At 68.3% G+C, this 53784-nt stretch carries 59 protein-coding genes and 1 riboswitch (2 of these 60 running past the window's edge); of the genes, 28 read left to right on the top strand and 31 right to left on the bottom strand.

The features are described from left to right. Positions 1-381, bottom strand: partial view of an ABC transporter ATP-binding protein gene (locus ABD260_RS24340; RefSeq protein ID WP_344236678.1) — the 5' portion only. It extends 348 nt beyond the left edge of the window; the window shows 381 of its 729 coding nt (coding positions 1-381); its start codon is at positions 379-381; its stop codon lies beyond the left edge, outside the window. Between the two features lie 100 nt (positions 382-481). Between ABD260_RS24340 and ABD260_RS24335 the strand changes: the two genes are divergently transcribed. Together ABD260_RS24335 and ABD260_RS24330 are read left to right on the top strand one after the other, a co-directional pair. Further along, positions 482-1387 carry a phosphotransferase family protein gene (locus tag ABD260_RS24335; protein WP_344236676.1) on the top strand — a complete coding sequence of 302 codons (906 nt, stop codon included), beginning with the start codon at positions 482-484 and terminating at the stop codon, positions 1385-1387. Between the two features lie 126 nt (positions 1388-1513). Further along, complete coding sequence (locus ABD260_RS24330; RefSeq protein WP_344236674.1) at positions 1514-1876, top strand: hypothetical protein; 363 nt, start codon at positions 1514-1516, stop codon at positions 1874-1876. A 41-nt stretch (positions 1877-1917) separates the two neighbouring features. On the opposite strand, the gene ABD260_RS24325 is transcribed toward ABD260_RS24330, so the two are convergent. From ABD260_RS24325 to ABD260_RS24315, 3 genes are read right to left on the bottom strand one after another with little or no spacing between them, the layout of a single operon-like run. Then, positions 1918-2832, bottom strand: a complete 915-nt coding sequence (locus ABD260_RS24325) for a carbohydrate ABC transporter permease (protein WP_344236671.1) — start codon at positions 2830-2832, stop codon at positions 1918-1920. After that, entirely contained in the window at positions 2829-3707 is an 879-nt protein-coding gene (locus ABD260_RS24320) for a carbohydrate ABC transporter permease (protein WP_344236669.1), read from the bottom strand. Before ABD260_RS24320 ends, ABD260_RS24325 begins: the two co-directional genes overlap by 4 nt. Positions 3708-3719: 12 nt before the next feature. Next, positions 3720-5018: an ABC transporter substrate-binding protein gene (locus ABD260_RS24315; protein ID WP_344236667.1), complete on the bottom strand. Its 1299-nt coding sequence runs from the start codon at positions 5016-5018 to the stop codon at positions 3720-3722. A 126-nt stretch (positions 5019-5144) separates the two neighbouring features. Between ABD260_RS24315 and ABD260_RS24310 the strand changes: the two genes are divergently transcribed. After that, positions 5145-6161 carry a LacI family DNA-binding transcriptional regulator gene (locus tag ABD260_RS24310; protein ID WP_344236665.1) on the top strand — a complete coding sequence of 339 codons (1017 nt, stop codon included), beginning with the start codon at positions 5145-5147 and terminating at the stop codon, positions 6159-6161. Between the two features lie 63 nt (positions 6162-6224). Continuing rightward, on the top strand, positions 6225-7394 hold the full coding sequence (locus ABD260_RS24305; protein WP_344236663.1) for a glycoside hydrolase 5 family protein: 1170 nt from the start codon (positions 6225-6227) through the stop codon (positions 7392-7394). Here the strand turns inward: ABD260_RS24305 and ABD260_RS24300 are convergent, their stop codons facing one another. Both ABD260_RS24300 and ABD260_RS24295 read right to left on the bottom strand, forming a co-directional pair. Continuing rightward, positions 7395-8483, bottom strand: coding sequence for a serine hydrolase domain-containing protein (locus tag ABD260_RS24300; protein ID WP_344236661.1), 1089 nt, complete (start codon positions 8481-8483; stop codon positions 7395-7397). 175 nt (positions 8484-8658) lie between these two features. Then, positions 8659-9375 carry a TetR/AcrR family transcriptional regulator gene (locus ABD260_RS24295; RefSeq protein ID WP_344236659.1) on the bottom strand — a complete coding sequence of 239 codons (717 nt, stop codon included), beginning with the start codon at positions 9373-9375 and terminating at the stop codon, positions 8659-8661. Between the two features lie 175 nt (positions 9376-9550). Here ABD260_RS24295 and ABD260_RS24290 point away from each other — a divergent pair, with 175 nt between their 5' ends. From ABD260_RS24290 to ABD260_RS24280, 3 genes are all read left to right on the top strand, one after another. Continuing rightward, the gene (locus ABD260_RS24290) at positions 9551-9976 is read left to right on the top strand and encodes a DUF1707 SHOCT-like domain-containing protein (RefSeq protein ID WP_344236657.1); all 426 of its coding nucleotides are present in this window, start codon (positions 9551-9553) and stop codon (positions 9974-9976) included. 20 nt (positions 9977-9996) lie between these two features. Then, positions 9997-10758 (top strand): ABC transporter ATP-binding protein, encoded by a 762-nt coding sequence (locus tag ABD260_RS24285; protein WP_425553378.1) that lies wholly within the window; start codon positions 9997-9999, stop codon positions 10756-10758. 70 nt (positions 10759-10828) lie between these two features. Next, positions 10829-13375 carry an ABC transporter permease gene (locus tag ABD260_RS24280; RefSeq protein WP_344236655.1) on the top strand — a complete coding sequence of 849 codons (2547 nt, stop codon included), beginning with the start codon at positions 10829-10831 and terminating at the stop codon, positions 13373-13375. A gap of 3 nt (positions 13376-13378) precedes the next feature. On the opposite strand, the gene ABD260_RS24275 is transcribed toward ABD260_RS24280, so the two are convergent. Next, positions 13379-13879, bottom strand: a complete 501-nt coding sequence (locus ABD260_RS24275) for an SseB family protein (protein WP_425553377.1) — start codon at positions 13877-13879, stop codon at positions 13379-13381. Between the two features lie 81 nt (positions 13880-13960). Here ABD260_RS24275 and ABD260_RS24270 point away from each other — a divergent pair, with 81 nt between their 5' ends. Together ABD260_RS24270 and ABD260_RS24265 are read left to right on the top strand one after the other, a co-directional pair. After that, a complete protein-coding gene (locus ABD260_RS24270; protein ID WP_344236651.1) occupies positions 13961-14476 on the top strand; it encodes a hypothetical protein in 516 nt (171 codons plus the stop codon). Next, the gene (locus ABD260_RS24265) at positions 14463-15134 is read left to right on the top strand and encodes a uridine kinase family protein (RefSeq protein WP_344236649.1); all 672 of its coding nucleotides are present in this window, start codon (positions 14463-14465) and stop codon (positions 15132-15134) included. Before ABD260_RS24270 ends, ABD260_RS24265 begins: the two co-directional genes overlap by 14 nt. Before the next feature lie 5 nt (positions 15135-15139). Here the strand turns inward: ABD260_RS24265 and ABD260_RS24260 are convergent, their stop codons facing one another. The 3 genes from ABD260_RS24260 to ABD260_RS24250 form a co-directional block, all read right to left on the bottom strand. Continuing rightward, positions 15140-15580 carry a globin domain-containing protein gene (locus ABD260_RS24260; protein WP_344236647.1) on the bottom strand — a complete coding sequence of 147 codons (441 nt, stop codon included), beginning with the start codon at positions 15578-15580 and terminating at the stop codon, positions 15140-15142. 5 nt (positions 15581-15585) lie between these two features. Continuing rightward, complete coding sequence (locus tag ABD260_RS24255; RefSeq protein WP_344236645.1) at positions 15586-16809, bottom strand: RNA polymerase sigma factor; 1224 nt, start codon at positions 16807-16809, stop codon at positions 15586-15588. Positions 16810-16876: 67 nt separating this feature from the next. Beyond that, on the bottom strand, positions 16877-17221 hold the full coding sequence (locus ABD260_RS24250) for a YciI family protein (protein WP_344236643.1): 345 nt from the start codon (positions 17219-17221) through the stop codon (positions 16877-16879). Positions 17222-17353: 132 nt separating this feature from the next. Here ABD260_RS24250 and ABD260_RS24245 point away from each other — a divergent pair, with 132 nt between their 5' ends. Then, on the top strand, positions 17354-18244 hold the full coding sequence (locus ABD260_RS24245) for an aldose 1-epimerase family protein (protein WP_344236641.1): 891 nt from the start codon (positions 17354-17356) through the stop codon (positions 18242-18244). On the opposite strand, the gene ABD260_RS24240 is transcribed toward ABD260_RS24245, so the two are convergent. From ABD260_RS24240 to ABD260_RS24230, 3 genes are all read right to left on the bottom strand, one after another. Then, the gene (locus ABD260_RS24240; protein WP_344236639.1) at positions 18222-18689 is read right to left on the bottom strand and encodes a PH domain-containing protein; all 468 of its coding nucleotides are present in this window, start codon (positions 18687-18689) and stop codon (positions 18222-18224) included. The genes ABD260_RS24245 and ABD260_RS24240 overlap by 23 nt on opposite strands. An 82-nt stretch (positions 18690-18771) precedes the next feature. Further along, the gene (gene hisG / locus ABD260_RS24235; protein ID WP_344236637.1) at positions 18772-19620 is read right to left on the bottom strand and encodes an ATP phosphoribosyltransferase; all 849 of its coding nucleotides are present in this window, start codon (positions 19618-19620) and stop codon (positions 18772-18774) included. Between the two features lie 51 nt (positions 19621-19671). Then, positions 19672-19935, bottom strand: a complete 264-nt coding sequence (locus ABD260_RS24230) for a phosphoribosyl-ATP diphosphatase (RefSeq protein ID WP_344236635.1) — start codon at positions 19933-19935, stop codon at positions 19672-19674. Positions 19936-20016: 81 nt separating this feature from the next. Between ABD260_RS24230 and ABD260_RS24225 the strand changes: the two genes are divergently transcribed. Together ABD260_RS24225 and ABD260_RS24220 are read left to right on the top strand one after the other, a co-directional pair. Next, complete coding sequence (locus tag ABD260_RS24225; protein WP_344236633.1) at positions 20017-20976, top strand: P1 family peptidase; 960 nt, start codon at positions 20017-20019, stop codon at positions 20974-20976. A gap of 8 nt (positions 20977-20984) precedes the next feature. After that, on the top strand, positions 20985-21530 hold the full coding sequence (locus ABD260_RS24220) for a hypothetical protein (protein WP_344236631.1): 546 nt from the start codon (positions 20985-20987) through the stop codon (positions 21528-21530). Here the strand turns inward: ABD260_RS24220 and ABD260_RS24215 are convergent. Continuing rightward, positions 21433-22398: a helix-turn-helix transcriptional regulator gene (locus ABD260_RS24215; protein WP_344236629.1), complete on the bottom strand. Its 966-nt coding sequence runs from the start codon at positions 22396-22398 to the stop codon at positions 21433-21435. The two genes, ABD260_RS24220 and ABD260_RS24215, sit on opposite strands and share 98 nt — an antisense overlap. A gap of 61 nt (positions 22399-22459) precedes the next feature. On the opposite strand from ABD260_RS24215, the gene ABD260_RS24210 reads away from it, so the two are divergent. Next, a complete protein-coding gene (locus ABD260_RS24210) occupies positions 22460-23419 on the top strand; it encodes a hypothetical protein (protein ID WP_344236627.1) in 960 nt (319 codons plus the stop codon). A gap of 14 nt (positions 23420-23433) precedes the next feature. On the opposite strand, the gene ribH is transcribed toward ABD260_RS24210, so the two are convergent. From ribH to ribD, 5 genes are read right to left on the bottom strand one after another with little or no spacing between them, the layout of a single operon-like run. Beyond that, positions 23434-23904, bottom strand: a complete 471-nt coding sequence (gene ribH, locus ABD260_RS24205; protein WP_184842435.1) for a 6,7-dimethyl-8-ribityllumazine synthase — start codon at positions 23902-23904, stop codon at positions 23434-23436. Then, positions 23904-25142, bottom strand: a complete 1239-nt coding sequence (locus ABD260_RS24200) for a bifunctional 3,4-dihydroxy-2-butanone-4-phosphate synthase/GTP cyclohydrolase II (protein WP_344236625.1) — start codon at positions 25140-25142, stop codon at positions 23904-23906. Before ABD260_RS24200 ends, ribH begins: the two co-directional genes overlap by 1 nt. A 1-nt stretch (position 25143) precedes the next feature. Then, a complete protein-coding gene (pnuC, locus tag ABD260_RS24195; protein WP_344236623.1) occupies positions 25144-25818 on the bottom strand; it encodes a nicotinamide riboside transporter PnuC in 675 nt (224 codons plus the stop codon). Next, the gene (locus tag ABD260_RS24190; RefSeq protein ID WP_344236621.1) at positions 25815-26420 is read right to left on the bottom strand and encodes a riboflavin synthase; all 606 of its coding nucleotides are present in this window, start codon (positions 26418-26420) and stop codon (positions 25815-25817) included. The genes pnuC and ABD260_RS24190 overlap by 4 nt, the downstream gene beginning before the upstream one ends. Next, on the bottom strand, positions 26421-27416 hold the full coding sequence (ribD, locus tag ABD260_RS24185; RefSeq protein WP_425553382.1) for a bifunctional diaminohydroxyphosphoribosylaminopyrimidine deaminase/5-amino-6-(5-phosphoribosylamino)uracil reductase RibD: 996 nt from the start codon (positions 27414-27416) through the stop codon (positions 26421-26423). A gap of 216 nt (positions 27417-27632) precedes the next feature. Further along, a riboswitch (FMN riboswitch) is annotated at positions 27633-27764 on the bottom strand. A gap of 153 nt (positions 27765-27917) precedes the next feature. Here ribD and ABD260_RS24180 point away from each other — a divergent pair. Beyond that, complete coding sequence (locus tag ABD260_RS24180) at positions 27918-29180, top strand: serine/threonine-protein kinase (protein WP_344236617.1); 1263 nt, start codon at positions 27918-27920, stop codon at positions 29178-29180. 252 nt (positions 29181-29432) lie between these two features. On the opposite strand, the gene ABD260_RS24175 is transcribed toward ABD260_RS24180, so the two are convergent. Further along, positions 29433-31526 (bottom strand): vWA domain-containing protein, encoded by a 2094-nt coding sequence (locus ABD260_RS24175; RefSeq protein WP_344236615.1) that lies wholly within the window; start codon positions 31524-31526, stop codon positions 29433-29435. 206 nt (positions 31527-31732) lie between these two features. Here ABD260_RS24175 and ABD260_RS24170 point away from each other — a divergent pair, with 206 nt between their 5' ends. From ABD260_RS24170 to ABD260_RS24140, 7 genes are all read left to right on the top strand, one after another. After that, on the top strand, positions 31733-32518 hold the full coding sequence (locus ABD260_RS24170) for a DNA-binding protein (RefSeq protein WP_344236613.1): 786 nt from the start codon (positions 31733-31735) through the stop codon (positions 32516-32518). Between the two features lie 205 nt (positions 32519-32723). After that, entirely contained in the window at positions 32724-33575 is an 852-nt protein-coding gene (locus tag ABD260_RS24165) for a substrate-binding periplasmic protein (RefSeq protein ID WP_344236611.1), read from the top strand. Further along, positions 33575-34339, top strand: a complete 765-nt coding sequence (locus ABD260_RS24160; protein WP_344236609.1) for an amino acid ABC transporter permease — start codon at positions 33575-33577, stop codon at positions 34337-34339. Before ABD260_RS24165 ends, ABD260_RS24160 begins: the two co-directional genes overlap by 1 nt. Further along, positions 34326-35063: an amino acid ABC transporter ATP-binding protein gene (locus ABD260_RS24155; RefSeq protein ID WP_344236607.1), complete on the top strand. Its 738-nt coding sequence runs from the start codon at positions 34326-34328 to the stop codon at positions 35061-35063. The genes ABD260_RS24160 and ABD260_RS24155 overlap by 14 nt, the downstream gene beginning before the upstream one ends. A 78-nt stretch (positions 35064-35141) precedes the next feature. Beyond that, positions 35142-35555, top strand: a complete 414-nt coding sequence (locus ABD260_RS24150; protein ID WP_344236605.1) for a polysaccharide deacetylase family protein — start codon at positions 35142-35144, stop codon at positions 35553-35555. A 39-nt stretch (positions 35556-35594) separates the two neighbouring features. Further along, entirely contained in the window at positions 35595-35876 is a 282-nt protein-coding gene (locus tag ABD260_RS24145; RefSeq protein ID WP_344236603.1) for a hypothetical protein, read from the top strand. A gap of 116 nt (positions 35877-35992) precedes the next feature. Then, positions 35993-36739, top strand: coding sequence for a polysaccharide deacetylase family protein (locus ABD260_RS24140; protein ID WP_344236601.1), 747 nt, complete (start codon positions 35993-35995; stop codon positions 36737-36739). 13 nt (positions 36740-36752) lie between these two features. Here the strand turns inward: ABD260_RS24140 and ABD260_RS24135 are convergent, their stop codons facing one another. Further along, the gene (locus ABD260_RS24135) at positions 36753-37553 is read right to left on the bottom strand and encodes an HAD-IIA family hydrolase (protein WP_344236599.1); all 801 of its coding nucleotides are present in this window, start codon (positions 37551-37553) and stop codon (positions 36753-36755) included. Positions 37554-37588: 35 nt separating this feature from the next. Here ABD260_RS24135 and ABD260_RS24130 point away from each other — a divergent pair, with 35 nt between their 5' ends. Then, positions 37589-38806, top strand: a complete 1218-nt coding sequence (locus tag ABD260_RS24130; protein ID WP_344236597.1) for an MFS transporter — start codon at positions 37589-37591, stop codon at positions 38804-38806. On the opposite strand, the gene rpe is transcribed toward ABD260_RS24130, so the two are convergent. The 7 genes from rpe to ABD260_RS24095 form a co-directional block, all read right to left on the bottom strand. After that, complete coding sequence (rpe, locus tag ABD260_RS24125; protein WP_344236596.1) at positions 38771-39436, bottom strand: ribulose-phosphate 3-epimerase; 666 nt, start codon at positions 39434-39436, stop codon at positions 38771-38773. The genes ABD260_RS24130 and rpe overlap by 36 nt on opposite strands. A gap of 634 nt (positions 39437-40070) precedes the next feature. Continuing rightward, a complete protein-coding gene (locus tag ABD260_RS24120; protein WP_344236595.1) occupies positions 40071-40910 on the bottom strand; it encodes a precorrin-6A/cobalt-precorrin-6A reductase in 840 nt (279 codons plus the stop codon). Positions 40911-41048: 138 nt separating this feature from the next. Next, positions 41049-41789, bottom strand: a complete 741-nt coding sequence (gene cobM, locus ABD260_RS24115; RefSeq protein ID WP_344236593.1) for a precorrin-4 C(11)-methyltransferase — start codon at positions 41787-41789, stop codon at positions 41049-41051. 106 nt (positions 41790-41895) lie between these two features. Beyond that, positions 41896-43242, bottom strand: coding sequence for a precorrin-6y C5,15-methyltransferase (decarboxylating) subunit CbiE (gene cbiE, locus ABD260_RS24110; protein WP_344236591.1), 1347 nt, complete (start codon positions 43240-43242; stop codon positions 41896-41898). A 19-nt stretch (positions 43243-43261) separates the two neighbouring features. After that, complete coding sequence (locus tag ABD260_RS24105; RefSeq protein ID WP_344236589.1) at positions 43262-43636, bottom strand: TIGR03618 family F420-dependent PPOX class oxidoreductase; 375 nt, start codon at positions 43634-43636, stop codon at positions 43262-43264. A 108-nt stretch (positions 43637-43744) separates the two neighbouring features. After that, a complete protein-coding gene (locus ABD260_RS24100; protein WP_344236587.1) occupies positions 43745-45343 on the bottom strand; it encodes an ABC transporter permease in 1599 nt (532 codons plus the stop codon). Then, positions 45340-46254: an ABC transporter ATP-binding protein gene (locus ABD260_RS24095; RefSeq protein WP_344236585.1), complete on the bottom strand. Its 915-nt coding sequence runs from the start codon at positions 46252-46254 to the stop codon at positions 45340-45342. The genes ABD260_RS24100 and ABD260_RS24095 overlap by 4 nt, the downstream gene beginning before the upstream one ends. A gap of 97 nt (positions 46255-46351) precedes the next feature. Here ABD260_RS24095 and ABD260_RS24090 point away from each other — a divergent pair, with 97 nt between their 5' ends. Then, positions 46352-46858 carry a GbsR/MarR family transcriptional regulator gene (locus tag ABD260_RS24090; protein ID WP_344236583.1) on the top strand — a complete coding sequence of 169 codons (507 nt, stop codon included), beginning with the start codon at positions 46352-46354 and terminating at the stop codon, positions 46856-46858. Position 46859: 1 nt separating this feature from the next. On the opposite strand, the gene ABD260_RS24085 is transcribed toward ABD260_RS24090, so the two are convergent. Further along, positions 46860-47504 carry an NBR1-Ig-like domain-containing protein gene (locus tag ABD260_RS24085; RefSeq protein ID WP_344236581.1) on the bottom strand — a complete coding sequence of 215 codons (645 nt, stop codon included), beginning with the start codon at positions 47502-47504 and terminating at the stop codon, positions 46860-46862. Positions 47505-47711: 207 nt separating this feature from the next. On the opposite strand from ABD260_RS24085, the gene ABD260_RS24080 reads away from it, so the two are divergent. Next, a complete protein-coding gene (locus tag ABD260_RS24080; protein WP_344236579.1) occupies positions 47712-48209 on the top strand; it encodes an NlpC/P60 family protein in 498 nt (165 codons plus the stop codon). Positions 48210-48317: 108 nt separating this feature from the next. Further along, the gene (locus tag ABD260_RS24075) at positions 48318-49013 is read left to right on the top strand and encodes an SH3 domain-containing protein (RefSeq protein ID WP_344236577.1); all 696 of its coding nucleotides are present in this window, start codon (positions 48318-48320) and stop codon (positions 49011-49013) included. A 39-nt stretch (positions 49014-49052) separates the two neighbouring features. Here the strand turns inward: ABD260_RS24075 and ABD260_RS24070 are convergent, their stop codons facing one another. Both ABD260_RS24070 and ABD260_RS24065 read right to left on the bottom strand, forming a co-directional pair. Then, a complete protein-coding gene (locus ABD260_RS24070; protein ID WP_344236575.1) occupies positions 49053-49775 on the bottom strand; it encodes an alpha/beta fold hydrolase in 723 nt (240 codons plus the stop codon). 29 nt (positions 49776-49804) lie between these two features. Beyond that, positions 49805-50875: a LacI family DNA-binding transcriptional regulator gene (locus ABD260_RS24065; RefSeq protein ID WP_344236573.1), complete on the bottom strand. Its 1071-nt coding sequence runs from the start codon at positions 50873-50875 to the stop codon at positions 49805-49807. 50 nt (positions 50876-50925) lie between these two features. On the opposite strand from ABD260_RS24065, the gene ABD260_RS24060 reads away from it, so the two are divergent. The 3 genes in view from ABD260_RS24060 to ABD260_RS24050 are tightly spaced (at most 12 nt apart) and all read left to right on the top strand, a layout consistent with a single transcriptional unit that may run on beyond the window. Continuing rightward, entirely contained in the window at positions 50926-51924 is a 999-nt protein-coding gene (locus ABD260_RS24060) for a carbohydrate ABC transporter permease (protein ID WP_344236571.1), read from the top strand. A 10-nt stretch (positions 51925-51934) separates the two neighbouring features. Beyond that, the gene (locus tag ABD260_RS24055; protein WP_344236569.1) at positions 51935-52816 is read left to right on the top strand and encodes a carbohydrate ABC transporter permease; all 882 of its coding nucleotides are present in this window, start codon (positions 51935-51937) and stop codon (positions 52814-52816) included. Between the two features lie 12 nt (positions 52817-52828). Next, positions 52829-53784, top strand: the 5' portion of a protein-coding gene (locus ABD260_RS24050; RefSeq protein WP_344236567.1) for an ABC transporter substrate-binding protein. The gene runs 352 nt beyond the window's last position; only the first 956 of its 1308 coding nucleotides appear in the window; its start codon is at positions 52829-52831; the stop codon falls past the right edge of the window.

The following is a 53784-nucleotide window of genomic DNA, read 5'->3' as shown; positions in this document are numbered from 1 at the left end:
CGCCTGCTTGCGCGCCGTACGCGCCCGGACGCCATCGAGCTCCAGCGGGAGCGCGACGTTCTCGGCCGCGGTCAGCGCCCGGATCAGGTTGAAGTCCTGGAACACGTACCCGATCCGCCGCCGCCGGAGCGCGGCGACCTCGTTCTTGCCGAGCGAGGCCAGGTCATTGCCGTCCACAAGCACCTGGCCGCTGGTCGGTCGGTCCAGGCCACCCGCGCAGGTCAGCAGGGTCGACTTCCCGGACCCCGACGGGCCCATCACCGCGACCAGCTCACCCTCCTGGACCACGAGATCGATGCCGCGCAACGCGTGCACCGCCTGCTCGCCGTCCCCGTGCGTCCGCGTCAGGCCCCGCAGCACCAGCCCCTGTTTGATCGCCATGGATACCGAGTATGCATACCCAGTATCCATCGCGCAAACCCGGCTTCCCCGTCAAGCTCTCGCCGGACGCGCCTGCAGTGGTGACGATACGGTCGGGGACGTGGGTGGCGATGGGGTTCCGGCTGGTGTCGTGAAAGTTGATGGGCGGCGATTGGTCGAGGAGGTGAATCGGACCAGTGGTGCGGGGCTGACGTTCACCGGGTCGGCCGGCAACGGGGAGGTCGGGGCGGCGTACGTGCGCTGGCCGGACGGGCGCGGCGGCGTACTGACCCGCGGCGCTGGTTCATTGGACGAGCTTCGGCGTACGGCGGAAGTACTCCAGGTGGTACGCCAGAGCGGCCTGCCAGTCCCCCGGTACGAACTGCTGGCCGAGCTACCGGACGGCATCGGGGTCGTCCAGGAGCGGCTGCCCGGTCAACCACCGGCGCGGGTCGACCGGGCGTTGCTGGAGTCGATGATCGCGCTCACCGACCGTTTCGCCGGCCTCGCCGCGAAGCTTCCCGAGCTGCCGGTGCCGGACCTGCATCTGCTGCAGAGTGGACCCGGCTTCTGCCTCCACGAGTCACTTCAGGTGTACGGCGACCGCACCCGCCGCGTACTGGACTGGGTGCACGAAGTCGGCCGGGACGAACCGGGCGCGATGACCGGGGACGATCTCGTCCACCTGGACTTCCACACCGGCAATGTCCTGGTGGACGACGCCGGGCAGCTCACCGGGATCGTCGACTGGGACGGGATCGGCCGGGGCGATCGCCGGTTCGGTCTCGTCACGCTGAGATTCGATGCCCACGTGACCGGGGCGGTGGGGCGGGGAAGGTATTCAGCACAGCTTCCTGACGTACGCCTGGACTGGTTCGACGAGTTGCTCGACAGCACGCTCTCCCCCGGCGTACTCAGGCTGTACTGGGCGCACATGACGCTCCGAATGGTCGACTGGTCGATCCGCCACCACACCCCCGCCGACACCACCCACTGGCTCGACTTCGCCGAATCCCGGATGCGCTGACCACCCCGGGCAACTCTTTTCGGCCCAGACCGAAATGACAGCGGACCGGATCCGCCAGGCCAGGTCCGCGCCTACTTTCGAGGTGGGCCTTCGATCGGAGGCCATCACTCGAGAGGGGACGAGAAGATGCGTAGGATCGCGATGACCGCCGCTGGAATCGCTGCCGCCGTGATCGGTACCGGGATGGCGCTGGCACCGAGTGCGAACGCGGCGACGAACGGGACGGCGGCGTCCTGTCCTTCGGGGGCAGTCTGTCTGCAGGAGCCGAACGGCAGCATCCTGAGCAAGAACATCTGGTACAGCTACGGCGCGCACAACCTCCAGAACGTCACCGGCTACAAGGTGCTGATCAACAGCCAGACCGGCGGCGCGGGCTTCGCCATCTGCAAGGGCTACAACGGAACGAACTGCTACCCCGTCCAGCGCTACACCGGCGCCTACGCGTCGTACGACTTCACCCCGATCAACTCGATCGTGCTGGTGAAGTAGTCCAGTGACCGGCTCCGGCCACCCGCCGGAGCCGGTCCGGCTCATCCCTTGACGGCGCCTTCCTCGACGCCCTTGAAGAAGAAGCGTTGCAGGGTGGCGAAGACGATCACGATCGGTACGAAGGCGATCATCGTGCCGGCCGCGATCAGTCGCGGGTTGTTGGCGAAGGTGCCGGACAGGTACTGCAGCCCGACCGTGAGCGTGTACTTGTCCGGGTCGGTCAGCACGATCAACGGCCAGAGGAAGTCGTCCCACGCGCCGATGAACGCGAAGATCGCCACCACGCTGATCGTTCCACGCACGGACGGCAGCCCGATGTACAAGAACCGCTGCCACGCGTTCGCGCCGTCCACGATCGCCGCGTGATCCACTTCCAGCGGCAAGGCCCGGAACGCGTTGAACATCAGCAGTACGTTGAGCGCACCGATCATTCCGGGCAGCGCGACACCGAACAACGTGTTCGCCAGCCCGAACTCCCGGACCGTCACGTACTGCGAAATGATCGTCACCTCACCCGGCAGCACGAGCGTCGCCAGGAACAGCCCGAGGACGATCCGCCGGCCCCGGAACTGCAACCGCGACAACGCGAACCCGGCCAGCGACGCGCCGATCACGTTGCCGCCGACAACCAGTACGGCGACGACCAGCGAGTTCCGGGCGTAGTCCCAGACCGGGATCGTGTCCGTGACCGCCTTGTAGTGATCGAACGTCGGCTGGGCCGGCAGCAGCCGCGGGATCCGGGTGTAGATGTCCTCCCCGGAACCCTTCAGCGACGTCGACAGCTGCCAGAGGAACGGGCCGATCGTGATCAGCAGCACGAACACCAGCAACGCGTACCGCGCGACCTTCTCCCGCGGAGAGATCGTGTTGAACCCGAAAGAACCCTTCCGGCCCTGCTGAGGACGCTTCGGCTCGGCCGCGACGGCCGGCCGGGCCGGATCGGTCACCACACTCATGCTTCGGCCCCCTTCCGGTTGAGGCGGGCCAGGATCAGCATCGGGACGACGGTGACGAAGAACAGCACGATCGACAGCGCCGACGCGTACCCGAGGTTGCCCTCGAAACCCTGGCTGTACTGCTGGATCAGCATCACCACAGAGTTGTCCCGCCCACCCGGACCGCCCTTGCCGCCACTGAGGATGAACAGCTCGGAGAACACCCGCAGCGCCGACACCGAGATCAGGATCGAGATCAGGATCATCGTGCCGCGGACCCCCGGGATGGTGATGTGTACGAACCGCCGCAGCGGACCTGCCCCGTCGACGGCGGCCGCTTCGTGCAGCTCACGCCCGACGTTCCCGAGAGCGGCCAGGTAGATGATCATGTAGTACCCGAGCCCCTTCCAGATCGTCAGACTGATTGCGCTGAGCAACAACAGCCACTGGTCGGACAGGAACGGCAGCGGCCCGGAGATCACGCCGAGCTTCTCGGCCAGCCCGTTGACCAGACCGCGATCGTCCAGAATCCACTGCCAGATCAGCGCCACCACGACCGCGGACGCCACCACCGGGGTGTAGAACGCGGTCCGGAAAAAGGTGATGCCCGGCAACTTCTTCTCGACCAGTACGGCCAGCAGCAGCGGCAGTACCGTCAGGAACGGCAGGCAGACCACCATGTAGATGACGCTGTTCAGCAACGCCCAGCGCAACTGCTCGTCGTGCAGCAGGGTCTCGAAGTTCTTCAGCCCGACGAAGGTGCCGCCGCCGATCGGCCTGGCGTTGGTGAACGACAGGATGACGGTGTTGATCGACGGCCACAGGTTGAACACCAGCAACCAGGTGAGGGCCGGGATCACCAGCACCCACGGCGTGAACCAGCGGTTGTACCGCATGCCCTTTTTCATTCAGGAGGTGAGCAGCTGGTTGGCCTTCGCCACCGCGGCGTCGAGGGCTGCCTGCGACGAGATCTTGCCGGCGATCGCGAGCGAGATCTGCTGCCCGATGAAGTCGTTGGTCGCGCCACTGATCACCGGCGGCTGCAGCACCTTCGCCTTCGCCAGCGACTGGAACGCGAGCACCTTCGCCGCACTCTCCGGCGTGCCGTCGCTCTTGGAGAAGTACGGGTCCTCGGCCGAGGCCTTGGTGGACGGGAAGATGTTCACGATCTTCGCGAACGCGGCCTGGTTCTCGGCGTTCGTGACGAACCGCGCCAGCGCGATCGCGGCGGCCTGGTTCTTGGTCTTCGCGGACACCGACAGACCCTGCACGTACAGCGCCGGGGTGTCCAGCGCGGGCGACGGCACGACCTTGCCCTTCAGCGACGGGTTGTCCTTGACGAAGTCCTGGATCGCGTTGCCGCCGCCGGTGGTCCAGGCGACCTTGCCCTGGGTGAAGAGCTTGGAGTTGCCCAGGTACTCGTTGGTCAGGATGTCCCGCGGCATGTACCCGGCCTTGTACGCGTCCCGGTACTTGTCCAGCAGCGCGGCCGCTTCGGGAGTGTTGAAGGTGAACTTCTTGCCGTCGTCGGACAGGATCTTCACGCCCGCGTTGGTGAAGTCACCGATGCCCGGCAGGCGGCTGATCAGGTACTCCTTGCCGCCGGTCTTGTCGTGCATCGTCTTGGCGGCGGCGAACAGTTCGTCGACGGTCTTCGGCGGGTTCTTCACGTCCAGACCGGCCGCGGCGAACTTGGTCGCGTTCCAGTAGTCGATGTCGGTGTTCAGGTACCACGGGTAGCCGAAAGTGCCGTCCAGGCCCTGGTACTTGTACGCGTCCACACCGCCCGCGACGTACTCCTCGCTCAGCTTGGGGTCGGCGGCCGCGACGTCGAGCAGCATGTTCTGCTTGGCCAGGCTGAGCGCGAAGTCCGGCGGCAGGTTCGTCACGTCCGGAAGCTGGCCGGCCGAGGCCTGGCTGAGCACCTTCTTGTCGTAGCCGTCGCCCGGCTGGTCCAGCCAGGTCACCTTCGTGCCCGGGTACTTCGCCTCGAACGCCTTGATCACGCCCTCGACGTACGCGGTGAACTTGGGCTTCAGCGCCCAGGTCTGGAAGCTGACCTCGCCGGTCACCTGTGCGCCCGCGTCGACGGTCGGCTTGGCGCCGCCGCTGCTGCTGCCGGAATCGGTGGAGCCGAGGCCGCATCCGGCGAGAGTGAGAGCCGCGGCGGCAAGAGCTGCCACCGGTGCCAGACGACGTCTACGCATAAGATCTCCTGGGTTTGATAAACCGGTATAGCTCCTGCACTATCCACACCGTAGAATCCGCTGTCAAGGGAAGAGGCCGCTGTCGACGGAACGAGGCCGCTGTCCAGGGATGAGGGTGGTACGACGATGGCGAGACCGACGATCGCGGACATCGCGTCCCGGGCCGGGGTGTCCAAAGGTGCGGTGTCGTTCGCGCTGAACGGGCGGCCGGGGGTCAGTGACGCGACCCGGGAGCGGATCCTGAAGATCGCCGAGCAGATGAGCTGGCGGCCGCACAGCGCGGCCCGGGCGCTCGGTGCGTCCCGGGTCGATTCCGTCGGCATGGTGATCGCGCGACCGGCCCGTACGCTCGGGGTCGAGCCGTTCTTCGCACACCTGCTCTCCGGCGTCCAGTCCGGGCTGTCCGCGGAGTCGATCTCGCTGCAGCTGCTGATCGTCGAGGACACCGCCGCCGAGATCGAGGTGTACCGGCGGTGGGCGTCGGAGCACCGGGTCGACGGCGTGATCCTGGTCGACCTGACCGTGAAGGACCCGCGGATCGACGAACTCAAGGCGCTCGAGCTGCCGGCCGTGGTGATCGGCGGCCGCGGCGGCAAGGGCGCGCTCGCCTCGGTCTGGGCCGACGACCGGGACGCGATGCTGGCGATCGTGGAGTACCTGGCCGCGCTCGGGCACCGCCGGATCGCGCACGTCGCGGGGACGCCCAACTTCCAGCACACCCAGCGCCGGATCAAGGCCGTCCGCGACGCCGCGCCCCGGCTCGGGCTGCTCGACGCGCCGTCGCTGACCACCGACTTCAGCGACGCCGAGGGGGCCGCGATCACCCGCAAACTGCTCTCCCAGCCGGACCGGCCGACCGCGATCGTCTACGACAGCGACGTGATGGCGGTGGCCGGGCTCGGCGTCGCGATGGAGATGGGCGTCGCGGTCCCGGCCGAGCTGTCGATCGTCGCCTTCGACGACTCGACCCTGACCCAGCTGATGCACCCGGCGCTGACCGCCCTCTCCCGGGACACCTTCGACTTCGGCCGCCAAGCCGCCGAGGTGCTGCTGGACACCATCGCCGACCCCACCCAGGTGATCAACCGCCGCACCCCCGACCCAGTCCTCACCGTCCGCGAATCCACCGCCCCACCCAGCTGACCCCCGGCCCCCAGCCAGGCGCCCGGGTTGCTGTCGCGCCTAAACCGATTTAGCATCGCTGGCATGTCTTTGGAAGCCGGCGGGCTGCGGTTCGGCGCGAACTATGTTCCCTCGGCCGGCTGGTTCTACAGCTGGCTGGACTACGACCGGGACGCGGTCCGGCGCGACTTCGAGGATCTGGCCGGGATCGGCCTGGACCACGTCCGGGTGTTCCCGGTCTGGCCGTGGATTCAGCCGAACCGGGCGATCATCCGGGAGCGCGCGATCGCCGAGCTGCTCGACACCGTCGACGCGGCCGCCGAGCACGGCCTGGCGGTCTCGGTCGACCTGATCCAGGGACACCTGTCCAGCTTCGACTTCCTGCCGTCCTGGATGCTCACCTGGCACAAGAGCAGCCTGTTCGAGGACAGCACGGTCCGCGACGGCCTGACCGCGTACGTCGACACGGTGGCACGTGCTTTGGCGACGAATCCGAACGTCTTCGCCATCACGCTCGGCAACGAGGTGAACAACCTCTGGCCGGACAGCCCGACCACTCCGGCGGCCTCGGCCGCGTGGGCGCAGGACCTGCTGACCACGCTGAAGAAGGCCGCTCCGGACGTACTTGCGCTGCACTCGGTGTTCGACGACGCCTGGTACAAGGCCGAGCACCCGTTCCACCCGCTCGAGGTCGTCGACCTCGGCGACCTGAGCACCGTCCACTCCTGGGTCTTCAACGGGGTGTCCCAGTTGGACGGTCCGCTCGGCCCGGCGACGCTGACCCACGCGGACTACCTGATCGAGCTGGCCAAGGCCACATCGCTCGATCCGGGGCGTGCGGTGTGGTTGCAGGAGATCGGCGTCCCCGGGCCGGACATCCCCGTCGACCTCCAGGCCGAGTTCACTCGTCGTACGGTCGAGACCGTGCTTCCGAACCCGGCCCTGTACGGCGTGACGTGGTGGTCGTCGCATGACATCGACCGGCGGCTGCTGGACTTCCCGGACCGCGAGTACGACCTGGGGCTGTTCACCGTGGATCACCAGCGCAAACCGGCGGCCCAGGCACTGGCTGAGGTGATCGCGGCGGTGAAGGAGGATGGCGTACCGGCGCAGCCGTACGTGGAGACGCTGACCGCACCGGTCAATCTGCGGACCGCACCGGACCGTCGACCGGAAGTTGCCCCCGGCAGCGAGTTCCACCTGCGCTGGGTGGCTGCTCGTGCCGAAGGCCCGGTGCGAATCGTTCTGCCCTGATCAGCTCGTGAGGACCTGCCGGATGCGCTGATTGACGGCAGTTGCCGAGTCGTAGTTGCTCAGCACGACCGCGGTCCACCCGGTCCCCGGATACCACTCGGCGCTCGTACTCACACCGGGTGCGCCACCAGAGTGCCCGTAGACCCATCGGCCGTTCACCAGCAGGTCATCCGTCGCGTACGCGGCGAATGCGGCCGACTCCTGCGTACCGGCCCGCGGCGGCTTCGGCACCTTCGGGCTGAGGAAGATCTCCTTGTACTCCGCGTTCAGCAGCGTGCCGTCGTTCACCGCGTCGGCGAACCGGACCAGGTCATTCGCCGACGCCATCGCGTTGCCCGCCGGATTGCCGATGAAAGCGAAGATGTCGCCATCCAGCGCATCGAACCGCTTCCCGGACTGATCAGCCGGGTACGGATGCGCGTACTGGCTCCCGCCCTTCCACTGCGGCTTGGTGGTGAAGTCAGCAGTGATCATCCCGGCCGGGCGGAAGATGTGGTTGCGGACGTAGTCGTAGTACGACTGCCCAGCCACCTTCGCGACGATGCAGCCGAGCGTGTGGTACCCGGAGTTGCTGTACTGACTGCCTGCACCCGGTACGAACGCCGGCTTCTCGCCGCGGACGAACTGCAAGGTGCCGTCCATCATCTGCTGTGCGGACGTCCACTTGGCTGCCTCCTGGAAGTACCCCGGGTCGCGCATGAAGTCGCCCAGACCGGAGGTGTGCGTCAGCAAGTGGTGCACGGTGACGTGGTCAGCGACCTCAGCGGTGAAGCCGGTCAGGTACTTGCCGATGGGGTCCAGCAAGCCCAGTGCGCCGCGCTGTACCAGCTGACCGACCGCGACCGCGGTGAACAGCTTCGTCACGGAGGCGAGGCAGTAGATGGTGTCGGCCTGGTTGCGTACCTGCTTCTTCCGGTCGGCGTACCCGTACGCGCGTGACAGCACCGGACGGCCGTTGCGGCTCACCAGTACGGTGCCGGAGAACTGGTCCGCCACTGCCAGCTCACGGAGGTACCGATCGAAGTCGCGGAACGCTGCCGGAGTACTGGCGGCCGCCGGCGTGGTGTCCGCAACCGCACTGGACACCATCCAACCACCACCGGCAACCGCTGGGACGGCAGCCAACCCGGTGAGCTGCAGGAATGAGCGCCTGCTCTGAAGTGCCAAGGGAGTTCTCCTCACGTGATCTCTGATCACTGCGATCAAACTCCCGGCCGCGTTTCCTCCGCGTTACCGATGAAGTTGCCCGTTCAGGAATCGGGGCTCAGGGCAACTTGCCGATCAGGACCTCGATGCCGTCCAGGATCCGCTCCAGGCCGAACTCCAGGTCGTCGTCCAGCCCGTCCTCGTACTCCTGGTTCAGGTACAGCGAGGTGAGCGTCGGGTAGCCGCCCTCCATCAGCCGCGGTACCAGGAACTGACCGACCGCTTCCGCCTGCACCGGCGTGCCGTCGTTCGCCGCCAGCTGCCGGGCCAGGTTCGCGTAGTTGCGCGCGAAACCGTTCATCAGCACCAGGCAGCCGAGGTTGTCGTGCTGGCTGAGCCCGGTTCCGGCCAGCGCGGCCAGCATCACCTCGGTCCAGCGCAGCAGGTTGGGCGTCATCGGTGCGCCGCGGAGCGGTATGTCGAGCAACCACGGGCGCTCCGCGTACCGGTCGACCTGCGCCTTGATCCAGGCCGTCGACGCCGCACGCCAGCCGGCCGGCAGCTCCGGCGGCAGGCCGATCGCCTTGTCGTGCACCAGCACGACCAGCTCTTCCTTGGAGCGTACGTAGCGGTACATCGCGTTGGTGGTGACGCCGAGGTGGCCGGCGATCCGCTGCAGCGAGACCGCCTCGAACCCGTACCGGTCGCCGAACTCGATGCCGGTGGCCACGATCTGCTCGATGCTGAACGCCGGTTTCGGCCCCCGCCGCTGCACCGGCAGCACGCCCCAGGACAGCGCCAGGCCCGGCGGCAGCTCCCCACGGTCCTCGGTCATGGCACCCATCCTGACGTACGCCGGGCGCCGGGCCGAGGGGTCAGCGCGAATCCACCGCCAAGAGGGGTGTTAGCACCACCCCGAAACGGGTCCTGAGCACCGCGCGGGAGAAACTGTTCAACCCATACGCTGTTTCTCGTCAGCACCTGAACAACCCCTCCGAAAGGACCCTCCGATGAGCACGATCCTCGACCCCCTGCTGGTCCCCGACCAGGTCCAACTGACCGACGCCGACCGCCGCGCCGCGGTGAACAAGCTGCACAGCGCCGTCCGGCAGGCCGCGCTCACCCCGGCCCAGGCCAGCGACCGGCAGGACCAGGTGTTCGCCGCCCGGACCCGCGGCGAGCTGCGGCAGATCCTGTCCGGTGTCGCCAACGCCGCGCCGCCGCGCGGTCTGACCATGGCACTGCGCGCTGTCACCGGCGTGTGGCTGGTCGCCTGCGTGGTGCAGTTCGTGGTCTGGGCCGCACTGGCTCTGTTCGGTCACTTCGACGGGCCTTGGTGGCTCTGGTCGGACCTCGGCCTCGGCGCGGTCGTCGCCATCCTGTGGTGGACCAACGAGTCGTACCACCGCAAGTCCGACGTTCTGGTGGCCCAGTGAACAGCACAGTGAACAGCCCAGTGAGCAGCACAGTGACCGCCCCGGTGCAGTTGACCGACGTACGCAAGGTCTATGGCACTGGTCCCGGAGCGGTCGACGCGCTGGCCGGTGTGACGTACGGCTTCGACGCCGGCTCCTTCACCGCCGTGATGGGACCGTCCGGCTCCGGCAAGAGCACCCTGCTGCACTGCGCGGCCGGGCTGGACACTCCGACTGCCGGTGACGTCCACCTGGCCGGTCAGTCGCTGCGGGGCCTGGACGAGACCGCCCTGACCGAGCTGCGTCGTGAGCATGTCGCGTTCGTGTTCCAGTCGTTCAACCTGATGCCCGCGCTGACAGTGCGGCAGAACGTAGTACTCCCGATGACCTTGGCCGGGAAGCAGCCGGACAGCGCCTGGGTAAGTGAGGTGATCCAGCGCGTCGGCCTGGGTGAGCGTACGAAGCACCGGCCGAGCGAACTGTCCGGTGGCCAGCAACAGCGCGTGGCGATCGCACGGGCACTGGCCGGCCGCACGGCGATCACCTTCGCGGACGAGCCGACCGGTGCACTCGACACGACCACGGCACTCGAAGTGCTGACGTTGCTGCGCGACCAGTCCCGCCTACTCGGCCAAACCATCGTGATGGTCACCCACGACCCGGTCGCCGCGTCGTACGCCGACCGCGTCGTCTTCCTGGTCGACGGCCGGATCGTCTCCGAATCCACCCGGCCGACCCCGGAAACCGTCGCCGCCGAGCTCGCGCACCTCAGCACCACCCGCCGCGCCCCCGCCCCGAACTGATCCCGGCGACGGCACCGCCCACCCGTCACCCGTACGCCTCGACCAGACCACAGCTCAGGAGATCTGACTCATGTTTCGCCTCGCCGTCACCACGCTGCGGTACCGGACCGCCGCCTTTCTCGCGATCTTCGTCGCGGTCCTGCTCGGCGGGGCGCTGCTCAGCGCCGCCGGCGGCCTGCTCGAAACCGGCCTCCGCCTGAACGCTCCACCGCAACGCCTCGCAGCGGCCCCGATCGTCGTCACTGGCGACCCGGCCTACCACCCGCCGAACGGCAATGGCGCCGCCGCCTTCCCGGAGCGGCACCGCGTCGACGCCGACCTCGCCACGAAGCTCGCCGGCACCTCCGGCGTGGCCCACGCGATCCCCGACCGCACCTTCCCGGCCGTCGTCACCACCCCCTTCCCCACCGGGTACGACGCGCTGGCCGGGCACGGCTGGGCGTCGGCACCGCTCACTCCGTACGAGCTGACCGCCGGGCACGCACCACGCTCCGGGCAGATCGTGCTGGATCAGCGGCTGGCCGGTACCGCGAAGCCGGGTGATCAGGTGACTGTCGCTGTCGGCGGCGAGCCCCGCAAGTTCACGCTGGCCGGGATCGCGGCTGCCAAGCACCAGGTCGACAACCCGGCCATCTTCTTCGCCGACGCGGATGTCGCCGCCGGCGTGAACGGTCCGCTGGGCGTGAACGGTCCCGGCGGCGCGAATGGCACAGCAGGTACCGGCGAAGCCGCCGGCGTGGACGCGATCGGGGTGTTTCCGGCGGACGGAACCTCCGCGAAGGACCTGGCGAAACGGCTCGACCTGCCCGCGGGCGTGAAGGCGTACACCGGCGACGACCGTGGTGGCGCCGAGTTCACCGGGATCGCGACCGGTCTTCCGTTGATCATCATGTCCGGCGTCTTCGGTGGGATGGTGGCCGTGGTGATGGCCCTCGTGGTCTCCGCCACGATCGGCCTGTCGGTACGCCAGCGCCGCCGCGAGCTCGCACTGCTCCGGGCCAGCGGCGCCACCCCGAGCCAGGTCGGCAAGATGGTGGTCGCCGAGACCATGGTGGTCGGCGTGATCGGCCTCGTCCTCGGCCTGCTCTGCGGCCGGTTCGCCGGCCACTGGATCTTCGGGATGCTCACCGGCGGCGGCGTCGTGCCGGCCCAGCTGCGTTTCGACCAGGGCATCCTGCCCTTCGTCGGCGCCGCAATCCTGACCTTCGCCGTGCTCCGGGTGACCGTCGGTTTGGCCGCCGGTCGAGCCGCCCGGATCCGCCCGATCCAGGCACTGGCGGAAGCGGCCGTACCGCCGGTCGCCCTCAGCCGCGTACGCATCATCGTCGGCCTGATCTTCGCCGGCGCGACCGTGGCGATCGCCTCCTCCACCCCGTTCATGGGTCCGACCAACGCCGCGGCGATCGGTGGACCGGCCGGGCTGACCGGTTCGATCGCCGTCGCGATCCTCGCGCCGCTGGTGATCCAGCGGGTGCTGATCCCCCGGGTGACCGGATGGATCGAGAAGCGCGGCACCGCCGGTACGCTCGCGGTGATCAATCTGCGGGTCCGGGCCGTGCAGTTCGGCGCGATCCTGATCCCGATCACGATCGCCACCGCGATTGCCGTCGGCAACATCTACTCGCAGACCACCCAGCAGCAGGCGGCCGTCGAGGCGTTCACCGGAAACCTGTCCGGCGATGTGGTCATCACCTCCACCAGCGGCGGCGTCCCCGCGTCCCTCACCGAAGCGGCCCGCTCGATGCCGGGTGTGACCGCGGTGTCGGAGCTGGTCCAGAGCAAGGGCTGGATCGAGGAACCGTACGACAAGTCGCACACCAGCGACGCGTGGCCGCTGCTCGGCCTGAGCGGACCGATCTACAAGGGCAAGGTGACGAAGGGCTCGCTCGACGACCTGACCGGTGAAACCATCGCGCTCCCGCCGGGCACGGCGAAGAAACTCAAGGTCGACGTCGGCTCGGACCTCGGCGTACGGCTCGGCGACGACGCCCTGGTCAAGGTCAAGGTGGTCGCCCTCGTCGAAGGACCGACCGGGTACGAGTCGCTGCTGCTGCCCGCGAAACTACTGTCTGCACACACGACAACCGGCCTGCCGAGCCAGCTCGTCCTGAAGACCACCAACAAGAAGGCGGCGCTCAAGACCGAGCTGTCCAAGTGGCCCGGTACGACGATGGGCAGCCGTGACGTACTGGGCAATGGGCTGGACACCGGGCTCGGTGTGGACGCGTGGATCAGCTACCTACTCGCCGCGATCGCGGTCGCGTACACGGCAATCGCCTCCGTCAACACCATCGCAGTGGCCGTACTGGACCGGCGCCGTGAGTTCGGACTGCAGCGACTGACCGGATCGACCCGTCGCGAGGTGTCGCGGATGCTCGGGCTGGAGGGGCTGATGATCGCGGCGATCGGATTGGTCACGGGCCTGATCACCGCCGCGTTCACCGTACTGCCGATCGCGCTGGCGACCCGTGGGCTGCCGATCCCGTCCGGTCCGATCTGGATCTTGCTGGTCTGGGTGGCTGTCGTACTGCTGCTGGTGCTGCCCACCACCGCGATCACCGGGCGGATCGCGATGCGCTCCAAGCCGATGGACGCCCTCAGTACGCCCGTCGGCTGACACTCAGCGGGCCGGTTCGATCCACGCGTAGCCGCCGTCTTCCAGGTGCACGACCTGGAGGCCGGCGGCCAACCGGCGTACGTCGTCGGTCTCGATCACGCCGGTGGCCGGGCCGGCGATGTCCAGTACGATCGCGGCCGCGCCTTCCTGCACCGCGGCGGTCGCGACCAGCTGGGTCTGGGCCGGCATCGGGCGGGCGTCCGGACTCCAGCGAGCCAAGCTCTCGGTGCTCGTGAACGCCAGCAATGCGTTCCGCCCGTCCTGGCCCTGGAGCAGTGCGACGGCCATGTCGGACGTCTTGTCGTGCGCCAGCCCGTTCACGTCGTACTCGACCTCACCGAGCATCGCCACCACCGGTACGAGCAGCCGGGCGCGGGTCAGCGCGGCCAGTACCGCCCCGTCGTCGCCCGCGGCCAGGGCCGCCGCCAGCGCGGGGTCCGCGGTGCCGTCGTCGTTGTCGAACCCGGTGAAAGCCAGTCGCCGCTCAGGTGGTTGCACGGACATATTGTCGCCGGGGGCGGTTTCAGGGGTAGGTCAGGGCCTTTCCCCTCTTGGTTCCACGGCTGACTGTGCGAGCCTGGGTATGTGCCCAACTTCAACGATTTGACGCTGCTGCCGTTCTGCGTAGGCCTTACGCTGCTCGGTCTGATCGGCTCGTGGTTCGCCTGGCGGCGACGCGGGGTGGCGGCCGGCACCCGCGGCGTGGCCTGGTCCCTGCTGCCGGTCTCGCTGTACCTGACCGGCCTGCTGGAGCTGGTCTGGGACGTGGTCCGCTCCGCGGTGAGCTGGGTCACGCACCTGATCTTCTCGCCGACCGTCTGGGCCGGGGTCGCGCTGTTCGGCGTCTCGGTGGTGCTGTACGTGGTCTCCGGTGTGGCCCGGAGCCGCCGCGGTGACGCGCCGAAGGCTGCCCAGAAATCACCAGAAAAGGCACAGAACAAGCCCGCCTCGCCCGCGGGTGAGCTGACGGCGACGGGTCCGGCCCCCGCCGCCGCCACCACTGCCAAAGCTGCCAAGCCGCAAAAGGGGAAGGCGAAGCAGCAGGATTCGTCGGAGTTCGACGAGATCGAGGACATCCTGAAACGCCATGGAATCAACTGACAAAGCCGCTGACCACGGCTCGCCCCTGACCATTGACTCGCTCCTGGACAGCGTCCAGGCCGGCCCGCCTCAACTGGGCCGGACCCGACTGATCGGCGTCGACGGACCCGCCGGTTCCGGCAAGACCACCGTCGCCGCACTGCTCCAGGCCCGGGCGGAAGCTCGCGACCTGAACACCTACGTCATCCACATGGACGACCTGTACGACGGCTGGTCCGGTGCCGAGCGTGGCTTCGCGCTGCTCCGCGACCACGTCCTGCAGCGCCTCGCCGACGGCCGCGAAGGGCGGTACCGGCGCTACGACTGGTACGCCGGCGCGTACGCGGAGCTGCACGTCGTACCGAACACGGTGGAACTGCTCATCGTCGAAGGGGTCACCGCGTGCGACCGGGACGCGGCGCACTGGCAGTCGCTGCGCCTGTGGGTCGAGACGACGAACGAGATCCGGCTGGACCGCGGCATCGAACGCGACGGCGAGGCCCTCCGCGACCACTGGCTGGACTGGATGCGCTGGGAACGCGACCACTTCGCCGAGCAGGACACCCGCGCCCGAGCCCACGTCATCGTCGACGGCGCCCCGTCCGTGCCGCACGACCCGGCGCTCGAGCTGATCACAAAGTCAGTTGCCCTGCCCCCACACGACTCGGCCGCCTCCTGACCTGATCAGCCCTGCAGGCCGTCCCAGGACCAGCGTGGGATCTGGGCGTCGTCGAGGATGTCGTCGGCTCGGTGGTGGTACATCGGGGTGACGGTGGCCCAGGCGAAGTAGTCGTGCAGGACCTGGGAAAGGCGTGGGTCGGTCAGGCCGGCGTTGGTCAGGGCCTCGTCGAAGCATTCGATCGCGCGGCGGTTCATCTCGTCGTGTTCGCCGTTGCCGCTGTGGAGGCGCTCGACCGACGCCTCGTCGCCGTACGTTGCCGTGTATGCGGGCGGTCCGCCCAGCGCCTCGCCCCAGTACGCGGCCAATCGTTCCGTGTGGTCGGGCTTCGCGCCGCCGTGGAAGGCGTGGCTGACGAGTGGATCGGCCATCACCAACTCGTGCCAGGCAGCCGCCAACCGGAGCAAGCCCTCGGACCCACCCGCCGCTTCGTAAACGGTCTCCATTTGCATCAGTATGCGCGCAGACGGGTCAGCCGGTCACGGGCCTGCGCGCGCTCCGGTTCGGACCCGGCCAGGGCGAGCGCGCGCTCGTACGCCTCGGTTGCCGCCGGCAAGCGTCCGAGTCGCTCCAGGAGATCGGCGCGGGCCAGCGCGTACGGGTGGTAGTCGCGCAGGCGCGGGTCGTCGGCGAGGGTGTCCAGCAACGCCAGCCCGGCCTCGGCGCCGTCCCGCATCGCGACCGCGGCGGCGCGGTTCAGCGCGACCACCGGCGACGGGTCGAGCTCGAGCAGGACGTCGTACAGCGCGACGATCTGCGGCCAGTCGGTGCCGGCGAAGTCGGCCGCCTCGTCATGCAGGGCGGCGATCGCGGCCTGCACGCCGTACGACCCGGCTGTGCCACCGGTCAGCGCTCGGACAACCAGCTCACTGCCTTCGGAGATCAGCTCGTGATCCCAGCGCCCGCGGTCCTGGTCCTCGAGCAGCACGATGGCGCCATCCGGCCCGCTGCGGGCGTCGCGGCGCGCGTGGATCAGCAGCATGAGCGCGAGCAGCCCGGTCACCTCACGCTCAGCGGGCAGCAGCCGGTGCAGGATCCGGGCCAGCCGGATCGCGTCCTCGGCCAGGTCGAGGCGCTGCAAGTACGGTCCGGCGCTGGCCGCGTACCCCTCGGTGAAGACGGAGTAGATCACCTGCAGTACGCCCGGCAGCCGCTCCGGAAGTTCGGCCGCGTCCGGTACGCGGAACGGGATCCGCGCCTCCCGGATCTTCTTCTTCGCCCGGACGATCCGCTTCGCCATCGTCGCGGTCGGGACCAGGAACGCCCGCGCCACCTCCGGCGTGGTCAGCCCGGCCAGACAGCGGAGCGTCAGCGCACCGCGGTCCTCAGGCGCGAGCGCGGGGTGCGCGCAGGTGAAGAACAGCTGCAGCCGCTCGTCCGGCAGTTCGTCACCGGTCGCCTGGGGTGCGGGGCGCTCGGCTTCGATCTGGAGGATCGCCAGCTTCGTGGCGTACACCTGATCCCGGCGGAGCCGGTCGACGGCGCGGCGCCGGGCGGTGGTCATCAGCCAACCGCCCGGGTTCGCCGGGACGCCGTCGACCGGCCAGCGGAGCAGCGCGGTCTCGATCGCCTCCGAGGTGACCTCCTCGGCCAGGTCGAGGTCACCGAACCGGCGGGCGAGCGCAGCCAGCAACCGGCCGCGCTCCTCCCGGAAAACCGCCTCGACCTGCTCCATCAGCTCCCCTGTCCCACAACTCGGCTGTCAGCACCCGGTGAGGCGCCCGGTGAGGTCGATGTGCGGGTCAGAACTCGGCGATCGGCCGGACATCGACCGAGCCACCGCCGCGCGACCCCGGGCACTTCGCCGCCCAGTCGAGCGCGACATCCAGGTCCGGTACGTCAATCACGTAGAACCCGCCGAGCACCTCCCGGGTCTCCGCGAACGGCCCGTCGGTGACCGTGCGCTTCCCGTCGTTGGCGACCTGCACCCGGGTCGCGGTGACCAGATCGGCCAGCGACTCGGACGCGACCACCACACCCGCGTCGGTGATCTCCTTGTCGAACCGCATCCAGTCCTCCGGCTCGCACCCGACCGGCGCGTCCTGCAGGTCCAGCTCACCGGCGTTGATCAGCAACATGTACTTCATGTCCTACCTCCTGTACGCCTGTTTACAGGATGGATCACGCCCGAAGGACAGGAGGTAGTCAGCTTTCCAGCGCTTTCCCATCCCCTGAGAACGCTTACCGACGGACTACCTCCTGTTCTTAGGATGGGATCCATGAGCGTCGTCCTGCCTTCGGGAGAACAGTGGGTTTTACGGGCCGGGAAGTACCTGGCGACCGTGGTGAGCGTGGGCGGTGGGCTGCGCGGGCTCACGTACGACGGCCGCCCGGTGGTGCTCGGGTACGCCGAGGACGAGCCTGCGCACGCGGGGATGGGGCAGCACCTGTTCCCGTGGCCGAATCGGGTCACCAACGGCAAGTACACCTTCGCGGGTACTGAACAGCAGCTCGCCCTGACCGAGCCGGATCGACGGAACGCGATCCACGGCCTGACCCGCTGGGCGAACTGGCTGCGGATCGACGACGGCTCCGACCCGGCGGCGCTGGTGATCGGCCACCGGCTGCACGGCCGGCCCGGGTACCCGCATCAGCTCGACTTCCGCCTGGACTACCGGCTGGCCGATGGGCTGAGCGTGACCGCGACGGCGACGAACATCGGCGACAGCGACGCGCCGTACGGCTACGGCTCGCACCCGTATCTTTCGGTTGGCCGGCCGATCGACGAATGCGTGCTGGAGTTCGGCGCGGACGAGTGGCTCGAGGTGTCGCCGGAGCAGCTGACGCCGGTCGGGCAGCACCCGGTAGACGGTTCGCCGTACGACTTCCGCGGCGGGCGGCCGGTGGGTTCGCTGCAGATCGACAACGCGTTCACCGGCTTGGGCAGTGGATCCTGGTCGGTTTCGCTGACCGATCCGGACACCGGTACGCGGTCGGTGCTGACGAGTGACACGCCGTGGATGCAGTTGTACACCGGCGAAGCACTGGGGCGTACGGCGCTCGCGGTCGAGCCGATGACGTGTCCGCCGGACGCGTTCGTCAGCGGTCAGGACCTTGTCGTCCTGAAACCGGGCGAATCCCACACAACTAGCTTTGTGGTGTCTGTTTAGGGCCCGCGCCCTGCTCACGGGCCACCGCCGCCAGCTGTTTGGCGGCCCGGGTGGCCCGTGATCCCTCCGAGGCTTGCACCGCGAGGATGCCGATCCGGTTGTCGTTCGCGTCGAACAGCTGCAACCACGCGTCGCCCGACCGGAACCGCAACGCGCGCACCTCCGGCCAGGGCAGCGTGTACGTCTTGAACACGTTCCGCACGCGGAGGCGATCCGGGTACGCGATCACGCGCAGTGTGGTCATCCGGTACAGGATCCAGAGCACCGCGCCGAAGAACGCGAGCAGGGTCAACCGCTGGAACCAGTCGAACAAGGCGCGGTCCTCGGGCGACAACCGGAACCAGATCACCCCGAACACCGCGATCAGCGACAACCCCATGCCGGCCGACATGCCCGCGATGATCCGCGGATGGAAGCTGAACAACCGCTCACTGCTGTCGGCCATGTCGATTCAAATCCTGCCCCTCAACAACCACTCTCTGCTTTTTGCATTTCAGATCCTGCAGCTCAACAACCGCTTTTGGCTTTCAGATTCGGCAGGCGTGGATGTCGGTGGTGAGGATGGCGCGGGCGCCGACCTCCCAGAGCTGGTCCATCAGGCGCTGGGCCTCGGCCCGCTGGACCATCACCCGGACGGCGACCCAGCCCTGCCGGTGCAGCGGTGAGATCGTCGGCGACTCCAGGCCGGGCGCGACCGACGTTGCCGCGTCCACGTCCTCGGCCCGGATGTCGTAATCCATCATCACGTAGTTGCGCGCGATCAGCACACCTTCCAGCCGGCGGATCAGCTGGTGCTGGCCGTTCGGCTGGATCTCGGCGCCGTGCCGCTTGATCAGCACCGCCTCGGACCGCAGGATCGGGTCGCCGAACACCTCCAGCCCGGCCTGCCGCAAGGTGGTACCGGTCTCGACCACATCCGCGATCACGTCCGCCACACCGAGCTGCACCGCCGACTCGACCGCGCCGTCCAGGCGTACGACCGACGCCTCGACGCCGTTCTCGGCCAGGTGATCCTGCAGCACCCCCGCGTACGAGGTGGCGATGCGCTTCCCGCTCAGGTCCTTCACCGAGTCGGCCACCCCGGGCCGCCCGGCGAACCGGAAGGTGGACGAGCCGAAGCCGAGACCCATCACGACGTCCGCGTCGGCGTGCGAGTCGAGCACCAGGTCGCGGCCGGAGATCCCGACGTCGAGCGTGCCCTCGCCCACGTACACGGCGATGTCCCGCGGCCGGAGGTAGTAGAACTCGACCTCGTTGGCAGCGTCGGTGAGGGTCAGGTCCTTGGTCGACCGGCGCTGTTTGTAGCCGGCCTCGGTGAGCATTTCGATGGCGGATTCGCTCAGCGAACCCTTGTTCGGTACGGCGACGCGCAGCATGGCAATGCCTTCCTCGAATGATGTGAACCGGTGGCTGTGGGGTGCTGACTCCTACAGATGTCGGTACACGTCTTCGAGGTCCAGGCCGAGGGCATGCATCATCACCTGGGCGTGGTACAGCAGCTGGGACAGCTCCTCCGCGGCCCGGTCCTTGCCCTCGTGCTCGGCGGCCATCCAGGATTCGGCGGCCTCCTCGACCAGCTTCTTGCCGATCGTGTGCACGCCGGCGTCCAGCTCGGCCACGGTCCCGGAACCCTCCGGCCGCGTCCGCGCCTTCTCACCCAGCTCGGCGAACAACTCCTCGAAACTCTTCATCGCGCGCCCAGCCTACGGGGCCCGCTCCAGGCCGCCACCCCCAGGTCCGCTCCCCGGACGGGCTCGCGGACCATGGTCGGTATGCAAACTCCGCGCAGAGTCCGTGAGCTCGGCATCACCGTCGGTACGCTGCCCACCGGCCCGCTGAACGCGATCACCGACGTCGCCGGGGTGCGGGTCGGGCAGACCACGCTCACCGGGGACGGGGTGAACACCGGGGTGACGGCGATCGTGCCGGACGACTACGCGGGGACGCTCCCGGCCGCGATCGCGGTCGGCAACGGGTACGGGAAGCTGGTCGGGAGTACCCAGGTCGACGAGCTCGGGGTGATCGAGACCCCGATCCTGCTGACCGGGACGCTGAGTACGTTCCGGGTCGCGGACGCGTTCGTCACCTGGCTGCTCGCCCGCGACCCGTCCGCCACCAGCCTTAACCCCATAGTCGGCGAAACCAACGACGGCCACCTGTCGGACATCCGCCGCCGCCCCATCACCCCCACCCACGTCCACGCCGCCCTCGACTCCGCCTCCCCCACCCTCCCTCTAGAAGGCTGCGCCGGAGCCGGCACCGGCACCTGCGCCCTCGGCTTCAAAGCAGGCATCGGCACCTCCTCCCGCGTACTTGACCGGGGAACTGTGGGAGTTCTTGTGCAGGCGAACTTCTCTGGTGTTCTTACTGTTCTCGGAAAACAGCTACCTGCTGAACCGATCGACGCGGACGGGAACTCCTGCATGATCGTCGTCGCGACCGACCTGCCGCTCGACTCGCGCCAGCTCGGCCGACTAGCCCGGCGAGCGATCTTCGCCATGTCCCGGGTCGGCTCCGACTACTCCCCCGGCAGCGGCGACTACGCGATCGCCTTCACCACCAACCGCACCCCCACCTACGCCGACCGCGACCTCCGCACCCCGTTCCAAGCAGTCATGGAGTCAGTAGAAGAGGCCCTGCTCAACTCCCTCACCATGGCCCAAACCACCACCGGCCACCAGAACCACACCGCCCACGCCGTACCCCACGAGCGAATCCAAAACCTGACATAGTCACCCGGATGGACCACCGCTCCCGCGCCTGGGTCAGGCACCGCCTCCGCACCCTGGCCGCCCTGGAGCTGCTCAACATCCCCCTGCAGTACGTCGTGTGGTTCAACGTCCTGAACCTCCCCGCCACCACCCCAAACCTGACCGGCTTCGCCCTCTTCGCCCTCCTGCTACTGGAAGGCGCCCTGTACTGGTGGCTGAAGCTCCGCCGCACCGACGTCGGCTTCTTCAGACTGATCCGCTGGTGCAATCTGGTCCTACTACCCACCGGCCTGCTCTACACAGCCTGGTCAGTAGCCCAACACCCCGGTTCCGGGACCATAGTCGGCCTGGTGTTCGCACTGGCCGGCCTACTCGAGCACATCAACTACTTCCACGTGCAGCTCATGTACGACACGCCCGCCGATCTCCGCTGGCTGTTCACTCGCGGCTTCCGGCGCTCGCACCTGTCACGGGACCTCACTCGTACAACGCGAGCAGCGACCGCCCCAGCTCAGCCAGCGCAGTACGAAGCTCCGCTGGCTCCAGAACCTCCAGCGCCGGACCGAACCGACTGAAGGACGCCGCAGCGTTCCCCACTGACTCAATCGGAAGTGCCACCACCACACTGCCGTCGGGCTCCGGTTCACCCGCCGCAACCGCGTTGACCAGTTCCGGAAACGACACGTCGTACATCCGCGCCGCCAACCCCGCAGACACCCGGACAACCGCCTGCGCCGTGTACCGGATCCGGTCGAACCCCTTCAGGTGCTGCTGCCAGAACGCAGCAAGGTCAAATGACGTATCCCGCTCGAACTCCTCCTCAGTCACGGCCAGTTCGAGGATGTTGGACACGCGGTACGTACGCAATCCGCTAGCAGCCGCAGCGACCACGTACCAGCTGCCGTTCTTCAGCACGAGCCCGTGCGGCTCCAGTACCCGCTCTACTTCACGCGGCTCCTCCCACCGGCGGTACCGCACCTTGATCCGCCGGTCGTGCAGCACGGCATCAGCCACAGCGGACAGGTGCGGTGACACCTCAGCGTCCTGGTACCAAGCAGGTAGATCCAGGTGGAAGCGATTCTTCAACCTCCCGGCGCGGTCCCGCTGGTCCGGAGCCAGTGCGGCCAGCAGCTTCAACTCGGCCGCACTCGTCTCAGCTGTTAGCCCCAGCGCCGCGGCCGCACCCGGCATACCCACCAGAAATAGTGCGGCCGCCTCCTGCTCGGTCAGCCCGGTCAAACGCGTCCGGTACCCGTCCACCAACCGGTAGCCACCAGCACGCCCCTGGTCCGCGTACACCGGGACACCAGCCGTGGCCAGCGCCTCGACGTCGCGGTAGATGGTCCGCAGCGACACCTCCAGCTCGTCGGCGAGCTCCCGCGCGGTCAGCTGCCGCCGCGTCTGCAGCAACAGCAGGATCGACAACAGCCGGCTCGAACGCATGCTCCGAGGTTAGCCCGAAACACTGTCACGGATTGTCAGGTTTCACATCGAAGCTGGTTCCATGACGACTTGGACCAAGGTGACGAGCGATTTCGACTTCCTGACCGGGCACTTCGACGTACGGCACCGCCGGCTGAAGCACCCGCTCACCGGCAGCACGGAGTGGGAGGAGTTCGAGGGCACCACCACCGGGCACACGTACTTCGACGGCCAGATCAGCATCGACGAGACGCGCTTCCCCGCCCAGGGCACGTACGGCCTGTCGCTGCGCGTCTTCGACCCGGCGGCGAAGCAGTGGAGCATCTGGTGGGTCAGCAGCACCACCATGAAGCTCTACCCGCCGGTGCACGGCAGCTGGTCGGCTGACGGCACCTCCTGCGTGCTGGTCGGCGATGACGAGCACGACGGCCGTCCTGTGCTGTGCCGGTTCACCTGGTCGGACATCACCGAGACGACAGCGCACTGGGAGCAGGCGTACTCGGGCGACGACGGTGCGAGCTGGGAGACCAACTGGACGATGGACTTCACCCGCCGCGACACCCCGCCCCCCGCACTGGACGTACCGAAGGTCACTGACGAGTTCGACTTCCTCGTCGGCCGCTGGTCCTTCCAGAACCGCCGGCGCCGCCCAGTACTGGGCGAGCCGCACGAGTGGTACGAGCACGACGCCACCATGCAGGCCACTACCTACTTCGACGGCGCCGTCAGCTTCGACGAGGGCTGGTTCCCCAGCGAAGGCTTCCGCGGTGCCACCTTCAGGTTGTACGACCCGGTGTCCCGCGAGTGGTCCATCTACTGGATCAACAGCAAGAACGGCAAGCTGGAACCACCTGTAGTCGGCAAGTGGAGCCCGGACGGCACCGGCGTGTTCGAAGGGCCTGACACCTGGGACGGTCAGCCGATCGACGTCCGGTTCCACTGGACCGCAGGCACCGACAAAGCCGCTTGGCAACAGGCGTTCTCCACGGACCAGGGCAAGACCTGGACCACCAACTGGTTCATGGAGCACACCAGGATCTAGCGACCGACCAGGATCTAGAGACCGCGGATCGCCGCCAGCGTGGACAGAGCGGCCTGCGTCGCCTCGTAACCCTTGTCCTCGCGGCTGTCCGGCAGTCCGGCGCGGTCCAGTGCCTGGGGGTCGTTGTCACAGGTCAGTACGCCAAAGCCGACCGGTACGCCCGTGGTGACACCCACTTGCATGAGGCCTTCTGTTGTCGCCTGGCAGACGTACTCGAAGTGCGGGGTGTCACCGCGGATCACCACGCCCAGCGCGACCACCGCGTCGTACCCGGACTTGGCCGCGTGGAGTGCTGCCACCGGAAGCTCGAACGAGCCGGGTACGCGGACAACTGTGTGCTCGGTGACGCCGGAGTCGGCCAGAGCACGCAGTGCACCGGTCAGCAGGCCGTCGGTGACCTTCGGGTGCCACTGAGCGGCCACGACTGCGACCCGGGCGTTCTCGACGCGGGGTACCTCGATGGTGGGTGCTCCACTGCCCGACATCAGCCGGCTCCGTTCTCTTCGGTGCGGAGGCCACCGGGAAGGTGGTGGCCCATACGGTCGCGCTTGGTACGCAGGTACCGGAGGTTGTGCTCAGTAGGGTCGATGGAGATGCCCCTGCGCTCTACAACCTCGATGCCATAGCCCTGTACGCCGGTGAGCTTGTCCGGGTTGTTCGTCAGCATCCGCACCGACTTCACCCCAAGGTCAGCCAGGATCTGCGCCCCGGTCCCGTAGTCGCGGGCATCAGCCGGAAGACCTAGGTCCAGGTTGGCGTCGACGGTGTCGCGGCCGGCGTCCTGCAGCTCGTACGCCTGCAGCTTGTGCAGCAGACCGATCCCGCGTCCCTCATGACCGCGCAGGTACACGACCACGCCGCCCTCGGCCGCGACCTGCCGCATCGCCTCGTCGAGCTGCGGCCCGCAGTCACAGCGCAGCGAGCCGAACACATCACCGGTCAGGCACTCGGAGTGCAGGCGTACGAGGGTCGGCCCATCGCCGATCTCACCACGCACCAGTGCCAGCTGCTCCGAACCGTCGACCGTGTTCCGGTACCCGTGCGCGACGAAATCTCCGTACTGGGTAGGCAGCGTGGTGGTCGCGACCCGCTTGATCTGGGACTCGGTCAGCCGCCGGTGCCGGATCAGGTCGTCGATCGAGACCAGCACCAGCCCGTGCTCGTCGGCGAACGTCCGCAGCTGCGTACCGCGCTTCATCGTGCCGTCGTCGTTCACCAGCTCCGAGATCACCGCGGCCGGAGTCAGCCCGGCCATCCGGGCCAGGTCGATCGACGCCTCGGTGTGCCCCGGCCGGACCAGCACACCGCCCTCGCGGCCGCGCAGCGGGAACACGTGCCCCGGCTGCACCAGGTCGTACGGCTCCGAGGCCGAGTCGGCCAGCACCCGGATCGTCCGGGCCCGGTCCGCGGCCGAGATCCCGGTGCTGATCCCGTCCCGCGCGTCCACCGAGATCGTGTACGCGGTCCGCATCCGCTCGCGGTTGTGCGGCGTCATCAACGGGATGCCGAGCCGGTCCAGCTCGGCGCCCTCCATCGGTACGCAGACCACGCCCGAGCTGTACCGGATCAGGAACGCGAGCAGCTCCGGCGTCGCCTTCGACGCGGCGAAGATCAGGTCGCCCTCGTTCTCCCGGTCCTCGTCGTCGACCACGACCACCGGCCGCCCGGCCCGGATCTCGTCGATCGCGTGCTCGATCGTGTCCAGCTTCAGCACTTCACCCATCTCAGCCCACCACCACAGGTTCGGGCGCGGCGGCGCGTTCGGTGTTCTGGATCTTCCACCAGGACGCGAAACCGAGCACACAGAACAGTCCGTACACCACGTACATCGCCGCCGACGGGTAGAACTTCGCCTGCACCAGCAGCGGTACGCCGACCACGTCGACAGCCACCCAGATCAGCCAGAACTCGACGAAACCACGCGCCATCCCGTACGTCGCCAGGATCGACCCGGTCAGGATCCACGCGTCCCACTGCGGTCCCCACGAACCGAGCTCCCGCAGTACGAAGTACGCGACCGCGTACAACACGACCGCGATCCCGGCGAGCTCGATGCGCTCCCGGCCGGTCGCCCACCGCGGCTGCACGGCACTGCCCGCGCCCCGGTGCCGGGTCTGGTACCAGCGGTACCAGCCGTAGATGCTGACCAGCGCGAAGAAGACCTGACGGCCGGCCTGACCCCAGAGGTCCTTGTCCTGCGGGGTGTCGAAGATGCCGCCGACGAAGACGGTGAACAGCAGCGCGTTCCCGACAATGCCTACGGGCCACGCGGCGACCAGCCGGCGCATGCCGAACAGGGCGCTGCCGAGGCCGAACACGTTGCCGACGATCTCCCGGACCAGCACCGGCGATCCGGCGATCGTGACCTGCGAGGTCAGCAACCAGTCGACCGGGTTCACTTGGTGCCTCCGGCAAGCAACCGCTCCACGTACTTGGCGATCACGTCGACCTCGAGGTTGACGGTGTCACCGACCTGGTTCCGGCCGAGCACGGTCAGCTCCAGCGTGGTCGGGATCAGGCTGACCCCGAACGTCCCGGACGCGTCGTCGACATCGGTGACGGTCAGCGAAACCCCGTCGATCGCGATCGAGCCCTTCTCCGCGACGTACTTGAGGATTTCCGGCGCCGTCGCGACCCGCACGTCCTCCCAGTGCTCGCCCGGCGTCCGGCTGGCGATTGTGCCGGTGCCGTCAACGTGTCCCTGGACGATGTGCCCACCGAGCCGCGCGTGTGCCTGGACCGCGCGCTCCAGGTTGACCGGCGAGCCCTTCTCCAGGCCGCCGAGGCTGGTGCGCTGCAGCGACTCGCGCATCACGTCCGCGGTGAACAGACCGTCGCCGTGCTCGACCACTGTCAGGCAGCAGCCGTTGACGGCGATCGAGTCGCCGTGCCCGGCGTCCGCGGTCACTTTCGGCCCGCGAATGGTGAGCCGGGCCGAGTCGCCGTCCAGCAGGTCCAGGGCCTCGACCGTGCCGAGCTCTTCGATGATGCCGGTGAACATCTACTTGCCTCCCAGAGGAACCAGGGTCAACCGGACGTCGTCCCCCAGCCGGGTGACGTCCGCTAGCTTGAACCGCCGTAGGTGGTCGATCGATTCCGCGCCCAGGTCCCCGACCGCGGCAAAGCCCGATCCGAGCACGGCCGGCGCGACGTACGCGACGATCTGGTCGACCAGGCCGGCCCGCAGGAACGCGGCGGCCAGCGTCGGCCCGCCTTCGAGCCAGAGGTGCCGGATCTGCCGATCGTCCAGCTGCCGAAGCACCTCGGCCGGATCGTGGGTCGGCAGCAGCAAGGTCTCGGCGCGGTCGTTGCGGACCCGCGCGGTCGGCGGAATCTCCCGATCGCCGACCACCACCCGAAGCGGCTGCCGCTCCTTCGGTACGTCGTTCTCGTCCCGGACCGTCAGCTCGGGATCGTCGTCCAGCACGGTCTGCGTACCGACCGCGATCGCGTCGCACTCGGCCCGATGCCGGTGCACGTCGGCGCGCGCGATCGGGCCGGTGATCCACTTGCTGCTGTGATCCGGCGCGGCCGACCGGCCGTCGAGGGTGGTCGCGAACTTCCAGGTCACGAAAGGGCGCCCGGCCCGTACGCTGTGCAACCAGACGTAGTTGCCGGCTTCGGCCTCGGAGCGCAGTACGCCCTCGACGACCTCGATGTTCTTGCTGGCCAGCTTCTCGGCTCCGCCGACGGCGGTACGGTTCGGGTCCGGCACCGCGTACACGACGCGCGCCACACCGGCCGCGATCAGCGCATCCGCGCACGGACCCGTACGCCCGGTGTGATTGCACGGCTCGAGCGTCACGTACGCCGTGCCACCGCGGGCGCGCTCGCCGGCCATCCGCAGCGCCTCGACCTCGGCATGCGGGCCACCGGCAACGGCATGGAAGCCCTCGCCGACCGGATGCCCGTCCGCGGCGGTGACGACGCAGCCGACCACCGGGTTCGGATGGGTGCTGCCGACACCTTTCGCGGCCAGCTCGACCGCACGCCGCATCCACGCGACATCGATCGGCGAAGCATCGCCTGTCGGTGAGCCTGTCACTGTGCCCCTCGTCGTCGTCCTGGACGCACTCCGGGGCTGTTCAGCCGGCATATCTCGCGCTCCGCCACCTTTTGCGCGCTCCTCTGTCCGGAGCGCCGCCGCCGCGTTTCGCAGGCGTTCTTACCGCCCACGCTCCGCGCCGTCAGGCACCAGAGCGCACCCGCCGGCCGCGTGCGCCTCCCATCCGGACTTTCACCGTCGGTCCCGGAATTCCACCAGGTCAACCGATCGCCAAGTTGCAGCGATCGGGTCGCGGACTGTCACCGCCGGCTCGGAATTACACCGACCCCGGAGCACGCGAGTGGGTTCACTCGTTGCCTCAAGTATGCCCTCTGCCCCAACGCCCACCACGACCCAGGTCACATCGTGGTCGCCGCTGCCCCCGCACCTTCGGGCTGGTGAAGGTGATCGTGGTCGCCGGGCGCGCGCCGGTGACCCTGTACCTTCGTGCCGGTGGAAGCGTTCGCAGGGCGGTATCGGCTGATCGACCTGATCGGAACCGGCGGCATGGGTTCGGTCTGGCGTGCCTGGGACCTGCGCCGCTCCGCGTACGTGGCGGCCAAGGTCCTCGGCCAGCACAACGCCGGCGCGCTGCTGCGCTTCGTCCGCGAACAGTCCGTCCGGATCGAGCACCCGCACGTCGTCGCCCCACACGGGTGGGCCGCCGACGACGACAAGGTGGTCTTCGCGATGGACCTGGTCCGCGGCGGTTCGGTCGCGACGCTGCTGGGTGATCACGGCCCGTTGCCGCCCTCGTACGTCGCCGTACTGCTCGATCAGCTACTCCAGGGGTTGTCGGCGGTGCATGCGGCAGGCGTCGTACACCGCGACCTGAAACCCGCCAACCTGCTCCTGGACGTCACCGGCACCGGGTACCCCCACCTGCGCCTGTCCGACTTCGGCGTGGCCGGCCTGGTCGACGAGCCCCGCATGACCCGCAACAGCGCCATCCTCGGCACCCCCGGCTACCTGGCCCCCGAACAACTGGCAGGCGCCGACCCCGACCCCCGCCAAGACATCTACGCCCTAGCCACCATAGCCACCGAACTCCTCACCGGCACCCGCCCGCCCGCGTCCGCGCAGCCGGCGCCCCTCCCATCCCCCGACCCCTCCGAACCCCGCCCGGGCGCCCCTCTCCCCGGAGCTCACGATGCCTCGGACAGCACGCCCGCACTCTCCGGCGCATTGGCCGAGTTCATCCGCCGGTGCTCTGCCCTCGACCCGGCGGATCGGCCGGAGTCTGCGCGGGCGGCCGCACGGTTGCTGGCCGAGACCGGCGTCCTCCCACCCGCCGGCCAGACCCCATGGTCAACCCGCCCCGACTCCCCCGAAGTCTTCGACCAACTCCCGCCCCTCCCCCACGGCTGGACCCCCACCGGCCCCGCCCCGGCAGGCCCCGCCCCCACGGGCGTAGTCCCCGTCACCCCCACCGACCCGGTCGCCACAGGCCCGGTCGCCCCGGGCCCGGGCCCGGGCGCGAAGCACCCGGCACCCGAGCGTTCGGCAGCGGAGCGAGCGGCCGGTAGTCCAGCCAGCACCACGGAACCACCTGCGAAGGCCGCGCACGCCACCACGCACCCGACTACGCACCCGAGCACGCACAGCACTCAGCTCCGGCACCGGGGCAAGCGGCTGCTGATCGGGCTCGCCTGGCTGAGCTTCCTGTCGGCCACCGGCCTGATCGGCAGCGCCATCTGGCTCCTCCTCAGCGACTGACCCCAACCTGAGGATGCGCAGTTTTGGCTGACCGGCCATGAGCGCGGGTGTCCCCATCGGTTTCGTCAAGTGGGTGCTGGGTGCCCCAAACCGTTTGGGGTGGTTGTGTACGTGGTGTGGGGAGGGTTGCACTCCTCGAATCGACGGTTACACACCCCAAACCGGTTTGGGGATTGGGTCGTACCGTCAACATGAGGAAGCCCGGGACACAGGGTGTGTCCCGGGCTTCTCAGTTGGTTGAACGGCTGGGTGTCAGCGTGGCGGCTGGGGGCCGTTCTGGTTGGGGTGGTTGGGCGGGTACTGGTTGGGGTGTTGGTTCGGGTTGTGCGGGGCGCCGGGGTGCGGGCCGGGGGCACCCGGGTAGGGAGCGGGGGCGCCGGGGTAGGTGGGGGCCGGCTTCTTGCGGAGGCGGAGGACTGCGAGCGTGCCTAGCAGGAGGAGGAGCACGCCGCCACCGCCCAGGCCGGCTACCAGGGCTACGGGGGTGCCGTCGTCGGTGTTGCTGTCGTTCGTGCCCTGAACCGGGGGCCCTGCCTCGGTCTTGTCACCCGTGCCGGCCGAGGTGGACGGAGACTCGGTTGGGGTCTCGCTGGGCGTCGGGGTGACCGAGTCACCAGAGACCGGGGTGGCGCCGTCGACGTACTGCGGCTTGCCGGCACCGGCCGTACCCGGGACACCGACCGTCAGCGTCATCGGGACCGTGAAGGACCGGTCTTCGGCCTTTCGGGTCATCGAGACGACGATGTAGTACACGCCGGGCGTCGAGGTGCCGGTGTCGGAGTTGTTGGCGCCGTCCCGGTTCAGGTAGCGGATCTCCTTGGTGGTGATCGCCTGGGTGACGCCCTTGCCGGTCAGCACGCCGCGCTTCCCGCCGGGGGCACCCGGGACGTTCTTCGGGAAGACCGCGAAGGCTTCCTCACCGGCCGGCGAGATGACCGCCGTGTCGAGGTACCGCAGGCCGATGAGGTTGCCCATCGCCTTGGACTGCTGCGACACCGTCGCCTGGGCCTGAATCCGCTGGCCCCAGTCGGCCTTGATCTTGTAGATCTGCAGCTCGCCGGGAAGCAGCGTGGTCTTGTACGTACCCGGCACCAGCAGCGGGGCGTCCGGGAAGCTCGATCCGGGCACGATCTCGCGCGGGGTGGTCACGGGCATCGGCGACCAGGTCGGGTCGTCCGCCTTGGCCGGCAGCGTCTTGGTCTCCTCGACCGGCGGCTCCTCGTCGATCCGCAGCTCGAACGGGACCTCCTTGATCTCCCGGAAGTCCTTGCCCGGGTCGACCGTCAGGATCAGCTGCTCGGCCTCGGAGCATTCCTTGTTGATCTTGTCGAACTTCGACCAGCTCGACGCCGTACCGGTGGCGAAGCCCTGATCGCCGTCCTGGACCCGGGGGAAGCTGCGACCGCAGTCCTTGCCGTCAGGGGTCGCAAGCCGGAGCTCGGTCTGGATGACCAGGCTGGTGGCACCGGCCGGCCGGCGGAAGCTGAGCCCGGCACGCAGGGTCGAGCCCGTCATCGTCCGCTTGATCACGAAGTGCTTCGGCTGGTCCAGCAGGTCGAAGTCGTCCGAGTACAGCCCCGGGGCGACGGTCGGCGCGTCTTGCGGCGTCGCGGTGCCCTGCACCGGCGTCCCGGAAATCCGGAACGGGCGGAACGCACGGGTGGAGAGTTTGCCCAGCCCGGCCTCGAGGTCGATCGTGGAATCCGCGTCGTAGTAGTCGCCGCGGCCCTCCCGGGCGATGCACTGCAGGTCGCTCCGGGCCTTGCCCTGCACCCGGAACCCGACGACGTCGATCTTCAGGTCGATGCCCTGCTTGGCGATGTTCTTGGCGACCACGCACGGGTTGGGCGCGCAGGTCGACTCACCGTCGGAGACCAGCACGATGGAACGCTGGCCGCTCGAGCCGAGATCCTTGGCGGCTTCCTGCAGCGAGTACCCGATCGGGGTTTCGCCGAACGGCTTGTACTTGGCGATCGCGGCCTGCAGCTGTGGCCGGTTGCCCGTCCCGATCGGGACGGTCAGCTGGGTGTCGGTGCAGGCGCCGGGATCGGTGCGCTTGAACACGGTCGCGCCATACACCCGCAGGCCGACCTGGGCGCCTTCGGGAAGCTTGTTCACCACCTGGGTCAACGCCGTGCGGGCGGCGACGATCTTGGTCTTGCCGTCGCCGGCCGGCTCCTTCATCGAGCCGGACGAGTCCAGCACGAGGACCATCTTGCCGGCTTCGGCGCCGGGCTCGGGATCGGCCATCGCGGTCGGTGCGGCCAGGCCGGCCAGCAGCGCGGTCAGGGTGACGGCGAGAAGCGCCAGCACCGCTGGGCGGCGATGCCTGTGGTGAGTCGTCATCGTTTCCTCCGAGTGGGATTCGCTGCCGCAAACTCTTTCAGTTTGCGATTGCAAATGTCAAATCCCTTGTTTCGCAGCTTGCAACACGCTTCGGAGCGTGCCGGCAAGATCCACGGAGCGAGGTCTTCGCGACTGGAAATTTGCGTTCGCAAGTGCAAAGATGACCACAGGCGGCACGCTGGCGGCCGGGGAAGGAAGTCGGAGCGATGGATCAGACAGCGCACAACATCCAGCAGCAGATCGAGTTGTACGGTGAGCCGCTCGGGGAGACGGTGCGGCGGATCCTGGCGCCACTCAAGCTGACGCAGGGCGGACTCGCGCAGGTGATCGGGATGTCCGCGCCGATGCTGTCCCAGCTGGTCAGCGCGCAGCGGGTGAAGATCGGCAACCCGGGAGTCGTGTCGCGGCTGCGCGCGGCGTCGGAGCTGGCGGATCTGGCGATCGCGAACGAGATCAACGAGCTCGACATCGAGTGCTCGCTGGACCGGATCAGAGAGACCACCGGCGGCCTGACGACCTCCGGCCCGACTTCCCGCGTGGCACGAGCAGCGGGGACCGGCGGCGCTGGAGCCGGAGCTGCCGGAGCCAGGGCCGCTGGAGGCGCGGGTGCCGGGGGTGCTGGGGCCGGGGGCGCTGGGGCCGGAGGAGCTGGGGCCGGAGGAGCTTTGGGGGCTGGGGGTCCGGCTGGGCTGGATGGGCAGTTGCCCGCGGCGCCCGGGCAGGTGCCGGGTGGTGCCGGGGCGAATGTTGCACCGGGCATGCAAACCGCGTGGCCGGCTGCCGTGGGGATGCGGGTCGACGAAGGGGCGACGGCCCGGGCTGTCGTACGGGCGATCCAGGATCTTCTGCGCGAAGTCGCCTCGGCGGACGAGATCCAGCAGGCGGCGCGGGCAGTGGAAGCGGAGTCACCCGGGCTGGCCGAGTTGCTCCTGGCGTACGGGACCGGGAGAACCGCGGACGCCCTTGCCCACTATGAGCAACATCACGGCTGAACCAGCCGCCGTCACGCTGCGCCGACCCCGCTGCCGCAACGGGTCACCAGCCGGCCACTTCAACCCATGGATGTAGCACAAGAAAAGTAGACATTAACGCCCGTCTCATCCTTTGTCGGTGCGGAATCGTCCGGCCGGGTGTGGTGTTGGCTTGCGGCGGTGGGGCGGATCGTCCTGCGTTCGTTGAGTGTGTGAGGAGACGGTTGTGCGCGCGTTCGGCGCTTTTCGGCGGGTTGTCGCGGTAGCGGGAGCAGTCACGCTGGCGGTATCGATGGTTGCCTGCGGCAGCGATCAGAAGGACGCCGGGAGCGGCCCGGACCTCGGGCTGATCAAGTCCGGCACGTTGCGGATCGGGACGCTGACCGACGCGCCGCCGAACGTGTACGTCCAGGACGGCAAGTTCACCGGGTTCGACAACGACCTGATCAGCGCGGTGGCGGCGAAGCTGAACCTGAAGCCCGAGTTCGTCGGCACCGACTTCTCCGCGCTGCTGTCCCAGGTCAACGGCGGCCAGTACGACCTCGGCAGCTCGTCGATCACGATCACCGAGGCACGGAAGAAGACGGTTGCCTTCAGCAATGGGTACGACTTCGGCTACCTCGGCCTGAACACCACCAAGACGTCCGGCATCACGTCGTTCGACCAGTTGCCGGGCAAGCGCGTGGTGGTCGTACAGGGCACCGTCCAGGACGACTACGCCACCCAGAAGAACCTCAACCCGGTACGCGTCCCCAACTACAACGCCGCGCTCGGTCAGCTCAAGGCCGGTACCGCGGACGCCTGGGTCTCACCGGCCGAGATCGGCGAGAAGATGGCCAAGGAGCAGGGCGGCGGCACCGTCATCCTGGCTGCCAAGGAGCTCAGTGACGCGCCGATGGCGTTCGCGGTGGCGAAGAGCAACGACAAGCTCCGCGAGGCCGTGAACAAGGCGCTCGACGAGGTGATCGCCGACGGCACCTGGACCAAGCTGGTCGAGAAGTACTACCCGGGCCGCGCCGTGCCGGCGAACTTCAAGCCGGGCAGCGGGTCGGTCAAGTTCACGGCTCCCAAAGCCTGATGGACATCTGGTCCACCCTGCGTGACACCTTCCTCGACGGGGAGGCGATGAAAGCGGTCCTGCCCGAGATGCTGAAGGTGGGACTGGTCAACACCCTGATTCTGGCGGCCGCCTCGGTCGTGCTGGGCACCGTGCTCGGCATGATCGTGGCGGTCCTCGCCCTGTCCACGAAGCGGTGGCTGCGCTGGCCGGCGAAGATCTACACCGACATCTTCCGTGGCCTGCCGGCGATCCTGACCATCCTGCTGATCGGTCAGGGCCTGTCCCCCATCACCCGGCACTGGTGGGGCCCGAACCCGTACCCGCTCGGCATCCTCGCGCTCTCGCTGATCGCCGCCGCGTACATCGGCGAGATCTTCCGTTCCGGCATCCAGAGCGTCGAGAAGGGCCAGCTCGAGGCGGCCCGCGCGCTCGGTTTCGGCTACACCTCGGGCATGCGGCTGGTCGTGATCCCACAGGGCGTACGGCGTGTGCTGCCGGCGCTCGTGAACCAGTTCATCGCGCTGGTGAAGGAGTCGAGCCTGGTGTACTTCCTCGGCCTGCTCGCCAGCCAGCGGGAGCTGTTCCGGATCGGCCAGGACGCGGCCGCGACCGACGGCAACCTGTCGCCGCTGCTGCTGGCCGGGATCTTCTACCTGGTGATCACGGTTCCGTTGACGCACCTGGTCAACTACTTCGACAAGCGGCTGCGGGAAGGCCGCCCGGCCGCGTCCGAGGGTCCCGACGACCCGGCGCTGGAGGAGCTCGCGCATGCAAACCGTTGAGGGCGCAAGCCTGGAAGTGGCCGGCGTCGAGCTCGCGTTCGGTAGCAACAAGGTCCTGCGCGGCGTCGACCTCGCCGTGCCGGCTGGGCACACCGCCTGCGTGATCGGCCCATCCGGGTCCGGGAAGTCCACGCTGCTGCGCGCGATCAACCGGTTGCTCGAGCCGGCCGCTGGCGACATCCGGCTCGGGGGCGAGTCCGCGCTGACCAGCGATCCGGACGCGCTCCGGCGCCGGATCGGGATGGTGTTCCAGCACTTCAACCTGTTCCCGCACAAGAGCGTGCTCGACAACATCACGCTTCCGCTGCGCAAGATCAAGAAACTCGACACCGAGGCGGCGCAGGCCGCGGCGCGGACCCAGCTGGAGCTGGTCGGCCTCGCGCACAAGGCCGGATCGCGCCCCGGGAACCTGTCCGGGGGCCAGCAGCAACGCGTAGCGATCGCGCGGGCGCTGGCGATGCAGCCCGAGGTGATGCTGTTCGACGAGGCGACCTCCGCGCTCGACCCGGAGCTGGTGAAGGGCGTGCTGGCCTTGATGGCGGACCTGGCGCAGGCCGGGATGACGATGGTCGTGGTCACGCACGAGATGGGGTTCGCGCGCGAGGTCGCCGATCAGGTCGCGTTCATGGACCACGGCGTGGTGGTCGAGTCGGGCGTGCCCGAGCAGATCTTCACCGACGCCGACTCGCCACGGTTGCGGCAGTTCCTCGCCCAAGTGCTCTGACCCCCCTGGCGCCGGAGCTCGCCGAGGCGCAGGATGGAAAGGACCCAGTTCCAGAGCCGGCTACACCTGGGGGTAGCGATGTCTGTGGACCGTCGAGCCCTCGCCGGCGCGCTGTGGTCCCGCCGGTTCGTCATCGCGGTGGTCGCGATCGCCTTGATCGCGGCCGGACTCGTCCTGGCAGCCACACCGCGCAGCAAGACCGCCGCGGCAACCAGTAAGCCCGCGAGTACGGTCACGGCGACGCACGCTGCCCGCAAGTACGTCTACCTCACCTTCGACGACGGCCCCAGCACGTACACCCCGCAGGTGCTGAAGATCCTGCGCGCGTACGGAGCGCGGGCCACGTTCTTCGAGATCGGGCAGAACGTCGCCCGCTACCCGTACCTGACCCGCCGGGTGTACCAGCAGGGCAACAGCGTGCAGAACCACACCTGGTCGCACCCGGACCTCCGGCACGTCTCCGCGGCTGTGTTCAGGTCCCAGGTGCAGTAGACGGACCGGGTCATCCGTACCCAGCTGGGCTACATCCCGATGTGCCTCCGGCCGCCGGACGGCAGTACGAACAAGCAGGTCACCCGACGGGCCGCCGCACTCGGCAAGAAGATCCGGTTGTGGACGATCGACACCCGCGACTGGTCCCGCCCTGGTACGTCGACGATCGTGCGGCGGGCGCTGGCGAACGTACACAACGGATCGGTGATCCTGATGCACGACGGCGGCGGCAACCGCAGTCAGACCGTGGCCGCGCTGCTCACGATCCTGCGGACGCTCAAGGCCAGAGGCTTCGGCTTCACCACGATGTCCTGCACGTAGCGCGTCCGGTATCCGTGACTCGTGACCGCGGCAGCGGCGTGGGCGCTGGCTTTCGGCGCCGGTTGACCCAGGGTTGGTCCGTGAGGATGTGAACCACCCACCGCCCTGGGGGGACCATGGACGTACGTTTGACGCGTGCCGGGAACCGGATGGTCGGCCTGGCGATGATGCTGGTGGTCAGTGCGGTGATCGGCATCGTCGTGGTCGCCGCCGCGAAGTCGCCGGCCGATCCGAACGCGCCCAGTTCGGCCGCGGACCCGAAAGCGCCCGCCGCGGCCAAGCCCAGTCCGGCGCCGCTGCCCGCGAAGTACGTGGTGCTGACCTTCGACGACGGCCCGGACGCCGAGTACACCCCGAAGGTGCTCGGAGTTCTGGCCGCGTACGAGGCGAAGGCGACGTTCTTCGAGGTCGGTGAGAACGTCCACAAGCACCCGGAGCTGACCAAGAAGATCCACGAAGCCGGTCACAGCGTGCAGAACCACACCTGGTCGCACGCCGATCTGCGTAAGCTCGGTGCGGCGGCGTTCCAGCAGCAGGTCGGGTCGACCGATCAGGCGATCCAGGCCCAGACCGGGCGTACGCCGGCTTGTCTGCGACCGCCCTACGGCGGAGTCAGCGCGGCCGTACGGCAGCGTGCCAAGGCGATGGGCAAGGACCTGGTGGTGTGGACCGTCGACTCGCGGGACTGGACGAAACCGGGTGCCGCGGCGATTGTGCAGCGGGTGCTGAAGAACGTACACAACGGGTCGGTGATCCTGATGCACGACGGCGGCGGCAACCGCAGTCAGACCGTGGCCGCGCTGCCGGCCATCCTGAAGAGCCTGAAGGCGCAGGGCTACGGGTTCCGTACTTTGAGCTGCTAGTGCCCGCAGGGCGCTAGGACAGGGCGCTGACCAGCGGTACGACGTCGGCGATCGACTCGACCACTCTGGTCGGCCGGTACGGGAAGCGCTCCACCTCGTGCCCGCCGGTCGAACCGGACAGCACGAGGATGGTCCGTAGGCCGGCTTCGAGGCCGCTGATGATGTCGGTGTCCATCCGGTCGCCGATCATCACCGTGGTCTCGGAGTGCGCCTCGATCCGGTTCAGCGCGCTGCGCATCATCAGCGGGTTCGGCTTGCCGACGAAGTACGGTGCGACGCCGGTCGCGCGGGTGATCAGGGCGGCCACCGAGCCGGTCGCGGGCAGTGGTCCCTCGGTGGACGGGCCGGTCGGGTCCGGGTTCGTGGCGATGAAGCGGGCGCCGTCGGAGATCAGCCGGATCGCCTTGGTGATCGCCTCGAACGAGTACGTCCGGGTCTCGCCGAGGACCACGTAGTCGGGGTCGCGCTCGGTCAGCACGTACCCGACTTCGTGCAGCGCCGTGGTCAGGCCGGCCTCGCCGATCACGTACGCCGTGCCGCCGGGACGCTGGTCGTCGAGGAACTGCGCGGTCGCGAGGGCGCTGGTCCAGATCGCCGTTTCCGGGATGTCGATCCCGGTGGCCAGCAGCCGGGCGCGGAGGTCGCGCGGCGTGAAAATCGAGTTGTTGGTCAGCACCAGGAACTTGCGGCCGGACGACTCCAGGGCCGCGATGAACTCGCTGGCACCGGTGATGGCGCGCTCCTCGTGCACGAGCACGCCGTCCATGTCCGTCAACCAGCTCTCCACCGGTTTGGGGTCCGTCACATAACCCATCGTAAATTGTCGGTGGCCTGGGGAAGACTACGGCCATGGAACTGGCTGGTTACCGAGCGTTGTGGCGGGCACAGGGCGTGATGACGCTGCTGGTGTCGTCGCTGCTCGCGCGCCTGCCAATGCTGGCGACGACGGTGCCGATCGCGTTCCTGGCGAAGGACGCGAGCGGCTCGTTCCGTTGGGCGGGTGTTGTAGCGGGGTCGTACGCGGTAGGTACGGCGGTCGCCGGGCCACTCTGGTCACGGACAGCCGACCGTCGCGGGCCTCGTGGCGTACTGCTGGTGACCGGGATCGCGTGGAGCGTCATGCTCGTCGGGATCGCGGTGCTGCCTGCCTCCATGTTCCGGTTGCTACCCGTTCTCGCCGCGCTGGCCGGTGCCTTCGTACCGCCGGTGTCGCAGACGTTGCGTGCAGCCTGGCCGCGGGTCGTGGAGGGGCCCGCGCTCCGGACGGCGTACTCGGTTGATGCGACCGCTCAAGAGTTGCTATTCATGGCCGGGCCGATGCTCGGTGCGACGGCGGTGAGTGTCGCCAACCCACGGCTCGGCGTACTGCTCGCGGCGGCCATGTCAGCGGTCTTCATCTGGTGGTATGCGCTTCGACAACCCAGGCCGCTCCCCCACGGCGCGAACCCCGAAGCGCCGTTGAGCGCGGGCCAGTTGCTTTGGCACCGGCATCGGTTACCGCTGATCCTCGCGTTCGGCTTGTGGATCATGTCATTCAGCGGAATCTCGCTGGCCATCGTCGCGTACGCGGACGAGCACGGTCAGCGGTTGATCGCGGGGATCCTCGAGGCCGTCTGGGCGTTCGGCAGCCTCATCGGCGGCGCGGTCGCGGGCGCATTGCCGGGGCGGCGCGCGTCGTACCTGTGGCGCCGGGCCGTGCTGGTCACGGCCGGGATGCTGCTGTGCGTGTTCGCGACTTGGTCATCGGTGTCACTCGGCATCGCGCTGGCGGTGTCCGGGCTGACGCTGGCGCCGGCGATCGGTGCGCTGTACGGGCGGCTGGGTGCGTTGACGCCGGACAACGCGCGGACCGAGATGTTCGGCTGGATGGCGAGCATGGCGACCGTCGGCTCGGCGATCGGTGCCGCGGTTTCCGGTGCGCTGATCGAGGCATTCGGCGTGCGGTACGTGTGGGTGCTCGCCGCTGTCCTCGCGGCGGTGTCGACGGTGCTGCTGGTGCGGGTGCCGCCGGAGCAAGCACCCGCGCCGGAGCTAGCGGTCGGTGACCTTCTCGGCGAGACCGCGTAGCCGATCGACCATCGCGTTCGGGTCCTCGGCCGCGTACACGGCTGAGCCGGCCACGAACACGTCGGCGCCGGCTTCGGCGCACTGTTCGATCGTGTCCGCGGAGATGCCGCCGTCGATCTCGATCCACAGATCCAGACCGTGCTTGTCAAGGAGCTGCCGCGTACGCCGGATCTTCGGTACGCACACGTCGAGGAACTTCTGCCCGCCGAAACCCGGCTCGACGGTCATGATCAGGATCATGTCGAGCTCGGACAGCAGATCCTCGTACGGCTCGATCGGGGTCGCCGGCCGCAGCGCCATCGCGGCGCGAGCGCCCTTGGCGCGGATCTCCCGGGCGGTACGGATCGGGGCGCGGCAGGCCTCGACGTGGAACGTGACGCTGGACGCACCCGCCTCGACATAGCCGGGCGCCCAGCGGTCCGGGTCCTCGATCATCAGGTGACAGTCGAGCGGCGTGCCGGCCGCCTTCGCCAGCGACTCGACCACCGGCATGCCGAGGGTCAGATTCGGCACGAAATGATTGTCCATCACGTCGACATGCAGCCAGTCCGCATTCGACACCGCCGCCGCTTCCTCAGCCAGCCGCGCAAAATCAGCCGACAGGATACTCGGCGCAATCTGAATCCCCATACCGCCAATCTATCCAGCCCCCACCCAACCCCCACCACGCGGTACCCCGCCCAACCTCCCCACACCAGCCGATCGCCGCCGACTGATATCCGCCACGGGGAGGTCCACACACCAACCGCCCTCCACCCACCAGCCCATCACCCCACACCAGCCGGTCCCCACGCACCAACCGACCTCCACGCACCAGCCGGTCCCCACGCACCAACCGGCCTCCACACACCGGCCGGTCCGCACATACCAGCCAGTCCCCGCACACCAGCCAGTCCCCACGCACCAGCCGGCCTCCGCGCACCGGCCGGTCATTTGAGTGGTGAACGCCTGAAGTTGCCCGTTCCCAGCCCTCATGCGGGTGGTGAACACGCAAGATCACAGGTTCACCACTCAAATGCCGACCGGTACCGCGGGGCGGACGTCGCCGGGGCGGGTGGATCTCGGCAAGCGGGCGGATGTCCACGGGGTGGGTGGATGTCCGCGGGGTGGGTGGATGTCCGCGGGGTGGGTGGATGTCCGCGAGGTGGACGGATGTCCGCGGGTGGGCGGATGTCGCGGATGGATGTCGCGGATGGATGTCGGCGTGTGGACGGCGGCCGGGGTGGGTGGATGTTGGCGGGGTGACCTCGGTGGGGTGGGTGGACTAAGTGCGTAGCGTCCAGGTGAGGGCGGCTTCGGGGGTCGGGACGCTTGGTACGTCCCGCGGCAGGGGTGGGCGGCGGATGATCAGGACCGGGATACGGAGCTGGCGGGCGGCTTTCAGTTTGGGTGCCGTGGCTGGGCCGCCGCTGTCCTTGGTGACGAGGAGGTCGATGCGGTGTTCGCGGAGGATCGCCAACTCGTCGGCAAGCGTGAACGGACCACGGGCGAGCAACAGGGTGCACCAGGTCGGTCGCGGCTCAGGCGGATCAACACACCTGGCAAGAACCCACGGCTGAGCAACCGAGGAACGATCGCTCAGCTTGGAACCGACGACCGGAAGGTGGTCAGTCGGTGCGAGGTGCTCGGGCGGTGGGGTGTGGCTCGGGCCGGCGGTTGTGGTGGTGTGGGGGGTTGGGGCGAAGGTGGGGAGGTTTTGGCGGCCGATGGTGAGGAAGGGGCGGGTGCCGAGGGTTGGGAGGAGGGTGGCGGCTTGGGTGTGGGTTTTGGCCCAGTGCCAGGTGTCGCCGGTGGTGGGGGTCCAGCCGGGGCGGCGGAGGATGAGGTGCCTGGTGCCGGTTGCGGCGGCGGCCTCGGTTGCGTTGGCAGTGATTTGGGTGGCGAACGGGTGGGTGGCGTCGATGATCGCATCCACCGGGTTGGTACGCAGCCATTCAGTCAGGCCGTCTGCACCGCCGAAACCGCCGGTACGGACGGTTCCGACCGGCAAGCGGGCGTCGGCGGTGCGGCCGGCGAGTGAGGAGATCACGTCGATGCCGTTGGCAACTAACAGTTGAGCGAGCGCGCGAGCCTCACCGGTACCACCGAGCAGCAGAATCCGCATCACCACTCCCCTCCACCCGATCGGACCGCACCAGCAGGTGCCGGGTCAGGTGCCCCGCGAGGTCGCCGACGGACAGCACCGCACAACGGGCGGACGAACGTACCGCACGGCGGGTGGACACGAGGGGCGCGATGGGGGTCATCGGGCGCGTGTTGAGGAGTAGAGGTGGCTGTCTCGGAAGGCTGTGGCGGTGAGGGTTTGGCCGATGATGATTACCGCGGTGCGGCGGATGTTGGCGGACTTTACTTGGTCGGCGATGTCGATGAGGGTGCCGCGGAGGATTTGTTCGTCGGGGCGGGAGGCTCGGGCTACGACGGCGACCGGGCAGGTGGGACCGTAGTGCGGAAGGAGTTCTTCGACGACTCGGTCGATCTGCTGTACGGCCAGGTGCAGGACGATGGTTGCCTTCGAGGCGCCGAGGGTGGCCAGGTCCTCGCCGACCGGCATCGCGCTGGCGCTGCCGCTGATGCGGGTCAGGATGACGGTTTGGCCGACTTCCGGGACGGTGAGTTCGCGGTTGAGCGTGGCGGCGGCCGCGGCGTACGCGGGTACGCCGGGGGTTACGTCGTACGGAATGCCGAGTCCGTCCAGGCGGCGCATTTGTTCGGCCATCGCGCTGAAGACGGACGGGTCGCCGGAGTGCAGGCGGGCGATGTCCTGGCCGGCCGCGTGGGCGGTGGCGAGTTCGGCGATGATCTCGTCGAGGGTGAGCGCGGCGGTGTCGATCTTGCGGGCGCCGGGTGGGCAGTGGTCGAGAAGTTCGGTGGGTACGAGCGCGCCGGCGTACAGGCAGACGGGTGAACTGGCGATCAGATCACGCCCGCGTACGGTGATCAGATCCGCGGCACCGGGACCAGCTCCGATGAAGTGAACGGTCATCCGGCAGAACCCCATCCGATCAAGCCACGGCGCGACGTGGACGAGCTTGGTGTTGGGGAGTTGAGGTGGGGGCGCGTGGCGGGGCTTGGGGTTGTTGGGTGTGGGGTCACTTGGTCACGTTCCAGATGGTTACGGGGAGGCTGGGGCGCCAGGCGGTCATGGTGCCGAGTGGGGCGGCGCGGTGGACTTCGAGGCGGATCAGGTCGCCGCCGTACTGCTTGTGCCATTGGGTGATCAGGGCGTCGGTCTCGAGGGTGACGCCGTTCGTGACCAGGCGGCCGCCGGGGCGGAGGGCGGTCCAGCATGCCTCGATCATTCCGGGGGCGGTGGCGCCGCCGCCGATGAAGATCGCGTGTGGGGGTTCGAGATTCGCCAAGGCGTCGGGGGCGGGGCCCTGGACGATGGAGACGGGTACGCCGAGGTTGGTGGCGTTGCGGGCGAGGCGGTCGGCGCGGGCGGGATCGCGTTCGATGGCGATCGCGCGGCAGGACGGGTGGTGGCGGGACCACTCGATCGCGATGCTGCCGGCGCCGCCGCCGATGTCCCAGAGCAGTTGGCCGGGGACGGGGGCCAGGCGGGAGAGCGTTACGGCGCGTACCTCGCGTTTGGTGAGCTGGCCGTCGCTTTCGTAGGTGTCGTCGGGGAGGCCGGGTGAGGTGGAGAGCACCGGGGCGTCCGCCGGGGTGTGGATGGCGATGACGTTGAGCGGGTCGACCGGACCGGACCAGCCCGCGGGGAGAGCAGTCCGGTCGCCGGCGGTTGGGTCGGGAGCGGAGGGGGTGGCGGAGTCCGCGGAGGCGCTCACGGGGACAGAGCGGGCGGCGGAGTCGGGGGTGGCGCTCACGGGGGCGGAGGGGGTGGAGGAGTTGGGGGTGGGCCAGTTGGTGGCGGGGGTGGTGCGGATGCGTTCGGTGGGGGCGGCTAGTTGTTCGAGGATTGTCAGTTGGCTGGCGCCGTAGCCGCGGGCCGTGAGGAGGTGGGCTACCTCCGCGGGGGTTTGGGCGTTGCGGCTGAGGACGAGGATGCGGCGGTCCGGAGCCAGGTGGGGGTGTAGGTGCTCGACTGGGTTCTTGACGAGGCTGACTACCTGGATCTGGTCCTGGGGCCAGCCGAGGCGGGCGCAGGCGAGGGAGACGCTCGACGGGTGCGGGATGACGTGTACGGCGTCGGGGCCGAGGAGACGGACCAGGGTGGTGCCGATGCCGTGATAGGTGGGATCACCGCTTGCCAGTACGCAGATCCGCTTCCCCGTGTGCTCTTTCAACAACCGGGGAAGAGCCTCAGACAACGGCGAAGGCCACGCGACCTGCACCACATCGCTTGAATCGTGTGTGGGGAGAAGTGCTAGCTGGCGGGTGCTGCCCAGGAGGACTTGGGCGTTGTGGATAGCTGTGCGGGCGTCTTCAGTCAGGCCGGGCCAGCCGTCGGCTCCTATGCCTACGACGGTGATCACGCGGCCTCCTCCGCCGGCGTCAGCCGGCATTGCCGAGGACCTTTGTCACAGTCATTTCGATGACTACACGTTCGGGATTCACCCGTGGCTCTTTGTAGCGCTTGGCGTACAGGCGCTCGGCCAACTGGACCCGTGCCGGATCAGCACTGACAACGGCCCGTCCCTCCAACGTGCTCCAGCGGCGCCCGTCCACCTGGGTGACCGCTACCGACGCCTCCCCCAGCCGCCGGATCACCCGCGCCTTGTACGACGTCCCGGAGCAGATCACCCGTACAACACCACCATCCAGCGTCGCTCCGACCGGAGTGGCATGTACGGTCCCGTCGCCCCGGACCGTACTGAGTACGCAGAGATGCCGCTCGGTCCAGAACACGGCCAGCTGGTCAGTAAACACGCAGCGATCGTAAACAAGCCGCCCCGCCCGGCAACTGACCGGGCGGGGCGGCCCGCGCTGGACCCCTCAGACCAGCACGTACACCAGCACGTACAAAGGAACCGGTACTCAGCCGATGTCGCGCCGCCGGAAGCTGGCGAACCCGGCCAGGGTCAGCGCGGCAGCAATCGCGGTCAGCCAAAGCACCGGCGTCACCGAGAACTCACCGCCAGGTAGCCGCGGCGTGTGACCGTACGGGCTGAGGTTGATCATCCAGTGCGGCAGGTTGAACAGCTCCCCGAACTGACCGATCAGCAGGAACAGGCCGTACAGCACCCATCCCCCGCTCACCAGCTTCGGCGCTGCACCGAACAGGATGACGACCAGTGCAGTGACCAACCAGATCGCCGGCAACTGCACAGCGGCCGCAGCCAGCATCCGGGGGATCTGGTGACCCATGTTCCCCAGAGAGGCACCACTTGAGACACCGGAGCCGAGGCCCGCGATCAGGATCAGCGCACCAGTACCGAACAGGGCCATCAGTACGTGACTGGCCAGCCACTGCGCCCGAGTCACCCCGGTCGCCAGCAGAGGCTCCGCACGCAGTGCTGTCTCCTCGGACCGCAGCCGCAGCGCCGCCTGGATGCCGAACGCCGACGCCAGCAACCCCATCACACCCAGCTCCGTCGACAGGAACGCGTCGGTCAGCCCCTCGACCCCACCCATCTTCTGGATCATCTCGCGAGCACTAGCACTGTTGGCGAACCCATCGACGTTGCTGGCGATGTTCCCCACCAACAGACCGAGTAACAGGAACGCGAAACCCCAGCCGTACAAGGCGCCCTTCTGCAAGCGCCAGGCCAGCGCCAGCGGTGACCGCAGTGATGCGGCAGCCCGCGGCGGACCAGGTCGTGGCCGGACCAGACCGGCGCCGATGTCGCGCCGCCGGATCAGTGCGATCGCAGCAGCAACCAGTACGCCCAAGAACGCTAGCGGCACCAGCAATACGACAAACCGGTCCCCCGAGTACGCGCGGACCTGCTGCGCCCAACCGATCGGTGACAGCCACGACACCCATTGCGTACTACCGTCCGCCGCGGAATCCCCTACAGCCCGCAGCACGTACGCGACGCCGAGCACTACCGCGGTGAGTCCATTCGCGGCGCGGGCGCTCTCTGTGACCTGTGCAGTCACCGCGCCGACGCCTGCAAAGGCCAGACCGCCCGCAGCCCACATCAGGCCGAACGCGAACGATCCCTTGGTGTCCAGTCCGCTCCCCATCAACGACAACGCGGTCACCAGACCAAGCACGATGACAGTCGCCGACGACACGATCAGTGCGGCAGTCAGCGCGGCGTACCGGCCGAGTACGCCCGCGCTCAGCAGCTCGAGTCGACCGTTCTCCTCTTCAGTACGCGTGTGCCGTACGACCAGGATCCCGGCCAGCAGTCCGACCAGCAGCGCACCGAACGCCGTCAGTTTGAACAGTGAGACCTCACCGAGCGAGTTCTCGTCGAAGATGCGCCCGTACAGCGACACGAGTGCCGGTGACGCATTGGACGTGTGTGCCGCTTCCGCCAGCGCTTTCGGGTCGGAGTACAGGTTGATGGACGCCTTCGCCGAGCCGGCCGCCGACATGACGAAGACCAGGATCCAGATCGGGATCAGGAGCCGGTCCCGGCGCAGCGCGAGCCGCACCAGGGTTCCGGTACCGACAAAGTCGTTCATCGCACGGCCGCCTCAGGCTCAGCCGGTACGTCTTCCTCGTAGTGACGCAGGAACAGCTCTTCCAGCGTCGGCGGCTGCGCGACCAGGCTCTTGATGCCACTCGCGGACAGCTGCCGCATCACTGCGTCGAGCTGCGCGGTGTCGACCTCGCAGCGGACCCGGTTGCCTTCGACATCCAGGTCGTGGACGCCCGGCAGCTGTGCCAGCCCGTTCGGTGAACCGGCCAGCTCGGCGTGGATCGACGTACGGGTGAGGTGCCGCAAATCGGCCAGTGTGCCGGTCTCGACCACCTTGCCCTTCCGGATGATGCTGACCCGGTCACACAGTGCCTCGACCTCGGACAGGATGTGGCTGGACAGCAGCACCGTACGGTCGCGCTGGTGCTCCTCCTCGATGCACTGCCGGAACACCTCCTCCATCAGCGGATCCAGGCCGGACGTCGGCTCGTCCAGGATCAGCAGCTCCACATCCGACGCGAGTGCCGCGACCAGGGCTACCTTCTGCCGGTTGCCCTTCGAGTAGGTCCGGCCCTTCTTCGTCGGGTCCAGGTCGAACCGGCGCAGCAGTTCGTCGCGCTTCTTCTCGTCCAGACCGCCGCGCAACCGGCCGAGCAGGTCGATCACCTCGCCGCCGGTCAGGTTGGGCCAGAGGTTGACGTCACCGGGTACGTAGGCGAGCCGCCGGTGCAGCTTCGCCGCGTCGTGCCAGGGGTCGCCGCCCAGCAACGAGACATCGCCGGCGTCACCCCGCAGCAGTCCGAGCAGGACCCTGATGGTGGTGGACTTCCCGGCGCCGTTCGGCCCGAGGAAGCCGTGCACCTCACCGGTCGCGACTTCCAGGTCGAGACCGTCGAGGGCGTGCGTACTCCCGTACGACTTGTGCAGTCCAGAGACCACGATGGCTGATGTCATGTTTCATAACGTACACTTCATTCAGAAGTTTGTGAATCTTGCTAACACGTTTCTCACAGGTCAGGTAATCCGGCGACGCAGAGGGGATGATGGGGCGGTGAGTGCACATCGAGACGACGACGCCGTCAAGCGGTACACCGAGCAGTTCGGCAACCTGCTGGCGGAGACGGGCTGGCCGCGGATGGCGGGGCGGGTGTTCGCCGCGATCCTGTCCAGTGAGAACGGCCGGATGACCGCCGCGGAGCTGTCCGATCAGCTGCAGGCCAGTCCGGCCGCGGTGTCCGGCGCGGTGAACTACCTGCTCCAGCTCCGGCTCGCCACCCGCGAGCGCGAGCCCGGCAGCCGCCGCGATGTGTACGTGGTGCAGGACGACGCCTGGTACCAGACGATGATGACCGAAGACGCGTCCCTCGGCCGCTGGTCGGTCTCCCTGCGCAAGGTCCTGGACGCCTCCGGCGAAGGCACCGAAGCGTGGCGCCGGATCCACATCTCGCTCGGCTTCATCGACTTCATCGCCGAAGAGGTGAAGGGCCTCAGCGAACGCTGGATCAAATACAAGGCCGAACTGGACGCCGAACTGGACGCCAAGCTCACCGGCGAGTAGCTCAAGGGCTGTCGACGGTGAAGATCGTGCAGTAGATGGGTGGCGACTCGAGGCCTGGGTAGTACAGGCGGCCGACGTCGTCGGTGATTTTGAAGTAGGCGGTGGAGGCGCCTACTTGGGGCGGGGCCTGCAGGCGCATGGTGACCGTGACGGTTTCGCCGGGGGCGGCGTCCGGGACGCGTTCGCGGGTCGGTGAGCGCAGCCAGCCGGGGATGCCGGCGGCGCCTTGGCGGGTGAGCCAGCGGTCGCGCCACGGGCGTTCGCCGCTGTTCAGGATCTCCCACGCCTTGTCGAACTGCTCGTCGCGGCACACCCGCGTGCCGTCCGGAACGGTCTCTCCGACCAGCTCCGCGCGGTCCTCGGGGTGGTGGTCGATGGGCACCGAGCCGCCGAGCAGCACCGGCTGTACGTGCCGCCGGATGTCCCGCTGGGAGACGTCCCGGCCGGCGCGGACAGCGGCGTCCAGCTCCATCAACTGGTTCACCAGCGACTGACCGGCGCCGAACGAGTTGTCGTACCACTCGGTCAGCTCGCGGCTGGGTTTGGTGTGTCCGCGCTCGACCCGGGACAGGTGTCCCTTGTCCCAGCCGGACTCGGCCGCCGCGCGGGTCAGCGGCACACCGGCTGCCTCACGCAGCTCCCGCATGCGGGCTCCAATGACGTACCGGGCCTGGGCTGGGCGCACGGCACTCTCCAGTCTGCCGTCACTTATCTACACAAAATACCAAATCGCAGTGATCATTTTCCGTTGCCCACTGCGACAAGGCAATCACTCTCTGATTCTCTTCACACAGGGCTGCTTCTCCAAGAGAACAGCCGTCGCCCACTGCAGTTGAGAGCGAAAGGCAACAAAATGATGCCCTCCCTTACCCGGTCGTTCGCCCGCCTGACCGCCACCGCCGCCCTCGGCGTCCTGGCCATCGGGGGCGCCGCCTTGACGACCAGCACCGCCCAAGCCGCGCCCGCCCCGGCGCCGGCCTCGACCAGCAGCAGCGTGTACGGGACGCAGTCGCGCGCCGACAACGCGATCGCCTGGTTCGCCAACCGCAACGGCTCCACCGCGTACCAGGGGTACTGCGAGAAGGCCGTCGAGAACGCGTACGGAACGACCGGCATCTACGCGTCGGCCATCGCGAACTGGAACGACGCCGTCAACCGGGGCGCCGCGCACCGCGGTGACCTGAACCCGCCGCGTGGCGCACTGGTGTTCTGGAACATCAGCTCGTACGGGCATGTCGGCATCGCCACCGGTGACGGCTACTTCTGGGCCACCAGCGTCAACGGCGCGATCGGCAAGCAGAAGCTGCCGTGGTTCAGCAACTACCTCGGCTGGGCGCAGCCGAACTTCTGAGCCGGAAGCGGCGCCCGGCCGGCCACCGGGCGCCGCCCGTTGCGTACTGCGACAACAGTTTCACTTTCTGGTTCCCTGCGAGGACAACTCCAGAAGGGGAGCACAACCATGCGTACCGCCCTCATGCGCATCACCGCCCGTCTCACCCTCACCGCACTGCTCAGCGGAGCCGCCGTTCTCGGGACCGGCGTCCTCCCGGCCAGTGCCGCCACCGGAACCGTCGTCACCGACAGCGGTACCGGCGTCGCGATCCGGTCCGGTAACGCGACCAGCTTCGCCACCGTCGGCAACCAGCCGAACGGCACCGTCGAAATCGACTGTCAGATCTACGGGGAGCCCGTCACCGGCAAGTACGGCCGGAGCCTGATCTGGGACCATATCCCCGGCAAGGGCTTCATCACCGACTCGTACGTCAACACCGGCAGTTCCGGCCTGATCGCACCACTGTGTACAAATAACCCACGCGCCGACGCCGCCATCAACTGGTACGCCGCGCGCAACGGCTCGACCGCGTACCAGGGATACTGCGAGATGGCCGCCGAGAACTCGTACGGCAAGACCGCGATCTGGGCTTCCGCGACCGCGGACTGGAACGATGCCGTCGCCCGCGGCGTCGCGCACAAGGGCGATCTGAATCCGCCCAAGGGCGCACTGGTCTTCTGGGACCTCGCCGCACCGCACGGCCATGTCGGTGTGGCTCGCGGTGACGGGTACTTCTGGGCCACCAGCGTCAACGGCAAAATCGGCCTCGCCAAGCTCCCGTACTTCTCCAACTACCGCGGCTGGGCCTGGCCGAACTTCTGACCCCACCTGAATACGAGCACCCGGACGCGCGTCCGCCCCTCACGCGTCCGGGTGCTCGACCCGGTCCAGCCAGTCCGCCACCAGCGCCTGGTACAACCCCGTCGAACGCACCGGAAGCTCATGCCCCTCGCCGTCCAGTGCCGCGTACGTCGCCCGCGGGTAGTCGTCCAGGATCGACCAGGCATCGGCGTACCCGGTGATGTGGTCCCGGCGACCGGTCACGATCAGAGTCGGCCGTTCGAAACGGGCCGCCGGGTCCACCCGCAGCGCGTACTTCGTCACGTCGGCCTGGATCCGGCCGAGGAAATCGAGATCGGCCCGCGCCTCGGCGACGTCGTAGTACGCGCGTTGCTTGTCGCGCCACGCTTCCGTCTCGGCCGGACCTTCGGTGGGCAGTGTGCGCCGGGTCCGGTCCACGATGATGCCGGGAACGCGGAGCAACAGCCCGCGGACCCGGTCCGGGTCGCGCCGGACGATCCCGCGCGCATGCAGGGCGCCGGCCGACGTACCCGCGAGCGCGAACGACTCGTCGCCCGCCAACTCGTCGATCAATTCGAGGATCGACGCGAGCATGCCGTCCTGGTCGGTGATTGACGGGATCGCCGGAGACTGCCCGGTGCCCGGCGGATCGACGTAGATCCGCCGCCAGCCAGGCCGCTGCTCGAAGATCGGTTCGTGCACGTCCCGGCCCTCGCCGGCATCGCCGCCCCAGCCGGGCAAGAAGAAGATCGGGCTGCCGGTACCGAAGGATTCATAGTGCACGAAGCGAACCTAGTCAGTCGGCCCGGACGTTATCCAGCGGTTCTGTTGCCAGCAGAACCCGGCGGGCGTTCGCCGGAGCCGCGCTCGATCAGTGCGCACGGAAGCACGATCCGCTGCGGCGGACGGGTGTCCGTACCGGAAGCGCGGTCGAGTAGTAGCCGGGCGGCGCTGCGGCCGAGCTCGGCGATGTCGGAGGCAACCACCGTGACCGGCGTCGGCAGCATGTCGGCCAGCCGGAAGTCGTCGAACCCGACCACGGCCGGCTCCTGGCTGAGCTCGCCCAGCGACCGCAGCACTCCGAGGGCTCGCAGCACGCCCTCGGCAAGGAAGTTCGTCGACGCGAAGATCGCGGTCGGCGCGTCGGCCCGCAGCATCACCTCGCGGGTCGCCTTCTCGGCCGCCTCCGCGGTGCCCTCGGGCAACTGCACGACCAGCGACTCGTCCACGTCGACGCCCGCGGCCCGATGCGCGCGCCGGAACCCCCGCAACCGGCGGCCGATCGTGTAGTACGACGGCGCGAGCAGGATCGCGATCCGCTGATGCCCCTGCGCCAGCAGATGCTCTGCGGCGATCCGGCCACCGCCCTCGTTGTCGACCATCACGATGTCCGCATCGATCCCGGTCGCGGGCCGGTCGACGAACACCACCGGTACGCCGGCGCCTTCGAGGAACGCGTGGTCGCCCTGGTCCGGCACGATCATCAACCCGGCCACCTGCCGGCTGACCAGCTCCTGGATCGCGCGCTTCTCGCCCTCCGGGTCCTCGTCGACGCTGCCGAGCACGACCGCGTACCCGGACTGTCCGGCCACCTCCAGCGACGCCTTCGCGATGCTCGCGTAGAACGGGTTGGTCAGGTCGCCGAGCACCAGCGCCAGGCTGGTCGACTTCTTCCCCGGCCGGAGCGCGCGGGCCACCTCGTTGCGCTGGAAACCGAGCTCGTCGATCGCCGCGCGGACCCGCTGCGCGGTCTCGTCCCGGACGCCGTGGCCACCGTTCACCACCCGCGACACCGTGCCGAGCCCGACGCCGGCCCGGCGGGCGACATCGATCATCGTCGGCCGGGCATGCTCGGCGGCCTTGCTTGGAAACGTTTCGGACACGGGGTTGACTTCCTTTTCGGGACACGGCATCGTCACCCAACAGTAAAACGTTGGAAACGTTACCGTCCAGGAGGCCGGATGAGTATCTGCCCGAGCCGAAGATGAGCGCGACCAAAGCACCTTCCCGGGGCCGCGGCCGGAGCGGGATGAGCCGGAACGCCGGCTCCGACGTCAGGGCCGCGTACCTGTTCATCGCCCCCGCGATGATCGGCTTCTTCGTCTTCGTCGGCTATCCGCTGATCCGGTCGTTCTACCTCTCCCTGACCAAGTACAACGGGCTGACCAATCCCGTTTTCGTTGGCCTCGGCAACTTCCGCCGACTGTTCACGACCGACCCGGCGTTCTGGCCGGCGCTGCGCGCGACCGGGTACCTGGTGCTGCTCTACGTCCCGCTGTCCTTGATCCTCGGCCTCGCCCTGGCGGTGTTCTGCAACCAGCGCTTCGCGGGCGTACGCCTCGTCCGCACGCTCGCGTACCTGCCGGTCGTGCTTCCGGCGATCGCCACCATCACGCTCTGGAAGTTCATCCTCGATCCGCAGGTCGGGCTGCTGAACACGATCCTGGACCGGCTCGGACTGCCGACCAGCTTGTGGTTGCAGAGCCCGAAGATGGCGATGCCGGCGGTCGTGCTGGTGATGCTCTGGGGCGTCGGCGGCACGATGATCATCTTCCTGGCCGCGCTGCAGTCGGTGCCGACCGAGCTATACGAGGCGGCCAAGGTGGACGGCGCCGGGCCGTTCTCGGTGTTCTTCCGGATCACGTTGCCGATGATCAGCCCGATCATGCTGCTGCAGGTGATCCTGCAGACCACCGCCGCGCTGCAGACGTTCAACCAGCCGAAGATCCTGACCAACGGCGGACCGGGCTTCAGTACCAACGTGCTGATGCTCGGGATCTACAACAACGGCTTCCCGACCCTCGGCAAGATCCCGCAGCTCGGGTACGCGTCGGCGCAGGTGTGGGTGCTGTTCGTGATCATCATCGCCGTGATTGCCCTGACCGCGAAGTTCTCCTCGCTCTGGACGTACAGTGACAGCACTTCCGACTGAAGCTCCCCCGGTGGCGCCCGCGAGCCAGGCCGTGCGTCCCGCGAAGAAGAAGCCGCGCGTGATCGGGACCACCGCCTGGTACGTGGTCGCGCTTTTCGTCTGTGCCGTGATGATCGTCCCGCTGCTGTGGATGATCACGATCGGCCTGAAGAGCGGCACCGCGGTGTTCGACATCCCGCCGAAGCTGTTGCCCCACGAGTGGAAGTGGAGCAACTTCGTCAACGGCCCGAAGGCGATCCACTTCCCGCGGCTGCTGCTGAACTCGTTCCTGATCACCGGTCTGAGCGTGATCGGTGGCGTGATGACCGCGATGATGGCCGGGTACGCGCTGGCGCGACTGCGCTTTCCCGGCCGGAAGTTGTGGTTCTACCTGTTCGTCGGGAGCATGCTGCTGCCTGGTGTGGTCGGCCTGATCCCGCTGTTCCAGATGTACAAGAGCATCGGCTGGTACGACACCTGGCTGCCCTTGATCGTGCCGGCGTTCCTCGGTGGGAACCCGCTGTTCATCTTCCTGGCCCGGCAGTACTTCCTGGCCATCCCGTACTCGATCGACGAGGCGGCCAAGCTCGACGGCGCCGGGCACTTCCGGATCTTCACCCAGGTGATGCTGCCGCTGACCAGGCCGGCCTGGCTGACGATGGCGATCCTCGCGTTCCAGGCGTCCTGGAACGACTACCTGAACCCGCTGGTCTACCTGTACTCCTCCGGCAAGTGGCCGCTGTCGGTCGGAATGGCGGCGTTCATCTCCCCGTTCGCCGGGAAGACGCCGGACTGGAGCTACTACATGGCCACCAACCTGCTGTACATGCTGCCGCCGCTGATCATCTTCTTCGCCGCGCAGCGCTACTTCATCCAGGGCCTCGGCGCTCTCGGCAGCACGAACCAGAAATAGAGGAGATCCCTTGTGAAGAGGACTTTGGGCGTCACCGCGCTGGCCTGCGCGGGGTTGCTGGTGGCAACCGCGTGCGGCGGTTCGGACTCCGGCAGCTCGGGCGGTTCCGGCGGCGGGCCGGTGACGGTGACGGTGATGACGTGGGAGTCGGCCGACACCAACGCGGCGATCAAGAAGGCGCTGGCCGACTTCAAGGACGACAACATCAAGGTCGAGCTGCTCGACTCGCCGAGCGGTCAGTACGGTGACAAGCTCGCGTCGCTGACGCAGGCGAAGAAGCTGCCCGACCTGTTCTGGTGCGGTAACGACACCGAGCAGCAGTACACGTCTCAAGGTCTGCTGGTCGACTGGGCCGACAAGATCAAGAACGGCAACGGTGACTTCAAGGCGGACAAGTTCGTCCCGTCCGCGATGGAGAACTGGAAGACCGCCGACGGCCAGATGGGCGGTCTGCCGTCGCTGATGAACACGTACGGCGTCTGGTACAACGCCGATGCGTTCACCGCGGCCGGTGTACCGCTGCCGAAGGCGGGGTGGACCTGGGACGACATGTACGCCGCTGCCGCCAAGCTGGCGAACAAGAACGGTGCGAAGTACGGGCTGGTCGCCGATCAGCTCACCTCGCCGGACGGACCGTTCACGATGAGCATGTACTCGGTGTCGGCCGGCGGTGCGCCGTTCACCGACAACGTGAATCACCCGACCAAGGCGGAGATGGACGACAAGTACCAGGAGGGTGTGCAGAAGCTGGTCGCGGCGATCAAGAACGGCTCCGTCGCGCCGCCCGGGTACGACGCGGCGAACGTGCAGTCGTTGTTCGCGGCCGGGAAGGTGCCGATGACGTTCGGCGGGCAGTGGCTGGCCGCCGGGTTCCAGACCGACAAGCCGAAGATCAAGTACGGGTTCGCGCCCTTCCCGCAGGTGCAGACGCCGACCACGCTGTACGACTCGGTCGGCATCTGCACTCC

The sequence above is a fragment of the Kribbella hippodromi genome (assembly GCF_039531045.1).
In the GTDB taxonomy this organism is placed as follows: domain Bacteria; phylum Actinomycetota; class Actinomycetes; order Propionibacteriales; family Kribbellaceae; genus Kribbella; species Kribbella hippodromi.
This window is presented reverse-complemented; position numbering and strand designations above follow the sequence as displayed.

What these genes read in the sequence shown, in the direction of transcription:
- ABD260_RS24330 (WP_344236674.1), top strand. Translation starts at nt 1,514, where the DNA reads ATGCGTAGGATCGCGATGACCGCCGCTGGAATCGCTGCCGCCGTGATC.
- ABD260_RS24325 (WP_344236671.1), bottom strand. Translation starts at nt 2,832, where the DNA reads ATGAGTGTGGTGACCGATCCGGCCCGGCCGGCCGTCGCGGCCGAGCCG.
- ABD260_RS24320 (WP_344236669.1), bottom strand. Translation starts at nt 3,707, where the DNA reads ATGCGGTACAACCGCTGGTTCACGCCGTGGGTGCTGGTGATCCCGGCC.
- ABD260_RS24315 (WP_344236667.1), bottom strand. Translation starts at nt 5,018, where the DNA reads ATGCGTAGACGTCGTCTGGCACCGGTGGCAGCTCTTGCCGCCGCGGCT.
- ABD260_RS24310 (WP_344236665.1), top strand. Translation starts at nt 5,145, where the DNA reads ATGGCGAGACCGACGATCGCGGACATCGCGTCCCGGGCCGGGGTGTCC.
- ABD260_RS24305 (WP_344236663.1), top strand. Translation starts at nt 6,225, where the DNA reads ATGTCTTTGGAAGCCGGCGGGCTGCGGTTCGGCGCGAACTATGTTCCC.
- ABD260_RS24300 (WP_344236661.1), bottom strand. Translation starts at nt 8,483, where the DNA reads ATGGTGTCCAGTGCGGTTGCGGACACCACGCCGGCGGCCGCCAGTACT.
- ABD260_RS24295 (WP_344236659.1), bottom strand. Translation starts at nt 9,375, where the DNA reads ATGACCGAGGACCGTGGGGAGCTGCCGCCGGGCCTGGCGCTGTCCTGG.
- ABD260_RS24290 (WP_344236657.1), top strand. Translation starts at nt 9,551, where the DNA reads ATGAGCACGATCCTCGACCCCCTGCTGGTCCCCGACCAGGTCCAACTG.
- ABD260_RS24280 (WP_344236655.1), top strand. Translation starts at nt 10,829, where the DNA reads ATGTTTCGCCTCGCCGTCACCACGCTGCGGTACCGGACCGCCGCCTTT.
- ABD260_RS24275 (WP_425553377.1), bottom strand. Translation starts at nt 13,879, where the DNA reads ATGTCCGTGCAACCACCTGAGCGGCGACTGGCTTTCACCGGGTTCGAC.
- ABD260_RS24265 (WP_344236649.1), top strand. Translation starts at nt 14,463, where the DNA reads ATGGAATCAACTGACAAAGCCGCTGACCACGGCTCGCCCCTGACCATT.
- ABD260_RS24260 (WP_344236647.1), bottom strand. Translation starts at nt 15,580, where the DNA reads ATGGAGACCGTTTACGAAGCGGCGGGTGGGTCCGAGGGCTTGCTCCGG.
- ABD260_RS24255 (WP_344236645.1), bottom strand. Translation starts at nt 16,809, where the DNA reads ATGGAGCAGGTCGAGGCGGTTTTCCGGGAGGAGCGCGGCCGGTTGCTG.
- ABD260_RS24250 (WP_344236643.1), bottom strand. Translation starts at nt 17,221, where the DNA reads ATGAAGTACATGTTGCTGATCAACGCCGGTGAGCTGGACCTGCAGGAC.
- ABD260_RS24245 (WP_344236641.1), top strand. Translation starts at nt 17,354, where the DNA reads ATGAGCGTCGTCCTGCCTTCGGGAGAACAGTGGGTTTTACGGGCCGGG.
- ABD260_RS24240 (WP_344236639.1), bottom strand. Translation starts at nt 18,689, where the DNA reads ATGGCCGACAGCAGTGAGCGGTTGTTCAGCTTCCATCCGCGGATCATC.
- hisG (WP_344236637.1), bottom strand. Translation starts at nt 19,620, where the DNA reads ATGCTGCGCGTCGCCGTACCGAACAAGGGTTCGCTGAGCGAATCCGCC.
- ABD260_RS24230 (WP_344236635.1), bottom strand. Translation starts at nt 19,935, where the DNA reads ATGAAGAGTTTCGAGGAGTTGTTCGCCGAGCTGGGTGAGAAGGCGCGG.
- ABD260_RS24225 (WP_344236633.1), top strand. Translation starts at nt 20,017, where the DNA reads ATGCAAACTCCGCGCAGAGTCCGTGAGCTCGGCATCACCGTCGGTACG.
- ABD260_RS24220 (WP_344236631.1), top strand. Translation starts at nt 20,985, where the DNA reads ATGGACCACCGCTCCCGCGCCTGGGTCAGGCACCGCCTCCGCACCCTG.
- ABD260_RS24215 (WP_344236629.1), bottom strand. Translation starts at nt 22,398, where the DNA reads ATGCGTTCGAGCCGGCTGTTGTCGATCCTGCTGTTGCTGCAGACGCGG.
- ABD260_RS24210 (WP_344236627.1), top strand. Translation starts at nt 22,460, where the DNA reads ATGACGACTTGGACCAAGGTGACGAGCGATTTCGACTTCCTGACCGGG.
- ribH (WP_184842435.1), bottom strand. Translation starts at nt 23,904, where the DNA reads ATGTCGGGCAGTGGAGCACCCACCATCGAGGTACCCCGCGTCGAGAAC.
- ABD260_RS24200 (WP_344236625.1), bottom strand. Translation starts at nt 25,142, where the DNA reads ATGGGTGAAGTGCTGAAGCTGGACACGATCGAGCACGCGATCGACGAG.
- ABD260_RS24190 (WP_344236621.1), bottom strand. Translation starts at nt 26,420, where the DNA reads ATGTTCACCGGCATCATCGAAGAGCTCGGCACGGTCGAGGCCCTGGAC.
- ribD (WP_425553382.1), bottom strand. Translation starts at nt 27,416, where the DNA reads ATGCGGCGTGCGGTCGAGCTGGCCGCGAAAGGTGTCGGCAGCACCCAT.
- ABD260_RS24175 (WP_344236615.1), bottom strand. Translation starts at nt 31,526, where the DNA reads ATGACGACTCACCACAGGCATCGCCGCCCAGCGGTGCTGGCGCTTCTC.
- ABD260_RS24170 (WP_344236613.1), top strand. Translation starts at nt 31,733, where the DNA reads ATGGATCAGACAGCGCACAACATCCAGCAGCAGATCGAGTTGTACGGT.
- ABD260_RS24160 (WP_344236609.1), top strand. Translation starts at nt 33,575, where the DNA reads ATGGACATCTGGTCCACCCTGCGTGACACCTTCCTCGACGGGGAGGCG.
- ABD260_RS24155 (WP_344236607.1), top strand. Translation starts at nt 34,326, where the DNA reads ATGCAAACCGTTGAGGGCGCAAGCCTGGAAGTGGCCGGCGTCGAGCTC.
- ABD260_RS24150 (WP_344236605.1), top strand. Translation starts at nt 35,142, where the DNA reads ATGTCTGTGGACCGTCGAGCCCTCGCCGGCGCGCTGTGGTCCCGCCGG.
- ABD260_RS24145 (WP_344236603.1), top strand. Translation starts at nt 35,595, where the DNA reads ATGTGCCTCCGGCCGCCGGACGGCAGTACGAACAAGCAGGTCACCCGA.
- ABD260_RS24140 (WP_344236601.1), top strand. Translation starts at nt 35,993, where the DNA reads ATGGACGTACGTTTGACGCGTGCCGGGAACCGGATGGTCGGCCTGGCG.
- ABD260_RS24135 (WP_344236599.1), bottom strand. Translation starts at nt 37,553, where the DNA reads ATGGGTTATGTGACGGACCCCAAACCGGTGGAGAGCTGGTTGACGGAC.
- ABD260_RS24130 (WP_344236597.1), top strand. Translation starts at nt 37,589, where the DNA reads ATGGAACTGGCTGGTTACCGAGCGTTGTGGCGGGCACAGGGCGTGATG.
- rpe (WP_344236596.1), bottom strand. Translation starts at nt 39,436, where the DNA reads ATGGGGATTCAGATTGCGCCGAGTATCCTGTCGGCTGATTTTGCGCGG.
- ABD260_RS24120 (WP_344236595.1), bottom strand. Translation starts at nt 40,910, where the DNA reads ATGCGGATTCTGCTGCTCGGTGGTACCGGTGAGGCTCGCGCGCTCGCT.
- cobM (WP_344236593.1), bottom strand. Translation starts at nt 41,789, where the DNA reads ATGACCGTTCACTTCATCGGAGCTGGTCCCGGTGCCGCGGATCTGATC.
- ABD260_RS24100 (WP_344236587.1), bottom strand. Translation starts at nt 45,343, where the DNA reads ATGAACGACTTTGTCGGTACCGGAACCCTGGTGCGGCTCGCGCTGCGC.
- ABD260_RS24095 (WP_344236585.1), bottom strand. Translation starts at nt 46,254, where the DNA reads ATGACATCAGCCATCGTGGTCTCTGGACTGCACAAGTCGTACGGGAGT.
- ABD260_RS24085 (WP_344236581.1), bottom strand. Translation starts at nt 47,504, where the DNA reads ATGCGGGAGCTGCGTGAGGCAGCCGGTGTGCCGCTGACCCGCGCGGCG.
- ABD260_RS24080 (WP_344236579.1), top strand. Translation starts at nt 47,712, where the DNA reads ATGATGCCCTCCCTTACCCGGTCGTTCGCCCGCCTGACCGCCACCGCC.
- ABD260_RS24075 (WP_344236577.1), top strand. Translation starts at nt 48,318, where the DNA reads ATGCGTACCGCCCTCATGCGCATCACCGCCCGTCTCACCCTCACCGCA.